The organism is Stenotrophomonas sp. YJH_SMC_79 (assembly GCF_059367995.1).
The window spans coordinates 397,907-444,502 of the sequence record NZ_JCAFRK010000005.1; the positions used below are offsets into that span (position 1 = coordinate 397,907).

A 46,596-nucleotide genomic window follows, 5' to 3' on the forward strand; every position below is an offset into this window, starting at 1 on the left:
TCGGCGGGGCCATAGCGACCGATGTCGATGCGCCCGGCGAACAGGACCGGTAGTACGTCGCGCTTGAGCTGTTCGACGCTGAGCGGCGCACCCTCAGGTGCAGGGTGAGCGGTAGGAAGGGGGGGGCGGGGCGGAATGGGACATCGGAATTCCGTTTCAGGGGCGACGCAGCCGGTGGGTTGCCGTCATCGATAGCGGCTGCCGCCGAGTGTAATGGAGTGCGCAGGGTCACCCGGCACTACCGGAGGTTGCCGACACAGCGCTATGGTCGGGTTCTTCTCCTTGCCGGTGAGCGTCCATGCCATCGCTGTGTCGCCTGTCTCTGTTGCTTACCCTGACGCTGTGCGCGCCGTTGTCTGCCCATGCCATCGAGTTCAGCGCGCAGGAACTGGCCCGCGCCAAGGCACTGCAGCAGCGCCTGGTCACCCTCGACAGCCATCTGGATACGCCGGCCAATTTCGGCCGTACCGGTTTCGACATCGAACAGCGTCATGACCGCAACGCGCTTTCGCAGGTCGATTACCCGCGCATGGTCGAAGGCGCGCTGGACGGCGGTTTCTGGGCGATCTACACCGACCAGGGCGACCGCACCGCCGCCGCCCATCTTGCCGAACGCGACCACGGCCTGCAGCGCCTGATGGAAATCCGCGAAATGCTGGCCGCCAATCCCGAGCGCTTCGCACTGGCGCTGAGCGCCGATGATGCCACGCGGATCAAGGCCGCCGGCAAGCGCGTGGTCTACATCAGCATGGAAAACGCCAGCCCGCTGGTGGACGATCCCAGCCTGCTCTCCTTCTACCACCGTGCCGGCCTGCGCCTGCTCAGCACCGTGCACTTCGCCAACAACGAGTTCGCCGATTCGGCCACCGACCCCAAGGGCGCGGAATGGAAAGGCCTGAGCCCGGCCGGCAAGGAGCTGGTGCGGCAGGCGGTGAAACTGGGCATCGTGATCGACCAGTCGCATGCATCGGACGCGGTGTTCGATGACCTGGTGGCGATGATGCCGGTGCCGTTCGTGCTCTCGCACAGCTCGGCCAAGGCCGTCTACGACCACCCGCGCAACCTGGATGATGCGCGGTTGCGCAAGCTGGCCAAGGCCGGTGGCGTGATCCAGGTGAACGCCTATGGCGGCTACCTGATCGACACTGCCAAGACGCCCGAGCGCAAGCAGGCCGAGGAAGCGCTGAGCAAGCAGCTGGGCGGCTGGGAAGGCATGGGCATCGAGCAGGGTGTTGCCCTGCTGGAAGCCGAGCAGGCGCTGGACCACGAGCACCCGGTGCGCCACGCCAGCCTGGACGACTTCTTCGCCCACTTCGAGCACATCCTCAAGGTGGTCGGCCCGGAACATGTGGGCATCGGCCTGGACTGGGATGGCGGCGGTGGCCTGAGTGACCTGCCCGATGTCAGCCAGCTGCCGAAGATCACCGCGTGGCTGCTGCGCAAGGGTTACACCGAGCAGCAGATCGCCGGCATCTGGGGCGGCAACCTGTTGCGGGTGATGCGCAAGGCGCAGGATTACGCCGCAAAGCAGGGCGGTTGACCGCCCTGCGGTCGTGCCGGCCTCTGGCCGGCATTGCCCGTATCAACAGAATGCAAGTTGCCGGCCAGCGGCCGGCACCACCGATGAACCGGTTATTTCGCGATCAACGCGTGGCGGCGGCTGTACAGGAAGTACAGCACCAGGCCGACCACGTTCCACAGCAGGAAGTACAGCTGGGTGCTGTGCGGCAGGCTGAGGAACAGGTAGATGCAGCCCAGCGCGGCCAGCGGGCCGACCACGAAGGCCAGCGGCGTGCGGAACGTGCGCTCGCGGTTCGGCTCGCGCAGGCGCAGCACCACCAGGCAGATGCCCACGGCAGTGAACGCGGCCAGGGTACCGGCATTGGCCAGCGCCGCGATCTCGTCCAGGCGCGCCACACCGGCCAGCGCCGACACCACCACCGCGGTGAACAGCGTGGTCGCCACTGGCGTGCCGGTGCGTGCGTTGACCTTGGACAGGCCACGCGGCAGCAGGCCGTCGCGGCTCATCACGAAGAAGATGCGGCTCTGCCCGTACAGGAAGGCCAGCAGCACCGTCGGCAGGGCGATGATCGCGATCACGCCGATCACCATCGCCGCGGTCGGATGGCCCAGCTGGCGCATGATCAGGGCCAGCGGCTCAGCGCTGTGGCCGAACACGGCGTAGCTCATCGCACCCACGGCGGCCAGCGCCACCAGCACGTAGACGATGGTGCAGCCGATCATCGAACCGATGATGCCGATCGACAGGTCGCGGCCCGGGTTCTTGGTTTCCTCGGCGGCGGTGGAGATCGCATCGAAGCCGTAGAAGGCGAAGAAGATGATCGCCGCTGCCGCCATCACGCCGTGCTCGACGCCGTCAGGGCCCATCGACTTGGCGAAGCCATACGGCATGAACGGCTGCAGGTTGTTGCTGTCGAAGGCGGGCAGGGCCACGGCCACGAAGATGGCCAGCGCGATCAGCTTGAACACCACCAGGATGGCGTTGAGGGTGGCGCTTTCCTTGGTGCCGGCCATCAGCATGCCTGCCACCAGCCAGGTGATGATGATCGCCGGCAGGTTGATCATGCCGCCTTCCACGTGCGGGCCGGCGGCAAGCCAGGCCGGCAGGTGCACGTTCCAGCCGAACTGGGTGTGGACCCATTCGAGGAAGCCGACGAAGTAGCCGGACCAGCCCACCGCCACCGTACTCACCACCAGCGAGTACTCCAGGATCAGGCTCCAGCCCACCACCCAGGCGAATACTTCGCCCAGCGCACTGTAGCTGTAAGTGTAGGCACTGCCGGCGGCCGGCATCATCGTCGACAGCTCGGCGTAGGACAGTGCCGCGCAGGCGCAGACCGCACCGGCAATGGCGAAGGAGATCAGTACGGCCGGGCCGGCCAGGTTGGCACCGACGCCGATCAGTGTGTAGATGCCGGTACCGACGATGGCGCCAATACCCAGCGCGATCAGGTGCGGCCAGCTGAGCGTCGGGATCAGACGCCTGCCGGCTTCGTGGACGGTGACGGAATCTAGGGACTTGCGCCGGAACAGGGACATGCAGGCCTCGGAAGGGGTGACTAAGAACGACAAGTTCCCGAGTGTGACCGAACGCAGCGCAGCATTGCCACTGACGGGGGTCATGCATGGCGGGGCGCGCGCTGCCCCCCGGCCAGGCTGCCGGAATCGGCACAAACGCTGGCAGGATTCGAAATGATTCGATCCCTCAAGGCGAGCCCGGAGGCGATTGAAGTACGAGAGCAGGGGCCAGATCGATGCTGACCCGCTGCGGATCGACCACCGGCGCCGCACCTTGGGTTCTCAACTGGGCCACCAGCACTTCGAAGCCATGCGCGCGGCCGAACGCGTGCTCGTCCAGGGTCAACGGCAGCAGCTGCAGGAAGTCGAATCGTCCCGATGGCAATTGCTGGGGTCCCGGAAAATGCAATGACGGCACGAAGACGGCCGCCTGCAGCATGCTCCCTGCGTGATCCACCGGCCCCCCCAGCTTCAGCCGGTCCCATGGCGTCAACGGATTGCCGGGCATGCGTGAGTGGCACAGCAGCAGGTGGTACGCGGTGAACCAGCGCAAGGTGGTCAGCGCCCACGTCGCTTCTTCCTGCGTCTCAAGCATCAGTTCGATGCCCCACCCCGAATCTCCATCTTCGTGCCGCCCTTCCCAGGGGTTGGACAGGCCGGTGCTGACATAGATCCAGTGCCGTCGATCACCGTGCGGAGGGCACGCATTGACGCCGACATGCAGCCAGCGCGGGTCGATCTGCTCCTGCTTGAAGACGTTGCGCAGCAGATCCATGTCGAGGGGGTAGATCCCCGGTCCGGTATCGCCGAACAACCGCCGGTACAGCGTCTCCTCCCGATACTCCCAGCTGCGCTCCAGCAGGGTGTCGTCGTCGATGGTGCTCACTCAGCCACCCTGCCGGGCCAGCGACAGCCGTCTTCCTGCCAGGCGTCGGGGTCGTCGTGGAAGGTGGTGCGACGGCCATCACGAGCGCGTTCGTAGCTCAGATCCAGCACCAGCGCGCCCTGCGTGCTCAGCAGGTAGCGGCCGTTGAGGCGCCCGTCGATGCGTTCTTCCCAGACGCTGTCGAACTGGTACGGGCGATCTTCGGCCAGCACCGTGGTCTCCATCGAGATCCGGTGCAGGGGCAGGCGCTCGCGCTGCCCGGCGTAGCGCACATCGGCCCGGCCGTCCTCCAGCCAGCGCCATTCCAGGTGGATGCTGTCATTGCGACCGCCGCTCAGGCAGCGATGGTCCTGCACGGTGGTGCCAGAGGCGGTGCCGGCGAGCAGGAGTGCGACCGCGGCTGCCAGCCAGGCCTTCATCCGTTCAACCCCAACCGGATGCCGAATCCCACCAGGAACAGGCCGGCCACCCGGCGCAGCGCATCGCTGATGCGCGGATGCTGGATCAACCGGCGGCGGGCCAGGTTGCCCACGCCGATCAGCATCGAGCAGTACGCAATGCTGACCACCAGGATGATCCCGGCCAGCGCCGCGAAGGTGGCAATGCCCTGGTGTGCCTTGGGATCGATGAACAGCGGCAGGAAGGCCATGTAGAACAGGATCGCCTTCGGATTGAGCAGGCTGACCAGGATTGCCTGCTGGAAATAGCGGCCCGGCTGCATGCGGATCGGGCCAGCATCACCGCCCTCGTGCTTCGGCGTACGCAGCAGGCTGATGCCCACCCACACCAGGTAGGCCGCACCCAGGTACTGCACGGCGTGGAACACCAGCGGGTTGGCTTTCAGCAGCGCAGCCACGCCGGCCAGCGCCAGCCACATCAGGATCTGGTCACCGACCAGCAGGCCGGCCAGTGCCGTGTAGCCACCGCGCACGCCGCCTCGGCCGGTGGCGGTCAGCAGGGTGAAGGTGCCGGGACCGGGCAGGGCGAGAAACACCAACACGGCGACCAGAAAGGTCCACAGGTCCTGGATGCCCATCCACGGCATGGCGGTGTTCTCTCTTACGGGGGGCCGCCATTGTCGGCCAGCACCGGGGCGGGCGACAGGGGGCCGGCGAGTCCATCGGGCATGCCAGACAGCAGCGGTTGCAGGTGCTGGCGCAGCTGCGCGTGCAGCTGCCGCACCGCCGGCGAGAACTGCTTGCGATGCGGGCACACCAGCTGCAGTGGAATGTGGCTGCCGACGCCGTCGAGCAGCAGCTGCAGGCGCCCGGCCAGCACGTCTTCGCGCAGGTCCAGCCAGGATTTGTAGGTGATGCCTTCGCCGGCCACGGCCCAGCGTCGCACCACGTCGGCGTCGTCGCAGACCAGCGGGCCGCGCACCGGGATCACGGTGCGGCGCCCGTCGACCTCGAATGACCAGCGATCGTAGGCGCGGCCACTGAGCTGATAGACCAGGCAATCGTGCTCGCGCAGTTCGTCCAGGCGCACCGGCGTGCCCCGTCGCCGCAGGTAATCGGGCGAGGCCGCGAGCACACGACGGTTGCCTTCGAGCAGGGGCAGGGCCACGTAGTTGGCGTCGTCGAAGTGGCCGATGCGGATCGCCACATCGACCGGATCGCGGAACACGTCGGCCACTTCGTCGGACAGCCGCAGGTGCAGGCGCAGCCGTGGATGGGCGGCTCGGAACGCAGTCAGCCACGGCAGCAGCAGGTTGCGACCGAAGTCCGACGGCGCCGACAGCTGCAGCGTGCCATGCAGTTCGGCGTCCTCGCCCTGCACGCGGGCCCGCCCTTCGCGCAGGGTAGCCAGCACCTCCTGCGCATACGGCAGGTACAGCGCGCCCTCGCCGGTCATGCGCAGGCTGCGGGTGGTACGCACGAACAGGCGCAGGTCCAGCTCGCGTTCCAGCCGCGCCACGGCAGCAGCGACCTGGCCGGGTAACAGATCGGCCTCGCGGGCCGCCTGCGAGAAGCTGCCCAGTGCGGCCGTGCGGACGAACAACTGCAGGTCATCGAAGCGGATCATCTTCATTGCCGGAGTGAAAGTGCTGCCCGATTCTGCGCCTTTCTGAGCGACCGTGCGCGGCGCAACCTGTGCACTCCTTCCCCACTGGACCGCTGCCATGCGCGCCATTGCCTACACCCACGCCGGCCTGCCGATCGACGACACCCGGGCCCTGATCGATATCGAACTGGAACTGCCGCAGCCCGGCCCACGCGACCTGCGGGTGGCGGTGCGCGCGGTGGCGGTGAACCCGGTCGACACCAAGGTCCGCCGCGGCGTGGCCACCGATGGCCCGCGCGTGCTGGGCTGGGACGCGGTCGGCATCGTCGACGCCGTGGGTAGCGAAGTGACCCTGTTCCAGCCCGGCGATGCGGTCTACTACGCCGGCGTGATCGACCGGCCGGGCAGCAATGCCGAATACCAGCTGGTGGACGAGCGCAGCGTCGGCCGCAAGCCGGCCAGCCTTGACGATGCGGCTGCCGCCGCGCTGCCGCTGACCGCGATCACCGCCTGGGAGCTGCTGTTCGACCGCCTGCGTATTCCCGAAGGCGGTGGCGAGGGCCAGACCCTGCTGGTGATCGGGGCCGCCGGTGGCGTCGGCTCGATCCTGGTGCAGCTGGCGCGGAAGCTGACGAAACTGACGGTGATCGGCACCGCATCGCGCCCGGACACCCAGGACTGGGTGTATGCGATGGGCGCGCACCACGTGATCGACCACAGCCAGCCGCTGGCCGAAGGCCTGGCACGGCTGGGCATCAGCGAGGTGCAGCATGTGGCCAGCCTGACCCATTCCGACCAGCACTACGCGCAGATCGTCGAGCTGCTGGCGCCGCAGGGCCAGTTCGGCCTGATCGACGATCCGGGCCAGGTGGATGTGATGGCGCTCAAGCGCAAGGCGCTGTCGCTGCACTGGGAATCGATGTTCACCCGCCCGCTGTACAAGACCGCGGACATGCAGCGCCAGCACGACCTGCTGGGCCGGGTGGCCGAGCTGATCGACGCCGGCGTGCTGCAGACCACCCTGGGCGAGCACTTCGGGCGCATCGACGCGGCCAACCTGCGGCGCGCGCATGCGCTGCTGGAGAGCCACCGCGCCAAGGGCAAGATCGTGCTGGAAGGCTGGTAAGGCCAGGTCGTTTCCGCGCCCTTGGGGTCAGATCCCTTTCCCAAAGGGATCTGACCCCTGCTTCAGGCCACGCCGTTGTCGACGTGGTCGGCGAAACCCGGCTGCTGGCGCAAGCGCTCGAACCAGGCCTCTACGTGTGCCAGTGCGGGCCTGCGCCCCGGTGTGCTGCGCCAGCGTTGGGTCGACAGGCCAAGCACGATGTCGGCGAGGGTGAAGGTGCTGCCCGCCGCGTAGGCATCGGTGGCGGAAAGCTGTGCATCAAGCACACCCATCAGCCGGTTCCACTGCGCCAGGCTGGCCTCGGCGCGGGCATCGTCCGGGTAGTCCGGATGCTGGCGCACGCGCGCCATGAACACGTGCCGCCAGGCGCTGTTGAGGTCGCTGGCCTGCCAGTCCATCCACTGCTCGACCCGGGCGCGGCCTTGCGCCGTACCGGGCAGCAGGTCATCACGGCCAGCGCGTACGGCCAGGTAGCGGCAGATGCTGTTGGACTCCCACAGCACGAAGTCGCCATCACGCAGCACCGGCACCTGCCGGTTGGGGTTCAGTGCGGCCAGCAGGTCCGCCGGTGGCGCAGGCTCATGGTGCAGGGGCAGATCCAGCCCTGCGCACAGCCACAGCACCTTGCGCACATTGATGGAGGTGGGCTTTCCGTAAAGAGAGAGCATGGTTCCGGCGCAGCAGCTGAGACTCTGCCAGCCTACACTTGCCCCATGCAAACCGAATATCTGCTCATTGGCGGCCTTCTATTGGCCGTGCTCATCCTGCAGCTTGTGGCCCTGCTGCGCCGCCCGCCGCACGACCGCCTGGAACAGGCGGTGCGTGAGGAGGCGCGCGCCGGGCGCAGCGAGCTGCGCGAACAGCTCGATGGCTTCGCCCGCGCGCTGACCGATCTGTCCACCCGCACCGACCAGCGCCTGGACCTGCTGCGCGAAGCACTGGGCGAAGATGCCCGCAAGGCGCGCGCCGAAGCGGCCGAGAGCCAGCAGCGGGGCGCGGCGTTGATGGGACAGCGGCTGCAGGAACTGCGCAGCCAGCTGGAGACCTTCGGCCAGCAGCAGGAAGCGCGCATCCATGCGTTTGGCCAGCAGCTGCAGGAGCTCACCGGGCGTACCGATACCCAGCTCGGCGCGCTGCGCCAGACCCTGGTGGACGATGCACGCAAGGGCCGCGAGGAGGGCGCGCAGTCGCAGCAGCGGCTGACCGAAAGCCTTGGCCTGCGCCTGCAGGAACTGACGCAGCGCAACGAGCAGCGCATCGCCGAGATGCGCACGACGCTGGAAGAACAGCTGCGCGCGCTGCAGAGCGACAATGCGCAGAAGCTGGAACAGATGCGCGTGACGGTGGATGAAAAGCTGCAGTCCACTCTGGAAACACGTCTGGGCCAGTCCTTCAAGTTGGTCTCGGAGCGTCTGGAACAGGTGCAGCGTGGCCTCGGCGAGATGCAGCAGCTGGCCACCGGCGTGGGTGACCTCAAGCGCGTGCTGACCAACGTCAAGACGCGCGGCAGCTGGGGTGAAGTACAGCTGGAGAACATCCTCGAGCAGACCCTGATCCAGGAGCAGTACGCGCGCGGGGTGAAGGTACGCCCGGATAGTGGCGAGATGGTCGATATCGCCGTGCGCCTGCCGGGCCGCAGCAGCGATGACACGCCGGTGTGGCTGCCGATCGACTCCAAGTTCCCGCGCGAAGACTACGAGCGCCTGCTGGACGCGCAGGAACAGGGCGACGCCGAACTGGTACGCGTGCAGGGTACGCAGCTGGAACGTGCGGTGAAGGTGCAGGCCAAGTCGATCTGCGAGAAGTACATCGTGCCGCCGCACACCACCGACTTCGCGGTGATGTTCCTGCCCACCGAAGGCCTGTATGCCGAGGTGATCCGGCGCCCCGGCCTGGTCGATCTGCTGCAGCGTGACCACCGCGTGGTGGTCGCTGGGCCAACCACGATCACCGCCCTGCTCAACAGCCTGCAGATGGGTTTCCGCACACTGGCCATCGAGAAGCGGTCCAGCGAGGTGTGGAGCCTGCTGGGTGCGGTGAAGACCGAGTTCGGCAAGTTTGGCGATGTGCTGGACAACGTGAAGGCCAAGCTGGACCAGGCCAGCAAGCAGATCGACCAGACCGGGGTGCGCACCCGCGCGATCGCCCGCAAGCTGAGGGATGTCGAGTCGCTGCCGGTTGAGCAGAGCCGCCAGTTGCTGCCGGACGCGCTGCCAGCAGAGGAAGGCAGTGACGGCGACGAGGCCTGAGCCACGCTGACACGCCGCCTGCATCGCCGATGCGTATGCTGGCGGCCTGTCCTCCTGGATCAGGTACCACCATGCGCCTGCGCCTCTGCACCAGTCTCATCCTGACCGTGCTGCTTGCCGCCTGCAGCAGCGCACCACCGGCTGCCGACACGGCGCCGGCCGCAGCCACCAGCCCCGAAGCGGCCGAAGCCTACCGCGAAGCACGTGACGTCGACTGCCAGGCCGCGGGCGGCACCCTGCAGCGGCTGGGCCGGCTGCAGCGCGTGCAGTGCGTGATTCCGTATGCCGACGCCGGCAAGACCTGCAGCCGCAAAAGCGACTGCACGGGCCAGTGCCTTGCCAGCGGCGAAGTGGCGGCTGGCAGTGCCGCCACCGGTACCTGCCAGCGCGACGTGCGCCAGAATTTCGGCTGCCGCCAGCGCATTGATGACGGCAAGGCACAGGGCACGATCTGCGTGGATTGATCGTCGTGCCGACATCGCGCGGCGCTATGCTGGTGGGCCATTCCCCGCCGTAGCCGGAGCCCCGCGTGAGCACCCCGATCCAGGACATTTCCCTCACCACCATCGACGGCCAGCCGTCCTCGCTTGCCGATTACCAGGGCAAAGTACTGCTGCTGGTCAACGTCGCCTCCAAGTGCGGCCTGACCCCGCAGTACGAAGGCCTGCAGGCGCTGTATGCGGAAAAGCACGCGCAAGGCCTGGAAGTGCTGGGCTTCCCCGCCAACAACTTCCTCGGCCAGGAGCCGGGCAGCGAAGCGGAGATCCAGCAGTTCTGCCAGCTCACCTACGATGTCAGCTTCCCGATGTTCTCCAAGATCAGCGTGGCCGGCGACGACACCCACCCGCTGTACCAGCAGCTGACCGCCGCGCAGCCGCAGTCGATCGGCGAAGGCCCGCTGCGCGAGCGCCTGGCCAGCAAGGACATTCCGATCCATGCCGCGCCGGCAGTGCTGTGGAACTTCGAGAAGTTCCTGGTCGGCCGCGACGGCAAGGTCATCGCCCGCTTCGCCCCGGACGTGGCGGCTGATGATGCGCGCCTGCGCGAGGCCATCGAGGCCGCACTGGCGGCCTGAGGAAAGCGTGCCAACCGAGGTTGGCACCTGCCGGAAAAGAAAAACCCCGCCGAGGCGGGGCTTTTCATGCGTCGCTGAAAGGGCTCAGTGGGTCCACTGCGGCATCGGCATCGCATCGACCGGAATCGGCGAGTTGGCATCGTCGTGGCCACGCTCGCGCTTGCTGCGCAGATCGTTCTCGATCTGGTAGTTGCGACGCTGCATCCACGCATCGCGCACCAGCGAGTACTCGTCCACCGCGGTGTCGCGCAGGTCGTCGATCGCCAGCAGCTGCGCGCGGGTATCGACCAGCTGCAGGCCCTGCAGGCCGATGCGGATCTTGTCCTCTTCGATGCGGCGGATCGGCGACAGCGGGATGTCGCCGGCCAGGCCGAACACGTCGCGTACGGTACGCGGGCCGAAGAACGGCAGTTCCACGTAGCGCGAACGACGCCAGCCCCAGGCACCCAGGGTCTGGCCGAAGTCTTCATTGCGGCGCGGCACCATCGCCTTGCTGGCCGGATCGAACAGGCCGCCGATGCCCAGCGTGCTGTTTATCAGGAAGCGGCCGAGGCTGTCCCATGCATCGGCACCGCGGCCCTGCAGCAGCTGGTTGGTGATGGTCACCGGCGCGCGCAGGTTGCTGAAGAAGTTGCTGACGCCGGTGCGGGCGAAGCGCGGCACCACGTGGGTGTAGGCGGTGGCCAGCGGACGTGCGACGCCGCGGTCGACCGCATTGTTGAACTTGTGCACCTTGCGGTTGAACGGTTCCCACGGGTCGTAGGCCGCCGCGTTGGTGGTGTTGCCGGCACCGCCATAGAGGGCATCGAAGTCGTCATCGCCACCGGGTGCGGTGGCCGCTGCGGTCTTCGCTGCACTGCTGTCGCCGCTGTCGGTCGGCGTAGCCGGCGACGATGCGGCAGCCGCCGGCGGATTGACCACGGATGCAACCGGTGCAGCGTCAGCCGTGCCGGCATCGGTGGCCGCGGCGGCGGGCGAGGTGGTGGTACTGGCCGGAACCAGGGTGCTGGCCGCGGGTGCATCGCTGCGCGCGGGCTTGCCGGCACAGGCAGTGAGGGCGGTGGCCAGGACGATCAGGGGGAGGGTGCGCACGACGTTCATGTCAGCTCGCAGCAGAAGTAGCGTTGAAATCCAGGTTGGGCGACAGCCGATAGGCCGCGCTCAGTTCGTTGTAGCCAGCCGGCGCGCCGGTGATCACCAGCGGATGGCCGGCCTTGCGGGCACGTACTGCCAGCTCGGCCAGCAGGGCCAGGCCGGCGCTGTCCACGCGCTCGACCTCACCCAGCTCCAGCCGTGCCAGCTTTGCCGGCAGGGCCTGCAGCTGCGGCCACAGCGCGATCACTGCGGCGCGGTCGAGCACCCCGCGCAGGCGCAGGGTGTCGCCTTCCAGCAGCGCCAGTGCGTTACTTGCCATTGCCCGCGGGCCCGGCCTGCATGCTGCCGCTGTGCAGTTCGCTGGCCACCTGCTTGATGCCCTTCTGGCGCAGCGGGGTATCGAACTGGTTGCGGAAGGTCTGCACGTAGGAGATGCCTTCGATGTTGACGTCGAAGATCTTCCACTGGCCGTTCACGTTGCGCATCCAGTACTCGACCGGGGTCGGCTCGCTGCCGGCACGTACCAGCTCGGTGCTCACGCGCACGCCGCGGTTGCCCGGCAGCGGGCTTTCACCCTTCAGGCGGAAGCTCGGCTTGCCCTGGATGTTGAGCAGGGTCGAACCGTAGCGCTGCATCAGGCTGTCGGCCATGGCATCGGCGAACAGCTTGATGTCGGCATCCGAGGCGCCGCGGGCATGCGGGCCCAGCACCAGGCGTGCCGCATAGTCGCGGTCGAAGGTGCGGTTCAGTTCGCTGTCGATGTAGCTGCGCAGGCTGGCCGGGTTGCTGCCGAACTCGCTCCTGCGCTGCTGCAGGGTGGTGAGGATGCGCGTGCTGGCATCGATCACCACCTTGCCGGCCTGGCCCTGCGTCGCGGCAGCGGCGGGAGCGGCGGCCTGGGCCTGGGCGAGGAACGGAGTGGCTGCCAGCAGCGCCGAGGCGAGCAGGGCCGGGATCAGTTTCATCTTCATGGTTGCGGTTCCGTTGCAGGCGCCTGCGCGCCATCGTTGGGCTTCTGAGCAGCGCCGCCACCGGCGCCGCCACTGAACATGTACTTGCCGACCAGCTGGATCAGGTCAACCGCCGGCTGGGTGAAGACAATTTCGTCGCCGGCCTTCAGCACGTCCGGATCACCGCCCGGCTGCAGTCCGATATAGCTCTCGCCGAGCAAACCACTGGTGAAGATGCCGGCCGAGGTGTCCGCCGGCAGGTCCTTGACCTTGCTGTCCATGCGCAGGGTCACGATCGATTCGAACTTCACCGGGTCCAGGTCGATGGAGGCGACCTGGCCGACGGTGACGCCGCCGATCTTCACCGGCGCCTGCTTGCGCAGCTGGCCGACCTGGGAGAAGCGCGCCTTCAGCTCGTAGCCCTGGCTGCCCCAGCTCCAGCGCTGGTTGGTCGAGGCCACGGCCAGCACCATCAGCGAGGCCAGGGCCAGCAGCAGAAAAGCGCCGACGGAGAATTCGAGTCTGGGACCGCGGATGGCCATGTGGATTACCTGATCGAGTCGTGGTGGCCGCGCGCGCCTGCGCACCGCCGGTGGAGGGGTTAGGTGAACAACATTGCCGACAGAACGAAGTTGAACATCAGCACCAGCAGCGAGGCGTTGACCACCGCACGGGTGGTCGCCACCGAGGTGCCCTCGATGGTCGGCTCGGCATGGAAGCCAACGTAGGCGGCAACCAGCGCGGCGGTGCCGCCGAAGATCGCCGACTTCAGCATCGCCACGCCGAAGTCATCCCAGAAATCGACGCTGTTGCGCAGCGCCGACCAGAACACGCCATTGTCCAGGCCCAGCACGTGCACGGCCTCGAAGTAGCTGGCACTGATCGCCAGCGAGCAGAAGATGCCGGTCAGCAGCGGCACGGTCAGCACCGCCGCCCAGAAGCGCGGTGCCACGGCTTTGGCCACCGGGTCGATGGCCATCAGCTCCAGCGCCTTGATCTGGTCGGTGGCGCGCATCAGGCCCAGCTCGGCGGCGATCGAACTGCCGGCGCGACCGATGAACAGCAGTGCGGTCAGCACCGGCGCCAGCTCGCGGTACAGCGACAGGCCGAGCAGGGTCGACAGCGCGTCGGCGGCACCGAAGGTGGTCAGCGTGCGGTAGCCCTGCAGGGTCAGCACCAGGCCGACGAAGGCGCCACCGACGGCGATGATCGGCAGCGAGCGCGCGCCGATCTTGTAGATCTCGCGGGTCAGTTCGGCCAGGAAATCACGGGTCGGCAGCGAACCGCGCAGCACGGTCAGCGAGAACAGGCCGGCGCGGCCCAGCGAGCGGGTGGCTTGGACGAACGGCATCAGGCAACCCTCGCGCGTGGCGCGGCATCGAACGGAATCGGACCATCGGGCTGGCCATGCAGGAACTGCCGCAGCAGCGGATCCTGGCTGGACTGCAGTGCCTCGGGCGTGCCCTGGAACACGATGCCACCATTGGCGATGGCGATGACCTGGTCGCAGATCGGCAGGGTCTCGTGCACGTGGTGGCTGACGATGATGCTGGTCAGGCCCAGGCTGTGGTTGAGGCGCTGGATCAGGCTCATGATCACCCCGGAGGCGATCGGGTCCAGCCCGGTCAGCGGCTCGTCGTAGATCATCAGCGGCGGATCCAGCGCCAGCGCACGGGCCAGCGCCACGCGGCGCGCCATGCCGCCGGACAGTTCGCGCGGCCAGGCATCGGCGGCGGCCAGCAGGCCCACCGCATGCAGCTTCATCTCCACCAGCCGGCGCAGCACGGCGGCCGGCAGGCGGGTATGCGTACGCAGCGGCAGTGCGACGTTTTCGGCCACGGTGAGGTCGGTCAGCAGGCCATTGCCCTGCAGCAGCACGCCCACGCTCTTGCGCATCTCCAGCAGCGCGCTGCTGTCGTGCGGGATCGGCTTGCCGAACAGGGTGACGTCGCCGGCGACCGGTCGCAGCTCGCCGGTCAGTGCCGCCAGCAGGGTCGACTTGCCGCTGCCGGACGGGCCGAGCACGGCGGTGATGCTGCCCTGCGGCACCTGCAGCGACACGTCGCGCAGGATCGTGCGTCCGCTCCGGTCGATGCGGACGTTGGACAACTGCACCAGACTGGAGGTGGAAGCCGACATGGGCACCATTAACGTTTTTTAGACATCGAAGGATCGGGCCAGCCGGCTGAACATAAGCAGACTGGACGGTCCAGTATTGTTGCACGGCAGGGCTTGGCGCAGGCCGGGACAATCGGCCGGCAGCCCGGAACAATCCGTACCGTCGATGGGCCAACCATTGAATACTGCCTGCCGTCCTGCACACTGTGCATGATGAGTGACCCAGGCAGCGATTTCCGCCTCTACCATTCCAACTCCCTGGACGTGCTGGCCGCGCTGCTGGCGCGCAACGTGCGTGCGCCGGTAACGGGCCAGCCGCTGCTGGCGCCGGAAGTGGTGCTGATCCCGCAGGTGGCGATGCGCCGCTGGCTGCAAGCGACACTGGCCGCCGAATTCGGCGTCGCTGCCAACCTCGAATTCCTCACCCCGGGCGAGTTCGTGGCGCGCGCGCTGAAGGCCAATGTCAGCGGTGAGCAGGACGATCTGGACGCGGCTGGCCTGCACTGGAAGCTGTACCAGGCACTGCGCGACCCGGCGTTGCTGGCGCAGCCACCGATGCGCGCGCTGCAGTCCTATCTTGCCGGCGGTGACGCATTGAAGCCGTGGGCGCTGGCCGGCGAGCTGGCCTCGGTATTCGAGAAGTACCAGGCATGGCGCCGTGACTGGCTGCTGCGCTGGGCAGCCGGTGCCGATCCGGCCGATCCGCAGGCGATCCTGTGGCGCACCATCACCCGCGGCCACGACTACCGCGCGCGTCGCATCCAGGAGTATCTGGACCGTTTTGAAGGCGCCGGCCAGCCGCTGCCGCGGGGGCTGCCGCCGCGCATGTCTGCGTTCGCGACGCTCAACATTTCGCCCGATGTGCTGCGGGTGATGGCCACCCAGGCGCGGGTGGGCGAACTGCACTTCTACATGCCCACCCCGGTGCAGTCGTACTGGGGCGACCTGCAGACGCTGGCCGAGCGCCTGCGCAGCGGCGCGCCCGATCCCTTCGGTGAAGCGGCCGGCGAGAACCGCCTGCTGGAAGCCTGGGGCGCGGCCGGGCGCGATTTCATGGCGGTGCTGGGCAGCTATGAGGTGGTGCACCCGGCCGGCGAGATCGCCGCCTATTCCGATCCGGAGGAGGACACCCGGCCGACCCTGGACGAAGGTGGCCTGTCCGACAGCCTGCTGCATCGCCTGCAGCGCGATCTGTTCCACCGCCGCGCGCTGCCCTCGGGCGAGCTGCGCGGGGCTCTGCGCAGCGACGATCCCAGCCTGCAGGTGCATGCCTGCCATACCCGCCTGCGCGAGCTGCAGGTGCTGCACGACCAGCTGCGCAGCCTGCTGCAGGACCCGCGCTTCGACCCGCCGTTGCAGGCGCGCGAGGTCGCGGTGCTGGCGCCGGATATCGATCCCTATGTGCCCTACCTGGAGGCGGTATTCGGTGGCCGGGGAGGCGACGAGGAGCACATTCCGTATGCGCTGGCCGACAGCAGCCCTCTGGCCGGCGAGCCGTTGGCCGATGTGTTCGTGCACCTGCTGGGCCTGCCGGTCTCGCGTTTCGGCCTGAACGAAGTGCTGGACCTGCTGGCCAGCGCGCCGCTGGCCGAAGCGGCCGGCCTGGAAGCGGTGGACTTCGACCGCCTGCACGGCTGGCTGCAACAGGCCGGCGCGCGCTGGGGGCTGGATGCGAAGCATCGCGACCAGCATCAGGCGCCAGCCGACGATGCCTATACCTGGCAGTTCGCACTGGATCGCTTGGTACTCGGCCATGCCACCGGCAGCGAGGCCGACCTGGCCGGCGTGGCGCCGTGGATCGAACTGGAAGGTGGCGCGTTGGACGCCTTGGACCGGCTGCTGCGCCTGCTGCGCGTGCTGGCGGTGTATCAGCGGCGCCTCGGCGAGCTGCTGCCCCCCGCGCAGTGGCGGCAGCGCCTGCTGTCGCTGCTGGATGCACTGCTGCCAACCGCTCCCAGCTCGCCAAACAGCCAGCGTGCCCTTGAGCGCCTGCGCAAGCTGCTCAACCAGTTCGCTGAAGACGCGGCCAAGGCCGGTTTCGTGGACGGCGTGCCCCCGGAGGTGGTGCGCGCGCACTTCGCTGGCGCGCTGGGCGAGGCCGATACGCGTGCGCCGTTGCTGACCGGTGGCATCAGCTTCGGCCGCATGGTACCGATGCGCCTGCTGCCATTCCGGGTGATCTGCGTGCTGGGCCTGAATGATGGTGACTTCCCGCGCCGTGACCCGGCCGCTGGCCTGAACCAGCTGACCGCCGAGCTGGATACGCCGCGCCGCCGCCCGGGCGACCGCTCCACCCGCGAGGACGATCGCTTCCTGTTCCTGCAGCTGTTCGCCGCCGCGCAGGAGGTGTTCTATCTCAGCTATCTCGGCGCTGATCCGCGCGATGGCAGCGTGCGTGAGCCGTCAGTGCTGGTCAGCGAACTGATCGATGCTGCTGCCGCGTATCACCTCGATCCGGCTGCGGCGGTCCGTGACTTCATCGTCCGTCATGCCTTGCAGCCGTTCTCGCCAGCCGCGTTTGGTGATGGCGACCCGCGTCGCTTCAGCTATCGCCGCCAGTGGCATCCGGCCGCCGGTCGCCTCACCGGCCGCCGCGGTGGCCTGCAGCCGTGGTTCGACGCACCGTTGCCGCCGCCGGCCGACGATGCGGTGGAAGACGAGGTCGCGCTCGATACCCTGCGCCGCTTCCTGTGCGACCCGGCCGGGCAGTTTCTCGCACAGTCGCTGGGCCTGCGCCTGGCCGACGAGGTCGAGGAGGTGGATGACCTGGAACCGCTGGTGCTGTCTTCGCGGGGGCCGGAAAAGCGCAGCGTGCAGGCCGCGGTGGTGCGCGCCACGCTCAGCGGCGATACCGAGCCGTTGTACCCGCGGCTGCGCGCGCGCGGCCTGCTGCCCTCGGGTCCATTGGGCGAGCGTCAGTTCGAGGTGGAGCAGTTGAAGACGCGTCCGTATGCCAGTGCGCTGCTGGGCTGGGTGCAGGGCGAACCGCTGGAGAGCCGTCGCTACGAAGTGGACATCGACGGTGTGCGCCTGCATGGCCGCGTGGCCGATCGGCATCCCGAAGGGCTGGTGCGCCTGCGTGCCGGCACGCTCAATGGCAATGCAGTGATCCGCCAGGGCCTGGACTGGCTGCTGGCCAACGCCGCCGGCGACGCATTGCCGCTGGTGCAGTTCCACGATGGCGGTGACGCCGGTCCCGGCCCGCATGTGCTGCCGGCGCTGAGTGTTCCCGCTGCGCGCGCGGCACTGCGTGCGCTGCTGCAGCTGCGCCAACGCGGCCTGCGCGAGCCGCTGCGCTTCGCCCCGTATACCGGTTGGGTGCTATACAACGCACCGACAGAAAAACAGCGAAGCGAAGGCTGGAAGCAGTGGCACGGCAGCGACCGCACCTGGGGTGAATCCAGCAGCGACGCCTGGCAACTGCTGCTGCGCGGTGCCGACCCGTTCGCTACCGATGCCAGCTATGCCGACCTGCTGCGCAACAGCCAGGTGGTCTTCAGTGCGGTGCGCGAAGGCCGCACTCTTGGCACCGAAGCGCGCCAGGAGGGCAACGCATGAACACCGCCATCGCCGAAGACGGCATCGAATCCCTCAGCCGCGATCCCTATCTGGCGCTGCCGCTGGAGGGCATCCGGCTGATCGAAGCCAGCGCCGGCACCGGCAAGACCTTCACCCTGGCCACGTTGTTCACCCGCCTGGTGGTGGAGCAGGGCCTGCGCATCGGCCAGATCCTGGCGGTGACCTTCACCGATGCCGCCACCCAGGAACTGCGCAAGCGCATCCGCGAGCGGCTGGCGCTGGCCGCGCGCCTGGTCGATCTGGAACCGGCCGAGGGCGAAGCACCGGACGTGCGATTGACCCGCGACGTGCTGCAGCGCCATCTGCACGGCGGCTCCGAGAACTCCACCGCACTGAAGCGCCGCCTGCAGGTGGCCGCCGACGAGATCGACCTGGCGTCCATCTTCACCATCCACGGCTTCTGCACCCGCGTGCTGCGCGAGCATGCGCTGGAAAGCGGCCACACCTTTGATCCGCCGGAACTGCTGGGTAGCGATCGTGAACTGCTGGAGGAGCTCGCGGCCGATCTGTGGCGCGTGCATGCCAACGACCCGGCCACGCTGGAGCCGCTGACCTGGCTGTGGTCCAACCCGGACGCGCTGGCCGCCGATCTGCGCGCGCTGCTGGGCACGCCGCCGCTGCACCCGTTGCCACGGCCGGTGGCGCTGGCCGATCCACACCCGGCATTGCAGAGCGCGGCGGAAGCCCTGTCCGCAAGCGTGCGCGAGCATGGCGAGCAGTTCTTCATCGACCTCTGCGATGCAGTCGACAACAAGTGGCTCAACGGCGTGTCGTACAAGCTTGGCTGGCTGCACCCACTGGGCCGGCAGCTGCTGGGTTGGGCCGGGCGCGGCGACCCGCGCGAGCTGCTGGCCAGCGATCGCCTGCCGGCACTGCTGCCGGAGGTGCTGGCCGACAAGACCAACAAGAAGTTCCCGGATCGCACGCCGTCGTCGCCGCTACAGGCGCCGTTGGCGCGCTATGTCGCGCTGCTGGCTGAACGCGATGCTTGGTTGCGTGCCACAGCGCTGAATTTCCTGCACGCGCTTCGCGCCGAAGCCGCGCAGCGCCTGCAGGCGCTGAAGCGCACGCGCCGGGTGCAGACCTACGACGATCTGATCGATGGCGTAGCGCTCGCCCTGGAAGGCCCGCAGCGGCTGACGCTGGTCAAGCAGCTGCGCGCGCAGTACCGAATCGCGCTGGTCGATGAGTTCCAGGATACCGACGACCGCCAGTGGGGCATCTTCCACACCGTGTTCGGCGATTCGCCGGAGGTGCGCGAGCTGGGCCTGGCGCCGGCGCTGTTCCTGATCGGCGACCCCAAGCAGGCGATCTACGGTTTCCGCGGCGGTGATATCCACACCTACCTGAAGGCCAAGCAGGTGGCGCAGCAGGCGCCGGTGCTGGACCAGAACTTCCGCTCGCGACCGTCTGTGCTGCGCGCGTTGCAGGCGCTGTACGACAACGGTGGCGAAGACGCCTTCCTCGAACGCGACATCCGGTTCGAGCCGGTGCGTTCCGGTGGCGTGCGTACCGACGAGGACTACCAGCGCGACGGCCATGCCGCCGCGGCGCTCACCCTGCGCGTGCTGCGCAGTGGCGGCGACAAGGCGATGAGCGCCGATGCCTCGCGTGATGCGGCGACCCAGGCCTGCGTGGCCGCGATTCACCAGATCCTGGTCGAGGCGCGTGCGGGCAATGCCATGTTGCGTGGGCGACCGGTGCAGCCCGGTGATATCGCGGTGCTGGTGCGCTCGCATCGCGAGGCCACCCTGGTACAGCGCGCGTTGGCTGCGGTCGGTATCCCGGCGGTGGCGGCCGGCAAGCAGAGCCTGTTCGCCACTGCTGAAGCGCGCGATCTTCGCGCGCTGATGCTGGCGCTGCTGCAACCGGCCGACGAAGGCCGCCTGCGTGCGGTGCTGGCCACCGTGCTGCTTGGCCAGCGCGCAAGCGCGATCGCGGCGATGGAGCGCGAGGGCGACCTGCAACGCGGGTTCCAGGCGCAGCTGCTGCACTGGCGGGAGCGCTGGCAGCGCGGCGGACCGTTCGCAGTGATTGCCGATGTCTGTGCCGCACAGGGTGAACGCTTGCTGGCGCTGATCGATGGCGAGCGCCGCCTGACCAACTACCTGCAGCTGGGCGAACTGCTGCAGGAAGCTTCGGCGCAGGCGCTGGGCATGCACGGGCTGCTGGACTGGCTGCAGGGGCAGATGGCCAGCGCCGACCAGGATGACGAGCAGCAGCTGCTGCGCCTGGAATCGGATGCGCGCCGCGTGCAGATCATCACCCTGCACAAGAGCAAGGGCCTGGAGTATCCACTGGTGTTCCTGCCGTTTGTCGGCATCGACGGCGGCGCACCGAACACCGCCTCGCACTGCATCGTGCACGTCGGCGGCCAGCGCCAGCTGCACTGGAAGCTGGACAAGGACGAGGCCTGGGAAGCGGCCAGCACGCAGCGTGAGCGCGAGCAGCGCGCCGAGGATGCTCGCCTGCTTTATGTAGGACTGACCCGTGCCGAGCATGCGCTGTGGATCGCAGTGGGTGATCTGGCCGGGCTCGGCAGGACGCGTCTGGCGCCGCTGCTGGGTGACCTGCAGGCGCTGCGCGCGCACGCCGATGTGCACATCGATGACAGTGAGGCACCAGCCGCGCTGCCGCAGCTGGCGGCTGAAGTGGAAGGTGACCTTCCGGCAGTGCGTGCTCTGACCCGGCGCGTGCCGCACGACTGGTGGGTGTACAGCTTCACCCAGTTGGCCCACGCCGATGCCGGTGCGGGCAGCGATATCGAAGCGGCGGCCACCGAGCTGCCGGCACCGGCCGCCGACGAACCGGCCGGCCCGGAGCTGCCGCTGGAACCGGCGCTGCCGGAACCCGCCGCAGCCGTCGAAGACAGCGTGCCGATCGATCCGCGTTTCATGGGCAGCCGTTTCGGCAATGTGCTGCATGAGGCGATGGAGAACGTCGACTTCGCCGCATGGGCGGATTGGCAGCCGGGCCGGGAAGCGCCCGAGGGGCAGGCCGAGGTGCTGCGCAAGGCGCTGCACGACGAAGGTTATGCCGATGTCGATCTGGACGATGGCGTGGCGGTGCTGGTGCCATTGGTTGGCCACACGCTTACCGTACCGCTGCCCGAAGGCGGCGCCCTGTACAGCCTGGCCGAAGGCGAGCGCCGCGCGGAAATCGACTTCCACTTCGCCATCGAACCGACCACGGTGCCGGCGCTGCTGCAGGTGCTGCACGCGCACGGCGTTTCCAGCGCGCGCCGGGGCTTCGGCCAGCGCCGCCGCCTGGAAGGGCTGATGACCGGCATGATCGACCTGACCTACGTGCGTGATGGCCGCTGGTACGTGCTCGACTACAAATCCAACCGCCTGCCCGGTTACAGCCCGGACCTGCTGGCCATTGCCATGCGCCATAGCGAGTACGACCTGCAGGCGCTGATCTACACCGTGGCGCTGCATCGCTGGCTGCGCTTCCGCCTGGGTGTGGCCTACGACTACGAGCGCGACATGGGTGGTATCCGCTACCTGTTCTGCCGCGGCCTGGATGCTGCCGGCAACGGCGTGCATGTGGACCGCTTCCCGCTGGCGCTGGTGGATGCACTCGATGCGCTGTTCGCTGGTGGCGAACAGGCCCAGGCCGAGCTGGCCGCACGTGCGCGTGGAGCCAGCGCATGAGCCTGCTGAAGGAACTGCACCAGAAGGGCCAGCTGCGTACCCTCGATCACGCGTTGGCGACCAGCCTGCAGCGGCTGCGCGACGACACCCCGGACAGCGTGGCGCTGGGGGCCGCGTTGGCCTCGCTGGCGGTGTCGCAGGGCCACGCCGCGTTCGATCCGGCACAACCGCAGCGGTTGCTGGAAGGCGTGCCCGAGTGGCCTGCCGCGCAGGACTGGTTGGCACAGTTGCGTGCATCACCGTGGGTGGCGACGCCGGAGCAGGCCGAAGCAATCGCCGAGGACGCGCCGCTGGTGCTGGAGAACGGCCTGCTCTACCTGCGCCGCTATCGCGAGTACGAACGGCAGTTGGCCGCCGGGCTGCAGCGCATCGGCCGGTATCCGCTGCCGGCACCGGACATGGCCGCGCTGGCACCGTTGTTCGCGCAGCTGTTCCCGCAGGCATCGGGCACTGAAGATCACCAGGCACGCGCCGCCGGCGTGACCCTGCGCCATCCGCTGGCACTGGTCACCGGCGGCCCAGGCACCGGCAAGACCACCACCATCGCGCGCCTGTTGCTGCTGCTGGCCGCACAGGCCCGGCACGCTGGCCAGCCGCTGCCCGAGGTGGCGCTGGCCGCGCCTACCGGGCGCGCCGCCGAGCGCATGGCCGAGAGCCTTCGCGTCGCCGTGCAACGCCTGCAGGAACAAGGACTGGACCCGACGCTGTGCGCGGCATTGCCCAGTACCGGCACCACCCTGCATCGCCTGCTTGGCGTGATTCCCGATTCGCCGCGCTTCCGCCACCACGCCGACAACCCGCTGCCGGTGGATGTGGTGGTGGTGGACGAAGCGTCGATGATCGATCTGCCGCTGATGGCCAAGCTGGTCGATGCGATCGCCAGCGGTACCCGGCTGATCCTGCTCGGCGATCCCGATCAGCTGCCGTCGGTCGAGGCTGGTGATGTGCTCAGCGCGATCCTGCGTGCCAGCGGCGATGGCATCGGTACCCGCGCCGACGACGCGCAGGCGCTGCATGGCCTGTTGGCACCGGCCACGCTGCAGCCACAGGCGGCACCACGCGCCTTCGCTGGCCGCCGGGTGCAGTTGCAGCGGGGTTACCGGCAGAGCGATGCGCTGGACCTGGCACCGCTGGCGCATGCCGTGCGCGAAGGCGACGGCAGTACCGCATTGCAGCTGCTGCGCGGTGGGTCGCTGGCTGGCGTGCATTTCCACGAAGGCGAAGCCGATCCACTGCGTGGCGAGCGCGAGCACCTGCTGGGCCACTGGCGCGCGCTGGCCGGCGCGGTCGATCCAGTGCTTGCCCTGCAGCAGGCTGGGCGCCTGCGCGTGCTGACCGCGTTGCGCGAAGGCCCGCAGGGTGCGCGCGGGCTCAACAGCCGCATCGAACAGCTGCTGGCCGGCAACACCCCGGGCTACTTCCAGGGCCGCCTGCTGCTGGTCACCGAGAACAGCTACCGGCACCGCCTGTTCAACGGCGATATCGGCATCTGCCTGCGCGATGGCAGCGGCGCGATGGTGGCCTGGTTCCCCGGCGACACCGTCGACCAGCCGCGCGCCTTCCACCCGGCCGCGCTACCTGCGCATGAAAGCGCCTTTGCGATGACCGTGCACAAGGCACAGGGCTCGGAGTTCGATGAAGTGTGGCTGCAGCTGCCACGCCAGGACAGCCGCGTGCTGTCGCGCGAACTGGTCTATACCGGCCTGACCCGCGCCCGCCAGGTGCTGCATGTGGCGGGCAGCGCAGAGGTGCTGCAGGCCGCGTTGAAACGCCACGCCAGCCGGTTGGGTGGCCTGGCCTGGCGGCTGGGTGCGGAAGCGGTGGCCGAACAACCAGTGCGCATCGAACAGCCCACGGTGCAGGGCCAGTTGTTCTGAATCGGGGTCGGATCCCGTTCCCATCGGGAACGGGCTCTGGCCCCTTCACCTGATCGCCAGGCAGAAGCAGTCGAGCATGGCTCGACTCTACAAAAGCGTACTTCGATCATTCCGACGTTCATCCACGCATGGCGTGGATCTACCGTGTCGACCAAGGTCGACACCTACCAGAGCAGAACGCCGTGCCGACAGATCGCAGGAAACTGTCGAAGGCGGGGTGGGTCCGGTTGCGGGGGCGTGAGCCGCATGGATGCGGCGACCGAGCTTACAGGGATGTACTTGCAGCGTCCCCCGCAACCGGACCCATCCCGCCAACCCGCGGATAGCACGCATTTGACGTTGCCGTTGTCGTTGATTCGGCAGGTGCAGGGCGCAGCCCTGCCGCCACACCTATTCCGCGATCAGTACCAGCCCATCCGGGAACACGATCGCGGCTTCATCGGCACTCACGTCAAAGAAGCCCACGCCGTGCTTCTCGGCCAGGTCCTGCACGAGGCCATGCGCACGTTCGGCTACCGAATAGGAAAACGCGCCGTAGATCACCTGCTGGCCGATGCTGTACTCGGTCACCTCGGCACGGTCGTCATCATCGTTGCTCAACGGCCCGTTCAACGGCGGGAATTCCTGCGCCATCTCCGCGAACCACGCCTGCAGCGCCGGGCTGCTGACTGCCGGGTCGTCGTACTCGTGGCGCTCGTTCCACTGCGCCTGCTTCTCGAACCAGGCGATGAAGGCCGCCGCTTCGCGTGGTGCAGCGCTGGCCTCGAACACCATCATGTCGTAACTCATTGAACCGTCCTGTGCATGGCGGGGTCTGTGGCTGCACAGGGTATCGCGCTACGGCTGTGCGGCCGCACTCATCGCCAACCCCGGCGCCAACGCCTTCGCCTCCGGGAACAACGCGAAGCGCAGGCCGATCAGGCCCATCAGCGCCTCGTCGCGGGCCTTGCAGGCGCTCACGCTGCCGACCCGGCCCAGCGAGGTATCCAGCCGCTCGCGCAGCGCCTCGGCCGCCACAATCGGCTTGCGTGCGGTGATCTGCCGGCGGTAGTGCGCCGCGATTTCCTCCAGGATGTGCTCGACCGCCTCGCGGCTGCGCTCGGGCAGTTCCAGCCTGGCGCGGCGCAGCTGCAGGATGTTCAGGCCAATGCGCGCTTCATTGAGCATGTCCACCGAAGCGATGTCGCTGCCCTCCGGCGTCGCCGCCAGGCGCGGTGCGAGCAGGCCCAGCAGGTCGAGCATGCGTGCGGCGAAGCGCTGCCGGTCCTGCTGGCCACGACCTTCGGCGGCTTCGGCCAGCGTGGTCCAGCCCTGCCGCACCAGCCGGCGCGCGGTCCACTCGGCACCCACCGAACGGAACAGGCGCGTCATCACCACCGCAAAGCCAATGCCGATGAACATCGCGATCGACGAATTGAGGAAGGTCTGGATATTGGCGCTGTAGGTGTTCTGCAGGCTCAACAGTGCGGCCAGGTTCACCGTCAGCGGCAGCGCGAACAGCGCGCTCTTGGGGTGGTGCAGCATCAGCCCCAGCGGCAGGAACGCCACCGCCAACACCAGTGCCAGCAGGCCGAAGTCGTGCACCGCCGGGAACACGCCGAACAGGTACACGCCGGCCACCACCGAGGCGACCATCGCCCACACCAGGAACGACACCATGCTCGGTGCCGGATCGTCCTGTGCGGCGAAGAACGCGGCGGTCACCGCGGCCATCATCGCGCCGTTGCCACCGCCTTCCCAACCCAGCGCGATCCACAGCACGCAGTAGCTCATCAGTGCCACGCCGGCACTGAGCGCGGAGAACAGCGCCATGCCGTAGTCGACGTGCTTGTCGGCAGCCACGCGCTCGGTGCGGATGCGGTAGTGCGCGCGGTCCAGCGGCGCGGTGCCATGGTCGATCGCGTGCTGCAGGGTGCGGCAGTCCTGCCACAGGTCGACCAGTTCCTCCAGGCGCAGCAGCAGGCTGGCCAGCTGCAGGTGCTGCAGGTCGCGATCCACCTGCGGCTTCAGTGCGCTGATGCGCGCGCGCAGGCGGGCGTACTCGCTGGCGTTGGTCGGGCCATCCAGCCAGTCATGGATATCGTCGACCAGTGCCGGCAGCCCTTCGGGCAGGGCCTGGCCGTCGCTGCGCAGCGCACTCAGGCGATCGGCAATCGAGGACAGCACCGGCAACAGCAGCAGCATGCGCTCGCGCAGGCGCTCCATCGACACCGCCGAACCGGCATGGCGCGGATCATCGCGGCGCAGGAACTCGATCAGCGCCTCGAACTGCACCAGGTCGGCGGCGAGCCGGTTGCGCGGCGCATGCGCGCGGCCACGTTCAAGGATCTGCCGGCACCACTGCGCGGCGTCCTCCATCCAGTTGCCGATGCGGGCGCGCAGCATCGGGCGTACCGAGGCCGGGAACAGCAGCGAAGCAAACAGCACGGCCACCACCGTGCCGAGGATGATCTCCTCGCTGCGTGCCACCACCGTGTCGAAGATGGTTTCCGGCGAGGTTACCGCCGGGAAGCCGATGAAGGCGGTGGTGTAGCCGGCCAGCAGGAACGCGTAGCCGCGCGGCCCGCGGTTGAGCAGGGCCATGAACAGGCAGCCGGCCAGCCAGATCGACATCGCCGCGCTCAGCACCAGCGGCGTTTCCACCAGCGCCGGCAGCACCAGCAGGGTGGCCAGGCCGGCCACCAGGGTGCCAACGATGCGGTACACGCCCTTGGCCCGGGTTGGGCCCAGCAGCGGCTGGCTGACGATGTACACCGTGCCCATCGCCCAGTACGGGCGCGACAGGTTGCCGGCCATGGCGATGTACAGCGCGGCCACCGCGGCCAGGTAGGTCTTGATCGAGAACAGCCAGGCCTGGCGGTCGGTCAGCGCGTTCATGGCTTACTTCGCTGCGGTCGGGGTGCCGGTCGCGGCGGCGCTGGTCTGCCAGCCGCCACCCAGCACCAGGAACAGGTGGATCTGGTCGCGCGAGACCTGCGCTTCGGCGGCGGCCAGGGTGGCGTCGCTGGTGGCCAGGCTGCGGTCGGCATCCAGGCTCGACAGGTACGGCGTGCGGCCGCCCTGATACAGCCGGCGGTTCTGCTCGGCGGCCAGCGCGGCCTGCTCCTGCGCGATGCGCAGCGACTGCAGCCGGCGCAGGTCCTGCGCATAGCGGTCCAGCGCGGTCTGGGTCTCACGCAGCGCCTGCAGCACGGTGTGGTCGAACTCGGCCAAGGCGGCGTCGGCACCGGCTTCGGCGGCGTGGATGCGTGCGTGCGTGCCGGACGACGGCAGCGTCCACGAGATCAGCGGACCGATCGACCACTGCTGGGTCATCGGCGTGCCGAAGTCCTCCAGCAGGCCGGCAGCACCGAGCGAGGCTCCCAGGCGGATGTCCGGGTACAGCTCAGCGGTGGCCACACCAATCCGAGCCGTGGCCGAGGCCAGCTTGCGCTCGGCCTGGCGCACGTCCGGGCGACGCTGCAGCAGCGCCCGGCCATCGCCGACCGGCAACGGCTGCGCCAGGCGGGGGGCGTGTGCACAGTCGATCACGCCGGCTGGCAACTGGCCCGGGGTCTGGCCCAGCAGCGCGGCCAGCGAATACGCTGCTGCAGAACGCTGCGCATGCAGCGGCGGCAGTGCAGCTTCCAGCAGTGCCACCTGGGCATTGGCGCGGGCCAGTTCCGGTGGCGTACCGCGACCGGCCGCAATCAGGCGCTCGGTGACCGTGCGGCTGCGCTGCTGCAGCTGCAGCGAATGCTCGGCCACGTGCAGTTCGTGGTTGGCGTGGCAGATTTCCAGGTAGCTGTCGGCCACCTGCGCGACCACGCTGACCTGGGCCAGGTCGCGCGCCGCAGCGACCGACTGCTCGTCGGCACGCGCTGCTTCGGCGCCGCGCTTGAGCTTGCCGAACAGGTCGAACTGGTAGCTGACCGCGAACTTGCCATCGGCCAGGTTGATCACCGGCAACTCGTGCTCCTGCAGGAACGATTCGGCCGACAGCTGCGCGCGGCTGACGCCGGCCTCGGCCTCGTACTCGAAGCCACCGGCGTCCAGCGCCTGTTCGTACACGGCTGCAGCGCGACGCAGGTGCGCGTCGGCGGCCTTCAGTTCCACGTTGTCGCGCAGCGCCTGGGTGATCAGGCCGTCCAGTACCGGGTCGTTGTACAGCGACCACCAGCGGTCGGGCAGCGCCTGGTTGGCGGCCACCTGCGGGTTCTGCGTATCGATGAAGGCCGCATTGGCCTCCGGGCGCTTGAACGCCGACCCTTCCGGCAGCGCGTAGTCGGGGCCGACGGTCCTGCATGCGGCCAGGCTGGCCAGCGCGACGATCAGGCCAAGACGGGGCAGGGCAGCGTTCACAGGCCCGCCTGTGTCGGCGCGGTGCCGGCCTTGTCGTTGTGCGGATGGCGGCCGGTGTCCACGGTCACCGTGGCGGTGCGACCGGCGATCAGTTCCACGCCCTTGGGCACCTCGTCGATGGCAATGCGCACCGGAATGCGCTGCGCCAGCCGCACCCAGTCAAAGGCCGGGGTCACGTTTGGCAGCAAGGTACTGCCGTTGCTGCGGTAGCGGTCCTCGATGCCGGCGGCGATGCTCTCGACATGGCCGCGCAGCGGGGCCGACTCGCCCATCAGGCGGATGTCCACGCTCTGTCCCGGGGCCACGCCGCGCAGGCGGGTTTCCTCGAAGTAGCCATCGATGCGGAACGAGCCGGTATCCAGCAGCGCCAGCACCGGCTTGCCGGCCACCACGTAGTCGCCTACGCGCATGGTGCGGTCGTTGACCCGGCCGTCGGCCGGTGCGCGCACCTCGGTGCGGCCCAGGTTGAGCTCGGCCAGGTCGACCGCCGCCTGTGCGGTGGCCAGCGCGGCCTGTGCGGCCTGCAGCTTGGCGCGGCGCACTTCGGCGTCCTCGGCGGCGACCAGGTCCTGCAGGCTGCGGTCACGGCCGATCTCGCGGCGCAGCTGTGCCACCGAGGCCTGGCGCTCGCCCAGGCTGGCGCGGGCCTGCTCCAGCGCGATGCGGTAGCGGGCGCGGTCGACCACGAACAGCAGGTCGCCCTTCTTCACCGCCTGGTTGTCGGCCACCTGCACCGTTTCCACCAGCCCGGACACGTCCGGCGCCACCTGCACCACGTCGGCGCCAACATGCGCATCGCGGGTCCACGGCTCATCCATGTAATAGACCCACAGCTGGCGCAGCACCAGCAGGGCGACGATCACCGCCGCGCTGGTCAGCAGTATGGGAAGGGTCTTCTTCACGATCTTGTTCACGATTGCATCCAACGCAGGAGGTGGAACAGCAGGCCAAGCACGATCCCGTACAGCGCCAGGTTGAACAGTGGCGGGTGCCAGATATGGCGATAGGCACCGGCACGCTGCAGCAGCGCGTGCAGGCCGCTGTTGACCAGATAGGCCAACAACATCAACCCGAGCAGGGTCGGGACAAACACTCCGTGGAGACTGAATTCACCAGGCATCGGTAGGGGCGGGGGCGAGGAGGGGGAGGGGAGGGACAACAGAACAACGGCAACGGGCAAAAGCCGCTGGCGTGTGCACGGCAGCGGCGGTGTTCGGGGGCAGCGGTCTTACGTGATGCGGTCGGCGGCCTCGGCCAGCAGGCGCCATGCCTTCAGCACGGCGTGCAGTTCATCCATGGAAAGCTCGCCGAACACGTCCTGGCGCAGGCCGATCAATTGATCTTCCAGCTCGCTGACCAGCGCATGGCCTGCGTCGGTCAGCCATAGCAGGTTGGCGCGGCGGTCGCTGGCGTCGCTCTCGCGGCGGACCAGGTCGCTGGCGCACAGCTTGTCCAGCAGGCGCACCAGGGAAGGGCCTTCCATGCCCAGCTGCTGGGCCAGCGCCACCTGGCGGATGCCACCGCCGGAGCGGCCGATCATCAGCAGGGGCATGGTGCAGGCGGTGGAGATGCCGTAGCTGCCGAGCCGGCTGTCGGCCAGGCGCTGCCACTGCCGCCCTGCGTACAGCAGGCCGGAGCTGAGCTGCATCTGCAGCACGGTGCGCTCGTCGAGGGGTCGGTCCATAAGAGATAGATAGGATACTACTAATTTCATTCCTATCAATAGGTTTTTATGAATGGGTGGGGTGTAGTGAGGAAAGCGTTGCGCCTGTTGGCTATCGGTTGGGGTGGCGGAGGGCCGGACGGGGCAGGGCACGCTGCAAGTACGTCCATGTAAGCTCGATCGGCGCATCCATGCGCCTCACGGCCCTGTCCCGCCCGGCCCTCCGCCACCCACCCCACATCCCCCGAGCGCGGTGGGTTGGCTCTTAGAAGCAAGAGCAGAAGCAGTGCGGACCAACGGTCCGCACCCACCAAGGCAGAAGAGACCACAGCAGCGGCGCGCTGCTTCCGAAGCCATGAACCCCCGCTTTTGACCCCGCTTTCGGGCGGTCCGGCCGCGCCCGCGGGAAACCGTCAGGGAGGGGGAGAGGGGGCTGCGCAGGACCGTTGGCGCCATGGACGGCGCCATCGAGCCCCCAGGGGTGAGGGCGCTTTGCTTGCGAGGCATGCCTCGCAAGCGACCGAACGCACAGCCGCCAGCGGCTGGGCCGGACCCCGGAGGGGGGTTCACGGCGTGTCCTGCGCAGCCCCCTCTCCCCCTCCAAACCGATAGCAACGAGGCGCCGCAAGAACCCCCCGATGAACCGTCCCAACAGGACGACCCACCCCCCGGTCGGGTACGATGCTCGCCCCCCGTTCGGGACGCTGTACGCAATGAGCAAGAACAACGAAAAGGCCGCCCCGCAGGGCGACGTGACCCAGGACCAGGCCGAGGATGCCGTGCGCACCCTGCTGCGCTGGGCCGGTGAGGACCCGTCCCGTGAAGGCCTGCTGGATACCCCCCGCCGTGTCGCCGAAGCCTATGGCGACTGGTTCAGCGGCTACCGCGATGACCCGCGCGCCTACATGGAGCGGACCTTCGAGGAAGTGGCCGGCTATGACGAACTGATCGTCCTGCGCGACATCGAGTACGAAAGCCACTGCGAACACCACATGGCGCCGATCATCGGCCGCGTGCACGTCGGCTACCTGCCGGCCGGCAAGGTGGTGGGCATCAGCAAGCTGGCCCGCGTCGTCGAAGCCTATGCCCGCCGTTTCCAGGTGCAGGAGAAGATGACCGCGCAGATCGCCCAGTGCATCCAGGATGTGCTGCAGCCGATCGGCGTCGGCGTGGTCGTCGAAGGCGCCCACGAATGCATGACCACCCGCGGCATCCACAAGCGCGGCGTCAGCATGGTCACCTCCAAGATGCTGGGCAGCTTCCGCGACGACGCGCGTACCCGCGCCGAGTTCCTGCGCTTCATCGAAGTGGGCGGCAAGCGCTGAGCCGCTTGCCCGCACCCCGCCGGCCCCTGGTGGCCGGCATGCCCACGGCTGCCTGCGCGGCCGCCGTGGGCGGCTGCTCGTCCCCGCCAGCCCTCATGACTCCTTTCGCTGCATGAAGCACCGCGAACGCATCTCCCGTTACCGCCATCTGCGCGAACAGCCCCAGTGGAAGCTGCTCGCCGCCGACCACGCTCCGGAAATCATCGGCCTGCTGCAGGGCCTGCTGATGGACGGCGAGCGCACGTTGCCTTCGTCGGTGCTCAACGAGCGCCTGCAGCGTGCGCTGGACCAGCTCAACGGCGACGAACTGTCGCGCGACCTGCCGCGTACCGCGCAGGCCTACATCGCGCACTGGTTGGCCCAGGGCTGGCTGGAACGCCGTCTGCCCGATGGTGCCGACCAGGAACAGTACGAGCTGTCGACCGCGGCGCTGCAGGCCATCCGCTTCGCCGACGGCCTCGAGCAGGCCCGCGTGGCGGCCACCGAAAGCCGGCTGGCACTGGTCATCGAGCAGCTCTCGCAGCTGGCCGCGCAGACCGAGTCCGATCCGGACGCACGCCTGTCGGCACTGCGCGACGAGCGTGACCGCATCGACGCCGAGATCGCCCGCGTCGGTGCCGGCCGCGTGATAGCGCTGGATGGCAAGCGCGCGCTGGAACGTGCGCGCCAGATCATCGGCCTGGCCGACGAGCTGACCGAGGACTTCCGCCGCGTGCGTGATGACTTCGAGCAGCTCAACCGCGATTTCCGCGAACGCATCATCGACGACGAGGGCGAGCGTGGCGACGTGCTGTCGCAGCTGTTCGAAGGCGTGGACGTGATCGGCGAGAGCGATGCCGGCCGCAGCTTCCAGGCCTTCTGGCGGCTGCTCAACGACGCCGAGCAGAGTGCCCAGCTCGATGCCGCGCTGGAAGCGGTGCTGGCGCGTGGCTTTGCCCGCCGCCTGGACCGCAACGAACGCAACTTCCTGCGCGGCTTCACCAGCACCATGCTCGAACGCGGTGGCCAGGTGCACGATGTGCTGCAGAACTTCGCACGCAGCCTGCGCGGCTTCGTGCAGAGCCGTGGCTATCTTGAACAGCGCCGCCTCAACCAGCTGCTGAAGCAGGCACAGTCCGAAGCGCTGGCCCTGCGCGACGAGTTCCCCGCACAGCGTGGCATCGGCCGTGACCTGCAGCTGACCACCAGCCGCCTGCGCTCGTGGTCGCAGTGGAGGCTGCACGATCCGCGCAGCGCCCAGGTCGATGGCAACGTCGAGTACAACGACGCGGCCGCGATCAGCCTGGAAAGCGTCGGCGATCTGGTCGCTTCGTCCGAAATCGACTTCCGCACCCTGCGCCGCGACCTGCACGACCTGCTTGATGCACAGCCGCGGCTCAGCATCGCCCAGGCCCTGTCGCAGCGCGAGGCGCCGCAGGGTCTTGGCAGCGTCATCGGCTACCTGTCGCTGGGCACGCGCTTCGGCAACGTGGTCGCCGGCGAGCAGGAGCTTGCGCAATGGCGTGGTGGCGACGGCCAGATCCGTCGCGCCCGCATCCCGCTGGTTTGGTTCACCCAGGAGAGACGCCATGAGCTGGCATGAAGATCCCATCGACGCACCGCAGGCCGACGTGGCGGAAGACGCCTACGAGGCCGAGCCGGTGGCGACCGTGGCGCAGCCCCGCCGTGGCAACGACGTGTACTACCTCGGCGATACCGGTCGCCTGCCGCTGGATGCGCGCCGTGCGCTGTGCCAGCTGCTGATCGGCCCCAGCATCGACCAGCTGCGCCACGCCAAGCTGTGGCCGGCGCTGATCCGCAGCGAAGCGGCCATCCGCTCGTCGCTGGCGGACCTGTTCCTGGAACTGGTGCTCGACCGTGACAGCGGCGTGGCCTTCACCCGCCAGGCCGATACCGAAGACGTCGATGCGCCGGTGCTGCTGCGCACCTCGCCGCTGACCTTCATCGATTCGGTGCTGTTGCTGTACCTGCGCCAGCAGCTGGCCGAGGCTGACGCGCGCGGCAACCGCGCGGTGGTGGCTGACGCCGAGATGGCCGAAGCGCTGGCCATCTACGAAAAGAACCTGTCCACCGACCGCGCCGGCTTCAACCGCCGTGTCGCCTCGGCGGTGCAGAAGATGAAGGACAACCACATCCTGACCCGCCTCAGCGGCCAGGAAGACCGCCACGAAGTCTCGCCGGCGCTGAAGCTGCTGTTCTCCGCCGAAGACGTGTCCCAGCTTTCGGCGGTCTACCGCCAGCTGCGCGAAACCCCGGCCGCCGAGGCCTGAGAGACCCGATCATCGCATGGCTATCTCCAAGCACACTCCCGCCCTGTTCAACGAAGGCCTGCCGGACCCGCGCCTGCAGCAGTTCCGCATGCGCCGCCTGCAGGTGCACAACTGGGGCACCTTCAACGGCCTGACCGAAGTGCCGATCGCCGAGCGCGGTTTCCTGTTCGTCGGCCGTTCCGGCTCGGGCAAGTCGACCCTGCTCGATGCCATGTCCGCGCTGCTGACGCCGCCGGCCATCGTCGACTTCAACGCCGCCGCGCGTGAAGCCGAGCGCAGTGGCCGCGACCGCAACCTGGTGTCCTATGTGCGTGGCGCCTGGGCTGACCAGCAGGACAGCGGCACTGGCGAAATCGCCACCCAGTACCTGCGCAAGGGCGCGACCTGGACCGCACTGGTGCTGGAATACCGCGCCGGCGACGGCCGCGTGGTCAGCCTGGTGCGCCTGCTGTGGATCTCCGGCAACGGCACTTCGGCCGGTGACGTGCGCAAGCACTACATGATCGCCGAGCGTCCGTTCGACATCGCCAAGGATCTCGGCGGCTTCGACCTGGACCTGCGCAAGCTCAAGCAGAAGCTGTCCGATCTGCACCACTTCGACGCTTTCTCCGGCTACGCCGAGCGCTTCCGCGACCTGCTCGGCATCGACAACGAGATGGCGCTGCGCCTGCTGCACAAGACGCAGTCGGCGAAGAACCTGGGCGACCTCAACGTCTTCCTGCGCGACTTCATGCTCGACACGCCGAAGACCTTCGACGCCGCCGAGCGCCTGGTCAGCGACTTCGCCGAGCTTGATGGCGCGCACCAGGCGGTGGTCACTGCCCGCCGCCAGGTGGAAACCCTGCTGCCGGCACGCGCCTACTACAACGACCTGAAGGAAATGCACCGCCAGCGCGGTGACGACGAAGCACTGAAGCTCGGCGTCGACAGCTTCCGCGAAAGCCGCCGCCAGGCGCTGATCGAAGCGCGCCTGCGCGAGATGGACGTGCGTGACCGTGGCCTGCTTGGCGAAGAAGCCCAGCGCCGTGCCGCACTGGACAATCACACCGAGCGCCTGGCCGAACTGGAACTGCAGCGCCGCCAGCAGGGCGGTGAGCGCATCGAGGAACTGGAACGCGAGCAGGGCCGCGCCGAAGCCGAGCGCGACCGCCGCCAGGCCAAGCGCGAGCAGGCAAGCCTGGCCGCGCAGCAGCTGGGGGCCGAACTGCCGGACGACGCACACGGCTTCGCCGAACTGGTTGAGCGCGCACAGAACGAGCTGCAGGACCGCCAGCGCGCCTCTTCGGCGCTGGACGATGCGATCAGCGATCGCCTGGGTGGCAAGCGCGATGACGAGCGCCGCTTCGGCGAAGTCCGTGCGGAACTCGAAGCGATGCAGCGCACGCCCTCCAACATCCCGGCGCCGATGCAGAAGCTGCGCGCGCGCCTGGCCGAGGAAACCGGCATCGCCGAAGCGGCGCTGCCGTTCGTCGGCGAGCTGATCCAGGTCCGCTCGGAAGAGCAGGGCTGGCAAGGCGCCATCGAGCGTGTGCTGGGTGGCTTCGCGCTGTCACTGCTGGTCGACGACAAGCATTACAACGACGTCGCCGAGTGGGTGAACCGTACCCACCTGGGCATGCGCTTCACCTACTACCGCGTGCGCCGCAACGATGATGCATTCGCCCGTGAGCCGTCGGCGAAGTCGCTGCTGCACAAGCTGGAACTGCGCGAACACGTGTTCGAAAGCTGGCTGCGCCGCGAGCTCGGCAAGCGATTCGACTACGAGTGCGTGGATGCCAAGCAGCTGCGCAACGTCGACCGCGGCATCACCCGCGAAGGCCAGGTCAAGCATCCGGGCGACCGTTTCGAGAAGGATGACCGCAGTGCGGTGGGCGACCGCCGTCGCTGGATCCTCGGTTTCAACAACCACGACAAAGTGGGCGCCTTCGAGCGTGAAGCACAGGAGCTGGCCAAGCGCATCGCCGGCTGCGAGACCGATATCGCGCGCCTGCGCGGCCAGCGTGATCGCGACAACGAACGCCGCCTGGCCTGCCATGAGCTGGTCAGCATCAGCTGGAACGAGATCGACATCGCCGCCCCGCAGCAGCGCCTGGGCGATATCGAGGCCACCCTGCGCGATCTGCGCGAAGGCAATGCCGACCTGGCCAAGCTGGCCAAGCAGATCGACGCCGTGCGCGCCGACATCGAGCAGTCGCGCCGCACCTATGAAGACGTCCGCGTCGAGCGTGGCCAGCTGGTCAAGGAACGTGATCGCCTCGACCGCGCACGCCAGCAGAGCCGTGCGCTGGTGCTGCCGAGCCTGGCCCAGGAGCAGGAAGCCGGTCTTGCCGAGCGCCTGCAGGAGCAGGGCCCGCTCAGCCTGGAAACGCTGGAAGCGCACATGCGCCAGGTCAGCAACGCGTTGAACGAGCAGCTGTCGTCCTCGCAGCAGGACCTCAACCGCATCGAAAACCAGCTGATCGGTTGCTTCCGTCGCTTCATCCAGCAGTGGCCAGAGGAATCGGGCGACTTCACCGTCTCGGTGGCCTCGGCCGAGGACTTCCTCGCTCGCCTCGAACGGCTGGAGCGCGATGGCCTGCCGCAGCACGAAGAGCGCTTCTTCGATCTGCTGCAGAACCAGAGCAAGAACAACCTGCTGGCCCTGCAGCGCCACAGCGCCGAGGCCCGCAAGTCGATCGGCCAGCGCCTGGACGAAGTGAACGCCAGCCTGGAACAGGTGCCGTTCAACCGCGGCACGTTGCTGACCATCGAACTGAACGACCGACGCCTGCCGGAAGTCGGCGAGTTCCACCTGCAGCTGCGCGAAGTGCTGTCGCAGCAGCAGACCGAGCAGCGTGAGCTGGCCGAATCGCAATTCACTGTGCTGCGGCAGCTGGTCAACCGCCTGGGCTCGCAGGAAGGCGAGGACAAGCGCTGGCGCGAGCTGGTGCTGGACGTGCGCATGCACGTGGAGTTCATCGGCGTCGAGCTGGATGCGGAAACGCGCCAGCAGGTCGAGATCTACCGCAGCGGCGCCGGCAAGTCCGGTGGCCAGCGCCAGAAGCTGGCCACCACCTGCCTGGCGGCAGCGCTGCGCTACCAGCTCGGCGGTGCCGACAGCCAGCTGCCCAGCTACGCTGCCGTCGTGCTCGACGAAGCCTTCGACAAGGCCGACAACGAGTTCACCGCACTGGCGATGAACATCTTCGACAACTTCGGCTTCCAGATGGTGGTTGCCACCCCGCTGAAGTCGGTGATGACGCTGGAACCGTTCATCGGCGGCGCCTGCTTCGTCGAAATCAGCGGCCGCCACGACTCCGGCGTGCTGCTGATCGAGTACGACGAAGAAGGCAAGCGCCTGAAGCTGCCGGAGCGCAGCCGCCAGCAGGCCAACGAACCGGAAGAAGCCGAGGCCTGAGCGCCTCGGTCCATCTACCTGTAGAGCCGAGCCATGCTCGGCTGCTCTTCGCGGCCGGACTCAGCGTGCCAACCAAGGTTGGCACCTACCTGGTCATCAAGCTCATTCACGCACCGCGGAACGTATCCCACGCCATCCGCGCGATCAGCACCACCACCAGCCCCACGAACAGCTTGCGGATGAACGGCGTACCGCCCTTCAGCGCCAACCGCGTGCCCACCACCGAGCCGATGATGTTGGCCGCCGCCATCGGCAGCGCGAACAGCCACAGGAGGTTGCCGGTCGGCACGAAGAACGAGATCGCCGCGACGTTGGTGGCCAGGTTCACCACCTTCGATGCCGCCGAGGCGCGCAGGAAATCCAGGCCGAAGAAGCGCACGAACAGGAAGATCAGGAAGCTGCCGGTGCCCGGCCCGAAGAAGCCGTCGTAGAAGCCGATCGCCGCACCGATGGCCAGCGCGATCGCCAGCTCACGACGGCCGATGTCCTGCGGCCGGTGCAGCGCGCCGAAATCCTTCTTCCACAGCGTGTAGGCCAGCATCGCGATCAGCAGCACCAGCACCAGTGGGCGTACCGCGTCCTTGGGCAGCAGGCTTACCGCGGTGGCGCCGGCGAAGGAGAAGATGAAGGCCGTGCCTGCCGCGAACAGCACCGGCTTCCACGGGAAGCGCACGTTGCGCGCATAGCGCCAGGCGGCTGCACCGGTGCCGAACATCGAGCTGAATTTGTTGGTACCGAACAGCATTGCCGGCGTCTGCTGCGGCAGCACGGTGAACAGGCCGGGTAACTGCACCAGCCCACCGCCACCGACGGCGGCATCGACCAGGCCGGCGATGAAGGCGATCACCACCAGCCACCACAACTCAGGGGGAACCAGTTCCAGCACGGCGATCAATCGATGTGGGGGCGCGACAGCATACGCCTGTCCTGCACCGGCTGACCCGTGCCCCGCGTGGATCAATCCGCACAACCCGGCGACAATGCCTGCATGAGCCGAAAATCCACCGACCCCTGCCCCTGCGGCCTTCCCGCCGATTACGCCGCCTGCTGTGGCCGTTTCCATGCCGGTGAGGCAGCACCCGATGCCGAGCGCCTGATGCGATCGCGCTACAGCGCCTATGTGCGGGGGCTGGCGGACTACCTGCGCCAGAGCTGGCACCCGGACACCCGTCCGGCCGAGCTGGCGTTGGATGATGCGCCGGGCCAGCGTACGCACTGGCTGGGCCTGACCGTGCACGAACACACGGCCACCGGTGCCGACAGCGCCGAAGTGCGCTTCACCGCCCGCTACCGCGTGGGTGGCGGCAGCGCGGTGAAGATGACAGAGCACAGCCGCTTCCTGCGTGTCGACGGCCGCTGGTACTACCTCGACGCCGTGTGAGCCTCAGCCGCCGCGCACCGCCAGCACGCGCTGGCCGGCATGCGCGCGGACCTGGTTGCGGCCGCCGTCCTTGGCTGCATACAGCGCCTGGTCGGCAGCCTTGATCACCGCTGCTGGCCGCTCATCCACGCGGCTGTCCGCCAGGCCGATGCTCACCGTCACCTGCACCGTCTGCCCGCTCCCGCCGCGTCCGCGTTGCTGGCGTCCCGTTTCATCGTCGCGGCTGCGGGTGCTGCGGTCGCGCAGCTGCATGCGGGTGTCCTCGATGGTCTGCCGCAGCGCCTCGACCGCATCCACGCAGGCCGCTGCGGGACGATCCAGGAACACCACCGCGAACTCCTCGCCGCCATAGCGGAACGCACGGCCACCGTCGCCCACCCGCCCCAGCCGCGAGGCCACCAGGCGCAGCACATCGTCGCCGGTGTCGTGGCCGTGGGTGTCGTTGAACGATTTGAAGTGGTCCACGTCCACCATCGCGATGCTGTAGGTGCCGCGCGCCCGTTGCAGGGTCTCATTGAAGGCGCGGCGCCCCGGCAGGCCGGTCAGTTCATCGCGGAAGGCCATATGGAAGGACTCCTGCAGCATCGCGCCCAGCATCAGCAGCAAGGCCGCGCTGGCCAGCGCCGGCAGCAGCACCGGCTGCAGGAACACCCGCGGCAGCATCCACCACAGGCACAGCAGGGCCAGCAGCATTGCCGTGTGCAGCGGGCGCGGATGCCGCCAGGCCTGCCAGCCCAGCGCGGCGGTTGCCAGCAGGAACAGCAGGGCTGGCAGCTGTGCCAGCGCGTTCCAGTCGGCCGGAATCCAGCTCCAGTGGCGGTTGGACAGCAGATCGTGCATGCCCCGCGGTTGCTGCGTGGCCAGCAGCAGGAAGATCATCAGCGCGGTGCCACTGGCAACACCCCGCAGCAGCAGGTCGCGGCGGCGGCGGCCGCGCTCGGGCCACAACGCCAGGCCCGCGAACAGCAAGGGCAGCCAGGCCGAAATGGCATGGAAGCGCAGCGGTGTCAGCGTCGTGACATGGCCGTTGCGCAGATAGCCACCCACGTCCAGGTGCAGCAGGGCGAACATCACGGCCACCACCAGCATCAGGCAGAGCGTACGCACCTGGTGGTAGAGCAGCGCAAGGCCGGCGCCGAGGCAGGCCAGCAGCCAGGGCAGGATGCGTTGGGCCGGATTGGCCACGTCTTCGTTGCCCAGTGCCGCCCACAGCACCACGGCAACCAGCACGGCGGGCAGCACGAACAGGTAATGCGCAGGCTGGCGGAGCGGATGCAGGGGCAAGCAGGAATTCCAGCGCGGTGACGACGCGGCCGCAGCATTGCCGTTAGCGGCCTCTGCACCGGCTTCTTGAATGCGGGATGGTCACGCATGTGAACGCGTTGACGTCGAACCATGACGTCGCACTCACCCTGCTGCGCAGATGCTCCCCGGATGGACAGCGCAGCCACCGCCGTCGCTGCCCCGCAGCGCGATCTCGCCCGCCAGTACGCACGTGTGCGGGACCGCAGCATGCAGTTGGCGGCCCCCCTCAGCGCCGAAGACGCCATGCTGCAGAGCATGGCCGATGCCAGCCCGAGCAAATGGCACCTGGCCCACACCACCTGGTTCTTCGAACGCTTCGTGCTGGCCGGCTTCCCACCTGCACCGGCGCATGACCCTGCCTGGGACTACCTGTTCAACAGCTACTACAAGAGCCTCGGCCCGGCCCATGCGCGGCCGCAGCGCGGGCTGCTGTCACGGCCCTCGCTGCAGCAGGTGCAGGACTACCGCCGCCAGATCGATGCGCAGGTACAGTCACGGCTGGACGCGGGTGATCTCGACGATCAGGCGCTGCAGCACCTGCAGCTGGGCCTGCAGCACGAACAGCAGCACCAGGAGCTGCTGCTCACCGACATCAAGCACGCGTTCTGGTGCAATCCATTGCAGCCGGCCTACCGCGACGACCTGCCAACCGTCCCCGGCACTGCCAGTGCTCAGGGCTGGATCGAATCGCCCGAACGCATCATCACCATCGGTGCCGCAGCCTGGCCACGGCATGACGCGTTCGCCTATGACAACGAATCGCCGCCGCATCGCGTGCTGCTGCCCTCCCATGCCCTGGCCGAGCGCCCGCTCAGCAACGCCGAGTACCGCGCCTTCATCGAGGCCGGAGGCTACCGCGAGCCACGCTGGTGGCTCAGCGAAGGCTGGGCACTGCGTGAAACCGAAGACTGGCGGCACCCGCTGTACTGGGACGACAGCCTGCAGCGCGAATACACCCTGGGCGGTTGGCGCGAACTGGACCCGCATGCGCCGGTCTGCCATCTCAGCTACTTCGAGGCCGACGCCTGTGCCCGCTGGGCCGGGGCGCGCCTGCCCAGCGAGTTCGAGTGGGAGGCTGCGGCCGCGTCTCAGCCGGTGCGGGGCCACTTTGCCGATGACGATCACCTGCACCCACAGGCCGGGCAGGGCGGTGGACTGCGCCAGCTGTTCGGCGATGTATGGGAATGGACCCACAGCGCCTATGGCGCCTATCCGGGCTTCCAGCCCTTTGCCGGCAACCTCGGCGAATACAACGGCAAATTCATGTGTGGCCAATGGGTGCTGCGCGGCGGTAGCTGCGCCACGCCCCGTGGCCATGTGCGCGCCAGCTACCGCAACTTCTTCATGCCACCGGCGCGTTGGCAGTTCTCCGGCCTGCGCCTGGCCAGGGACCTCGCATGAGTACGGTGCACGACGCGCTGCAGGCATTGACCGATCTCACCCCCGGCCGCCAGCAGATCCTCACCGACGTGGTGGCCGGGTTGTCGCGCACACCGCGCCAGCTGCCGTCCAAGTACTTCTACGATGCACGTGGCTCGCGCCTGTTCGAACAGATCACCCAGACCCGCGAGTACTACCCCACGCGTACCGAGCTGGCCCTGCTTTCGCGGGTACTGCCAGACATCGCCCGCAGCGTCGGCCCGCACCTGCACGTGGTGGAACTGGGGAGTGGCAGCGGCCGCAAGACCGCGCTGCTGCTGGCCGCGCTGCGTGAACCGGTGGCCTATACACCCATCGAGATCTCGCGCGCCGCGCTGCTGTCCAGCATCGACCATCTCGCCCCGGCGCTGCCGGAGGTCGAGATGCTGCCGGTCTGTGCAGACTTCACCCGTCCCGTTGCCGTGCCCATGCCCGAACGCGAACCCGCGCGGCGGTTGCTGTTCTTCCCCGGGTCTACGCTGGGCAACTTTGAAGGTGAGGACGCGGTCGCCCTGCTGCGCGCGATGCGCCAGACCATGGGCCGTGATGGCCTGGCCCTGGTCGGCATCGACCTGCACAAGGAGCCAGCGTTGATCGAGGCGGCCTACAACGATGCACAGGGTGTCACCGCCGCCTTTACCCTCAATCTGCTGGCCCGCCTCAACCGCGAGATCGGCAGCGATTTCGATCTGGATGGCTTCCGCCATCGTGCCCGCTACAGCGTCGCGCGGCTGCGCATCGAGACCGATCTGGTCAGCCAGCGGGCACAGGACGTCCATCTGGATGGCCGCACCTTCCATTTCGAGGCCGACGAACCGATCCGCGTCGAATACAGCCACAAGTACACCGACGACAGCTTCGAAGCACTGCTGCAGCCGGCTGGCCTGCAGGTCATGCAGCGCTGGGATGCTGAAGGCCCGGCCTATGGCCTGCGCCTGTTGCGCGGCATATAGCCGCCGGCAGCCGGCGCCGCTTCAGGTTCGACGGCGACGCTGCGCCTAAGATGACCCTGCAACGGCAACACGGAGGACGCCATGCCCATTCTGACCACGCTCGGCCTGGCGGCCGCTCTTGCCTCGGCACCGACAGCGCCTGCCGTTCCTGCCGCCGGCATCGATCCGGCCTTCAGCCGCTGCCTGTCGGGCCTGCAGGCCACCGCTGCGACACAAGGCATCAGTCCCGACCGTTTCAACGAGATCACCGCCGGCCTCACACCCGACCCCAGCGTGCTCGGCCTGCTTGATGCACAGCCCGAATTCACTACGCCGATCTGGGACTACCTCGCCGCGCTGGTCGATCGCCAGCGCGTTGACGATGGGCGCGCCCTGCTGCTGCTGCACCGCGACCTGCTCGATCGGGTGTCGGCGCAGTACGGCGTCGATCCGGCCACCATCGTCTCGGTCTGGGGCGTGGAGAGCGACTACGGCCGCGTGTTCGGCAAGCGCCCGTTGTTGCAGTCACTGGCCACGCTGTCCTGCGCCGGCCGTCGCCAACCCTTCTTCCGCGGTGAACTGCTGGCCCTGCTCAAGCTGATCGACCGCGGGGACCTGCAGGCCCAGGGGCTTACCGGCTCCTGGGCCGGTGCCTTCGGGCACACGCAGTTCATGCCCAGCACCTATGCACGCATCGCCGTGGACGGTGATGGCGATGGCCGCCGCGATCTGGTCGGCAGCATTCCCGATGCGCTGGCGTCCACTGCCAACTACCTCAAGCGCGCCGGCTGGCGCAGCGGCGAGCCGTGGGGCATGGAAGTCCGCGTTCCTGCGGGCTTCAACGCCAGCCAGGCCGGCCGCACCCAGCGTCGCTCCCTGGCCGACTGGCGTGCGCAGGGCGTGACCGCGCTGGATGGCAGCGTGTTGGCTCCGGCCAACCTGCCGGCGGATGCGCGCGCCGCCCTGCTGCTGCCGGCCGGCAACAAGGGCCCGGCATTGCTGGTGTTCCGCAACTACGACGCGATCTACAGCTACAACGCCGCCGAAAGCTATGCGCTGGCGATCGCGACGCTGGCCGACCAGCTGCGTGGCGGCAACGGGTTGGCCACCGCCTGGCCGACCGATGACCCGGGCCTGGGCCGCGATGAGCGCCGCCAGCTGCAGACCCTGCTGCTGGCCCGTGGTCACGACATCGGTGCCGCCGACGGCATGATCGGTACCGCCACGCGTCGCGCGATCCAGGCCGAGCAGCAGCGCCTGGGCTGGAGCGAGGTGGACGGCCGCGCCGGCCAGCGCATCCTGCGCACGCTGCAGGAAGAGGCAGCCGCTATCGCACCCACTGGGCAGAAGGCCTTGCCGGCGGCACGTTGACCGCGACATCATCGCCGCGGTCTTGAAGGAGCGTCATCGCATGCAGTCGAATCCGGACATCAGCACCGGCCTGTATCACGGCCTGGAGGCCTGGCAGGTGCGAACCGCCAACGCCACGGCGGTCGTCAGTGTGTTTGGTGGCCAGCTGCTGTCGTTCATTCCCGATGGGCAGCCCGATCTGCTGTGGCTTTCGCCCACGCGCGCCGAGCTGCCCACGCCGATCCGCGGTGGCGTCCCGGTGTGCTGGCCGTGGTTCGGTCGCCAGGGCCAGAGCGCCGATGTACCGGCGCATGGCCTGGTGCGTACCGCGCGCTGGGAGCTTCTGCAGGCCAGCCAGCGCGATGATGGCGAGGTCGAGCTGCAGTTGGCGCCTGCGCCCAGCGCCGATCCCGGCCTGCGCCTGCAGATGCAGCTGCGCATCGGCCGCCAGCTGCGCCAGCAGCTGGTCACCGAGAACACCGGAACCTCGCCGGTGACCTTCACCCAGGCCCTGCACAGCTATTTCCGGGTGGGCGATGCCAAGCGGGTCGAGGTCGAGGGCCTTGATGGCCTGCAGTACCTGGACAAGTACGAGGACCCTGCGCAGCTGCGCCTGCAACAGGGACCGTGGTCATTGCGCGATCCACGTGATCCCGGTCGCAGCGATCGAATCTATACCGGTGCCGGCGGCCATTACGTGCTGCGTGATCCTGTCCTGCAGCGACGCATCGAGATCCGTAGTGAAGGCAGCCAGACCCTGGTTGTCTGGAATCCGGGCGCCGACGCCGCGGCGGAAATGGCCGATGTGGGTGAAGGCTGGCGTGACTATGTGTGCCTGGAAGTGGCCAACGCCGGGCCAGAGCAGATTACCCTTGTGCCAGGCGCGCGCCATCAGCTGGTGCAGACCCTGGCCAGTTCCATGCTGTAAGCGCTGGCAGCAGTTCCAGTTTGTCGATGTGGATAGCAAGGATGGAAAACATGCAGGAAGCACAGTGGTGGTATGCCAACGGCAGGCAGAGCGAAGGACCGGTGGACCTGGCCGGTTTGCGTCGCCTGCAGCAGGACGGGACGGTGACTGCACGCACGCTGCTGTGGTGCGAAGGCATGCCCTCGTGGCGGCCGTTGGCGGAACTGGAACAGGCTTCCACCCCCATCGAGGTGGCTCCGCTCCCGGATATCGACGCGGTCCCGGCGGTTGAGAGCATCGCGCCAAGTGCCGGCGACCCGTCCGATCCGTATCGTGCGCCTGCCGCTGCACCGGAGATGGCTGCGGCTGCCGGGCTGGAGGGTGAGATGGCCTTGTACGCCAGCGTGGTCGGCGGCAACTTCCCGATCTATCGCCAGCGCTGGCGGCTGGATCAGGGCATTGCCACGGGCAGTGGCACCTGGCATTGGCCGGCATTCCTGCTCGGCCTGATCTGGATGATGTACCGCAAGATGTACCGCCTGGCGGCGATGTGGGCCGGCCTGCTGCTGCTGATCAGCGTGGTGGAGACCTTGCTGGATGTGCCGGATGGCCTGTCGCTGGTCATCACCTTCGCGCTCAGCATCACCACCGGCATCTTTGGCAACAGCTGGTACCTGGCACACTGCCAGCGCCTGATTGCCCAGGCCCGTGCCGTCACCGGCGACGATGATGCACGGCTGCGCAGCGAGCTGGCCGCGCGTGGCGGCACCAGCGTGGTTGCCACACTGATCGCCATCGTCATCGCGGTGGTGCTGAGTACCGTTGGCGCCACACTGGCGGGGTAGGGCAGGTCAGCGGCCCTGACGGGGCCGCAGCACCAGCAGGCACACCGCACCGGCCACCAGGCCCCAGAACGCCGAGCCGATGCCGGCCAGCGTGACACCGGAGGCGGTGACCAGGAAGGTGACCAGTGCCGCCTCGCGGTCCCCTTCTACTGCCAGCGCACTGGCCAGGCTGTTGGCGATGGTGCCGAACAGCGCGATACCGGCCACGCAGGCCACCAGCTCCTTCGGGAAGGCGGCGAACAGTGCGGCCACGGTGGCACCGAACAGCCCGATGACAATGTAGAAGGCCCCGGCGGCCATGGCGGCGGTATAGCGCCGTGCCGGATCTTCGTGCGCATCACGGCCCATGCAGATCGCGGCGGTGATTGCCGCCAGGTTCAGCGCGTACGCACCGAACGGCGCCAGTAGTGTATTGACCACGCCGATCCAGCCGATCAGCGGCGACACCGGGGCGTCGTAGCCGGATGCCCGCATCACCGCCACGCCCGGAATGTTCTGCGAGGCCATGGTGACCACGAACAGGGGCAGGGCGATGCCGGCCACCGCAGTCCAGGACAGGGATGGGGTCACCCATTGCGGTACCGCCAGTTGCAGCTGCACCTGCTGTGCGTGCAGCAGGCCGCGGCTGGCCGCGAACGCGATGCCGACCAGCAGGGTGGCGATGACCGCATAGCGCGGGAACAGGCGGCGTCCAGCCAGCCAGGTGGCGAACATCGCCAGCGCCAGCACCAGCTGGGTGTTCATGGCCACGAACACGTCCAGACCGAAGCGCAGCAGCACCCCGGCCAGCATGCCGGCGGCCAGTGCCATCGGCACCCGCTGCATCAACCGGGCGAAGATGCCGGAGAACCCGGCCAACATGCCCAGCACCGCAGCAAGCAGGAAGGCGCCGGTCGCTTCAGAGAGCGAGGCACCGCCGGCACCGACCACCAGCATCGCCGCGCCCGGCGTCGACCACGCAGTCACCACCGGCACGCGGTAGCGCAGCGACAACCCGATGCAGGTGACGCCCATGCCCAGTCCCAATGCCCACATCCAGGAGGCGATCTGCGCCTGGCTGGCACCGACGGCCTGCGCGGCCTGGAACACGATCACTGCGGAACTGGCGAAGCCGACCAGCACGGTAATGAAGCCGGCAACGAGGGCCGGCACCGAAAGGTCGCGCCACCATGCTTGCCGCACCTGCATGTTCATTGCCGTCTCTCCTGTGTGCATCCATGCATTGATAGCGGTTGCGGCGTTGACCGCGCAACGCGCGGGCAACGCCGCAGCGATCTTCGAGCGTACGCCATGCTTGATGTCGTGGTGCTTCTGTCATCAGCATGCAAAAAAGCGCTTGACGAAATCTGCAGGATCTCTAGAATTCGCTCCCTTGCTGCAGCGCATCGCTTCTTCGGAAACGGCACGCGAACAGCGACGCCATCACCGACGAACGAGATGATCGAACGAAGGTGTTGACGGACTCGAAAAGTCCGGCATAATAGGCGGCTCGCAACGACGAAAGACCTTCGGGTACAACGACGAAGCAGCATCGGCAACAACGTCCACCCCGGTGAGACGGCCTTGAAAAAAGGTGTTGACGAAGCGGAAAAGCCGGCTATAATGGGCGGCTCGCTACGAAGGAAACTTCGCAGCACACGGGAGCGGCGCTGAGGCCACTTCCCAAGATCTTTGAAAGTATGCGCAGGTATCTTGTGAAGGCGCCTGCAGGAAGGATGATTGTCCATCTTGCAGACGTTTGATCAAGCAACTATTAATTGTTTTAAAGCAAGCGATACGTTGCCAGCATCAATCATCTGCAGCTTTA

39 protein-coding genes are annotated in these 46,596 nt (G+C 68.1%); 18 read left to right on the forward strand and 21 right to left on the reverse strand.

The annotated features are described in order from the left end of the window. The first annotated feature begins 298 nt into the window (after positions 1–298). A complete protein-coding gene (locus AC5P57_RS19315) occupies positions 299–1,540 on the forward strand; it encodes a dipeptidase (RefSeq protein WP_262235924.1) in 1,242 nt (413 codons plus the stop codon). Between the two features lie 92 nt (positions 1,541–1,632). On the opposite strand, the gene AC5P57_RS19320 is transcribed toward AC5P57_RS19315, so the two are convergent. The 5 genes from AC5P57_RS19320 to AC5P57_RS19340 all read right to left on the reverse strand — a co-directional run bounded on the left by AC5P57_RS19320 (position 1,633) and on the right by AC5P57_RS19340 (position 5,956). Further along, positions 1,633–3,060 (reverse strand): amino acid permease, encoded by a 1,428-nt coding sequence (locus AC5P57_RS19320; protein ID WP_099554166.1) that lies wholly within the window; start codon positions 3,058–3,060, stop codon positions 1,633–1,635. Between the two features lie 166 nt (positions 3,061–3,226). Beyond that, positions 3,227–3,925 carry a suppressor of fused domain protein gene (locus AC5P57_RS19325; RefSeq protein WP_099554167.1) on the reverse strand — a complete coding sequence of 233 codons (699 nt, stop codon included), beginning with the start codon at positions 3,923–3,925 and terminating at the stop codon, positions 3,227–3,229. Continuing rightward, positions 3,922–4,344 carry a hypothetical protein gene (locus AC5P57_RS19330; RefSeq protein ID WP_262235926.1) on the reverse strand — a complete coding sequence of 141 codons (423 nt, stop codon included), beginning with the start codon at positions 4,342–4,344 and terminating at the stop codon, positions 3,922–3,924. Before AC5P57_RS19330 ends, AC5P57_RS19325 begins: the two co-directional genes overlap by 4 nt. Then, on the reverse strand, positions 4,341–4,970 hold the full coding sequence (leuE, locus tag AC5P57_RS19335; RefSeq protein WP_005411716.1) for a leucine efflux protein LeuE: 630 nt from the start codon (positions 4,968–4,970) through the stop codon (positions 4,341–4,343). The genes AC5P57_RS19330 and leuE overlap by 4 nt, the downstream gene beginning before the upstream one ends. 14 nt (positions 4,971–4,984) lie before the next feature. Further along, the gene (locus tag AC5P57_RS19340) at positions 4,985–5,956 is read right to left on the reverse strand and encodes a LysR family transcriptional regulator (protein WP_262235927.1); all 972 of its coding nucleotides are present in this window, start codon (positions 5,954–5,956) and stop codon (positions 4,985–4,987) included. A gap of 91 nt (positions 5,957–6,047) precedes the next feature. Here AC5P57_RS19340 and AC5P57_RS19345 point away from each other — a divergent pair, with 91 nt between their 5' ends. Then, positions 6,048–7,055 (forward strand): zinc-binding alcohol dehydrogenase family protein, encoded by a 1,008-nt coding sequence (locus AC5P57_RS19345; protein ID WP_099554173.1) that lies wholly within the window; start codon positions 6,048–6,050, stop codon positions 7,053–7,055. Positions 7,056–7,117: 62 nt separating this feature from the next. Here the strand turns inward: AC5P57_RS19345 and AC5P57_RS19350 are convergent, their stop codons facing one another. Further along, the gene (locus tag AC5P57_RS19350; protein ID WP_262235928.1) at positions 7,118–7,723 is read right to left on the reverse strand and encodes a glutathione S-transferase family protein; all 606 of its coding nucleotides are present in this window, start codon (positions 7,721–7,723) and stop codon (positions 7,118–7,120) included. A 45-nt stretch (positions 7,724–7,768) separates the two neighbouring features. Here AC5P57_RS19350 and AC5P57_RS19355 point away from each other — a divergent pair, with 45 nt between their 5' ends. The 3 genes from AC5P57_RS19355 to AC5P57_RS19365 all read left to right on the forward strand — a co-directional run bounded on the left by AC5P57_RS19355 (position 7,769) and on the right by AC5P57_RS19365 (position 10,379). Then, on the forward strand, positions 7,769–9,304 hold the full coding sequence (locus AC5P57_RS19355; RefSeq protein ID WP_099554177.1) for a DNA recombination protein RmuC: 1,536 nt from the start codon (positions 7,769–7,771) through the stop codon (positions 9,302–9,304). Between the two features lie 71 nt (positions 9,305–9,375). Further along, the gene (locus AC5P57_RS19360) at positions 9,376–9,768 is read left to right on the forward strand and encodes a hypothetical protein (RefSeq protein WP_099554178.1); all 393 of its coding nucleotides are present in this window, start codon (positions 9,376–9,378) and stop codon (positions 9,766–9,768) included. Between the two features lie 65 nt (positions 9,769–9,833). Beyond that, a complete protein-coding gene (locus tag AC5P57_RS19365) occupies positions 9,834–10,379 on the forward strand; it encodes a glutathione peroxidase (protein ID WP_099554181.1) in 546 nt (181 codons plus the stop codon). 84 nt (positions 10,380–10,463) lie between these two features. Here the strand turns inward: AC5P57_RS19365 and AC5P57_RS19370 are convergent, their stop codons facing one another. Genes AC5P57_RS19370 through AC5P57_RS19395 form a run of 6 tightly spaced genes read right to left on the reverse strand, consistent with a single transcriptional unit; the run spans position 10,464 to position 14,563 of the window. Beyond that, positions 10,464–11,480, reverse strand: a complete 1,017-nt coding sequence (locus tag AC5P57_RS19370; protein WP_262235930.1) for an MlaA family lipoprotein — start codon at positions 11,478–11,480, stop codon at positions 10,464–10,466. Between the two features lies 1 nt (position 11,481). After that, positions 11,482–11,793: an STAS domain-containing protein gene (locus AC5P57_RS19375; RefSeq protein WP_262235931.1), complete on the reverse strand. Its 312-nt coding sequence runs from the start codon at positions 11,791–11,793 to the stop codon at positions 11,482–11,484. Continuing rightward, on the reverse strand, positions 11,783–12,445 hold the full coding sequence (locus AC5P57_RS19380; RefSeq protein WP_099554187.1) for an MlaC/ttg2D family ABC transporter substrate-binding protein: 663 nt from the start codon (positions 12,443–12,445) through the stop codon (positions 11,783–11,785). The genes AC5P57_RS19375 and AC5P57_RS19380 overlap by 11 nt, the downstream gene beginning before the upstream one ends. Continuing rightward, positions 12,442–12,966: an outer membrane lipid asymmetry maintenance protein MlaD gene (gene mlaD, locus AC5P57_RS19385; protein WP_005411706.1), complete on the reverse strand. Its 525-nt coding sequence runs from the start codon at positions 12,964–12,966 to the stop codon at positions 12,442–12,444. Before mlaD ends, AC5P57_RS19380 begins: the two co-directional genes overlap by 4 nt. 59 nt (positions 12,967–13,025) lie before the next feature. Next, positions 13,026–13,775: an MlaE family lipid ABC transporter permease subunit gene (locus tag AC5P57_RS19390; protein ID WP_005414955.1), complete on the reverse strand. Its 750-nt coding sequence runs from the start codon at positions 13,773–13,775 to the stop codon at positions 13,026–13,028. Beyond that, entirely contained in the window at positions 13,775–14,563 is a 789-nt protein-coding gene (locus tag AC5P57_RS19395; protein WP_099554204.1) for an ABC transporter ATP-binding protein, read from the reverse strand. Before AC5P57_RS19395 ends, AC5P57_RS19390 begins: the two co-directional genes overlap by 1 nt. 189 nt (positions 14,564–14,752) lie before the next feature. On the opposite strand from AC5P57_RS19395, the gene recC reads away from it, so the two are divergent. From recC to recD, 3 genes are read left to right on the forward strand one after another with little or no spacing between them, the layout of a single operon-like run. Beyond that, positions 14,753–18,100 (forward strand): exodeoxyribonuclease V subunit gamma, encoded by a 3,348-nt coding sequence (recC, locus tag AC5P57_RS19400; protein WP_262235932.1) that lies wholly within the window; start codon positions 14,753–14,755, stop codon positions 18,098–18,100. Beyond that, positions 18,097–21,777 (forward strand): exodeoxyribonuclease V subunit beta, encoded by a 3,681-nt coding sequence (recB, locus tag AC5P57_RS19405; protein ID WP_099554191.1) that lies wholly within the window; start codon positions 18,097–18,099, stop codon positions 21,775–21,777. The genes recC and recB overlap by 4 nt, the downstream gene beginning before the upstream one ends. Next, the gene (recD, locus tag AC5P57_RS19410) at positions 21,774–23,654 is read left to right on the forward strand and encodes an exodeoxyribonuclease V subunit alpha (RefSeq protein WP_099554193.1); all 1,881 of its coding nucleotides are present in this window, start codon (positions 21,774–21,776) and stop codon (positions 23,652–23,654) included. The genes recB and recD overlap by 4 nt, the downstream gene beginning before the upstream one ends. A gap of 390 nt (positions 23,655–24,044) precedes the next feature. On the opposite strand, the gene AC5P57_RS19415 is transcribed toward recD, so the two are convergent. The 6 genes from AC5P57_RS19415 to AC5P57_RS19440 all read right to left on the reverse strand — a co-directional run bounded on the left by AC5P57_RS19415 (position 24,045) and on the right by AC5P57_RS19440 (position 29,679). Then, the gene (locus tag AC5P57_RS19415; RefSeq protein WP_262235934.1) at positions 24,045–24,443 is read right to left on the reverse strand and encodes a hypothetical protein; all 399 of its coding nucleotides are present in this window, start codon (positions 24,441–24,443) and stop codon (positions 24,045–24,047) included. 48 nt (positions 24,444–24,491) lie between these two features. After that, the gene (locus AC5P57_RS19420) at positions 24,492–26,531 is read right to left on the reverse strand and encodes an FUSC family protein (RefSeq protein WP_262235936.1); all 2,040 of its coding nucleotides are present in this window, start codon (positions 26,529–26,531) and stop codon (positions 24,492–24,494) included. Between the two features lie 3 nt (positions 26,532–26,534). Continuing rightward, positions 26,535–27,995: an efflux transporter outer membrane subunit gene (locus AC5P57_RS19425; RefSeq protein ID WP_262235937.1), complete on the reverse strand. Its 1,461-nt coding sequence runs from the start codon at positions 27,993–27,995 to the stop codon at positions 26,535–26,537. Next, positions 27,992–28,909, reverse strand: coding sequence for an efflux RND transporter periplasmic adaptor subunit (locus AC5P57_RS19430; RefSeq protein WP_164145954.1), 918 nt, complete (start codon positions 28,907–28,909; stop codon positions 27,992–27,994). Before AC5P57_RS19430 ends, AC5P57_RS19425 begins: the two co-directional genes overlap by 4 nt. After that, positions 28,906–29,115 (reverse strand): DUF1656 domain-containing protein, encoded by a 210-nt coding sequence (locus AC5P57_RS19435; RefSeq protein WP_005411696.1) that lies wholly within the window; start codon positions 29,113–29,115, stop codon positions 28,906–28,908. Before AC5P57_RS19435 ends, AC5P57_RS19430 begins: the two co-directional genes overlap by 4 nt. Positions 29,116–29,223: 108 nt before the next feature. Further along, positions 29,224–29,679: a MarR family winged helix-turn-helix transcriptional regulator gene (locus tag AC5P57_RS19440; RefSeq protein WP_012481667.1), complete on the reverse strand. Its 456-nt coding sequence runs from the start codon at positions 29,677–29,679 to the stop codon at positions 29,224–29,226. A gap of 692 nt (positions 29,680–30,371) precedes the next feature. On the opposite strand from AC5P57_RS19440, the gene folE reads away from it, so the two are divergent. From folE to AC5P57_RS19460, 4 genes are all read left to right on the forward strand, one after another. Continuing rightward, positions 30,372–30,983, forward strand: a complete 612-nt coding sequence (gene folE, locus AC5P57_RS19445) for a GTP cyclohydrolase I FolE (RefSeq protein WP_004141296.1) — start codon at positions 30,372–30,374, stop codon at positions 30,981–30,983. A 112-nt stretch (positions 30,984–31,095) separates the two neighbouring features. Next, entirely contained in the window at positions 31,096–32,565 is a 1,470-nt protein-coding gene (locus tag AC5P57_RS19450) for a DUF3375 domain-containing protein (RefSeq protein WP_099552818.1), read from the forward strand. Beyond that, positions 32,552–33,253 (forward strand): DUF4194 domain-containing protein, encoded by a 702-nt coding sequence (locus AC5P57_RS19455; RefSeq protein ID WP_099552819.1) that lies wholly within the window; start codon positions 32,552–32,554, stop codon positions 33,251–33,253. The genes AC5P57_RS19450 and AC5P57_RS19455 overlap by 14 nt, the downstream gene beginning before the upstream one ends. Positions 33,254–33,269: 16 nt before the next feature. Next, the gene (locus AC5P57_RS19460) at positions 33,270–36,650 is read left to right on the forward strand and encodes an ATP-binding protein (RefSeq protein ID WP_099552820.1); all 3,381 of its coding nucleotides are present in this window, start codon (positions 33,270–33,272) and stop codon (positions 36,648–36,650) included. Positions 36,651–36,756: 106 nt separating this feature from the next. On the opposite strand, the gene AC5P57_RS19465 is transcribed toward AC5P57_RS19460, so the two are convergent. Then, a complete protein-coding gene (locus AC5P57_RS19465; RefSeq protein ID WP_099552828.1) occupies positions 36,757–37,536 on the reverse strand; it encodes a sulfite exporter TauE/SafE family protein in 780 nt (259 codons plus the stop codon). A gap of 102 nt (positions 37,537–37,638) precedes the next feature. Between AC5P57_RS19465 and AC5P57_RS19470 the strand changes: the two genes are divergently transcribed. Further along, positions 37,639–38,031 carry a YchJ family protein gene (locus tag AC5P57_RS19470; RefSeq protein ID WP_099552821.1) on the forward strand — a complete coding sequence of 131 codons (393 nt, stop codon included), beginning with the start codon at positions 37,639–37,641 and terminating at the stop codon, positions 38,029–38,031. 3 nt (positions 38,032–38,034) lie between these two features. Here the strand turns inward: AC5P57_RS19470 and AC5P57_RS19475 are convergent, their stop codons facing one another. Next, complete coding sequence (locus AC5P57_RS19475; protein ID WP_142808036.1) at positions 38,035–39,315, reverse strand: GGDEF domain-containing protein; 1,281 nt, start codon at positions 39,313–39,315, stop codon at positions 38,035–38,037. A gap of 150 nt (positions 39,316–39,465) precedes the next feature. On the opposite strand from AC5P57_RS19475, the gene egtB reads away from it, so the two are divergent. The 5 genes from egtB to AC5P57_RS19500 all read left to right on the forward strand — a co-directional run bounded on the left by egtB (position 39,466) and on the right by AC5P57_RS19500 (position 44,789). Beyond that, complete coding sequence (egtB, locus tag AC5P57_RS19480) at positions 39,466–40,737, forward strand: ergothioneine biosynthesis protein EgtB (RefSeq protein WP_262235939.1); 1,272 nt, start codon at positions 39,466–39,468, stop codon at positions 40,735–40,737. Then, positions 40,734–41,708: an L-histidine N(alpha)-methyltransferase gene (egtD, locus tag AC5P57_RS19485; protein ID WP_099552824.1), complete on the forward strand. Its 975-nt coding sequence runs from the start codon at positions 40,734–40,736 to the stop codon at positions 41,706–41,708. Before egtB ends, egtD begins: the two co-directional genes overlap by 4 nt. An 81-nt stretch (positions 41,709–41,789) precedes the next feature. Beyond that, positions 41,790–43,058: a lytic murein transglycosylase gene (locus AC5P57_RS19490; protein ID WP_262235940.1), complete on the forward strand. Its 1,269-nt coding sequence runs from the start codon at positions 41,790–41,792 to the stop codon at positions 43,056–43,058. Between the two features lie 40 nt (positions 43,059–43,098). Continuing rightward, positions 43,099–43,965: a D-hexose-6-phosphate mutarotase gene (locus AC5P57_RS19495; protein ID WP_262235941.1), complete on the forward strand. Its 867-nt coding sequence runs from the start codon at positions 43,099–43,101 to the stop codon at positions 43,963–43,965. Between the two features lie 50 nt (positions 43,966–44,015). Then, positions 44,016–44,789 carry a DUF2628 domain-containing protein gene (locus AC5P57_RS19500; RefSeq protein ID WP_262235942.1) on the forward strand — a complete coding sequence of 258 codons (774 nt, stop codon included), beginning with the start codon at positions 44,016–44,018 and terminating at the stop codon, positions 44,787–44,789. 6 nt (positions 44,790–44,795) lie between these two features. Here the strand turns inward: AC5P57_RS19500 and AC5P57_RS19505 are convergent, their stop codons facing one another. Beyond that, positions 44,796–45,983 (reverse strand): benzoate/H(+) symporter BenE family transporter, encoded by a 1,188-nt coding sequence (locus AC5P57_RS19505; protein ID WP_495219758.1) that lies wholly within the window; start codon positions 45,981–45,983, stop codon positions 44,796–44,798. Between the last annotated feature and the right edge of the window lie 613 nt (positions 45,984–46,596).

Bases quoted from the DNA above. Each gene is read 5' to 3' on its own strand.
- AC5P57_RS19315 (WP_262235924.1), top strand. From the start codon at position 299: ATGCCATCGCTGTGTCGCCTGTCTCTGTTGCTTACCCTGACGCTGTGC.
- AC5P57_RS19320 (WP_099554166.1), bottom strand. From the start codon at position 3,060: ATGTCCCTGTTCCGGCGCAAGTCCCTAGATTCCGTCACCGTCCACGAA.
- AC5P57_RS19330 (WP_262235926.1), bottom strand. From the start codon at position 4,344: ATGAAGGCCTGGCTGGCAGCCGCGGTCGCACTCCTGCTCGCCGGCACC.
- leuE (WP_005411716.1), bottom strand. From the start codon at position 4,970: ATGCCGTGGATGGGCATCCAGGACCTGTGGACCTTTCTGGTCGCCGTG.
- AC5P57_RS19340 (WP_262235927.1), bottom strand. From the start codon at position 5,956: ATGAAGATGATCCGCTTCGATGACCTGCAGTTGTTCGTCCGCACGGCC.
- AC5P57_RS19345 (WP_099554173.1), top strand. From the start codon at position 6,048: ATGCGCGCCATTGCCTACACCCACGCCGGCCTGCCGATCGACGACACC.
- AC5P57_RS19350 (WP_262235928.1), bottom strand. From the start codon at position 7,723: ATGCTCTCTCTTTACGGAAAGCCCACCTCCATCAATGTGCGCAAGGTG.
- AC5P57_RS19355 (WP_099554177.1), top strand. From the start codon at position 7,769: ATGCAAACCGAATATCTGCTCATTGGCGGCCTTCTATTGGCCGTGCTC.
- AC5P57_RS19360 (WP_099554178.1), top strand. From the start codon at position 9,376: ATGCGCCTGCGCCTCTGCACCAGTCTCATCCTGACCGTGCTGCTTGCC.
- AC5P57_RS19370 (WP_262235930.1), bottom strand. From the start codon at position 11,480: ATGAACGTCGTGCGCACCCTCCCCCTGATCGTCCTGGCCACCGCCCTC.
- AC5P57_RS19375 (WP_262235931.1), bottom strand. From the start codon at position 11,793: ATGGCAAGTAACGCACTGGCGCTGCTGGAAGGCGACACCCTGCGCCTG.
- AC5P57_RS19380 (WP_099554187.1), bottom strand. From the start codon at position 12,445: ATGAAGATGAAACTGATCCCGGCCCTGCTCGCCTCGGCGCTGCTGGCA.
- mlaD (WP_005411706.1), bottom strand. From the start codon at position 12,966: ATGGCCATCCGCGGTCCCAGACTCGAATTCTCCGTCGGCGCTTTTCTG.
- AC5P57_RS19390 (WP_005414955.1), bottom strand. From the start codon at position 13,775: ATGCCGTTCGTCCAAGCCACCCGCTCGCTGGGCCGCGCCGGCCTGTTC.
- AC5P57_RS19395 (WP_099554204.1), bottom strand. From the start codon at position 14,563: ATGTCGGCTTCCACCTCCAGTCTGGTGCAGTTGTCCAACGTCCGCATC.
- recC (WP_262235932.1), top strand. From the start codon at position 14,753: ATGATGAGTGACCCAGGCAGCGATTTCCGCCTCTACCATTCCAACTCC.
- recB (WP_099554191.1), top strand. From the start codon at position 18,097: ATGAACACCGCCATCGCCGAAGACGGCATCGAATCCCTCAGCCGCGAT.
- recD (WP_099554193.1), top strand. From the start codon at position 21,774: ATGAGCCTGCTGAAGGAACTGCACCAGAAGGGCCAGCTGCGTACCCTC.
- AC5P57_RS19415 (WP_262235934.1), bottom strand. From the start codon at position 24,443: ATGAGTTACGACATGATGGTGTTCGAGGCCAGCGCTGCACCACGCGAA.
- AC5P57_RS19420 (WP_262235936.1), bottom strand. From the start codon at position 26,531: ATGAACGCGCTGACCGACCGCCAGGCCTGGCTGTTCTCGATCAAGACC.
- AC5P57_RS19435 (WP_005411696.1), bottom strand. From the start codon at position 29,115: ATGCCTGGTGAATTCAGTCTCCACGGAGTGTTTGTCCCGACCCTGCTC.
- AC5P57_RS19440 (WP_012481667.1), bottom strand. From the start codon at position 29,679: ATGGACCGACCCCTCGACGAGCGCACCGTGCTGCAGATGCAGCTCAGC.
- folE (WP_004141296.1), top strand. From the start codon at position 30,372: ATGAGCAAGAACAACGAAAAGGCCGCCCCGCAGGGCGACGTGACCCAG.
- AC5P57_RS19450 (WP_099552818.1), top strand. From the start codon at position 31,096: ATGAAGCACCGCGAACGCATCTCCCGTTACCGCCATCTGCGCGAACAG.
- AC5P57_RS19455 (WP_099552819.1), top strand. From the start codon at position 32,552: ATGAGCTGGCATGAAGATCCCATCGACGCACCGCAGGCCGACGTGGCG.
- AC5P57_RS19460 (WP_099552820.1), top strand. From the start codon at position 33,270: ATGGCTATCTCCAAGCACACTCCCGCCCTGTTCAACGAAGGCCTGCCG.
- AC5P57_RS19470 (WP_099552821.1), top strand. From the start codon at position 37,639: ATGAGCCGAAAATCCACCGACCCCTGCCCCTGCGGCCTTCCCGCCGAT.
- egtB (WP_262235939.1), top strand. From the start codon at position 39,466: ATGGACAGCGCAGCCACCGCCGTCGCTGCCCCGCAGCGCGATCTCGCC.
- egtD (WP_099552824.1), top strand. From the start codon at position 40,734: ATGAGTACGGTGCACGACGCGCTGCAGGCATTGACCGATCTCACCCCC.
- AC5P57_RS19490 (WP_262235940.1), top strand. From the start codon at position 41,790: ATGCCCATTCTGACCACGCTCGGCCTGGCGGCCGCTCTTGCCTCGGCA.
- AC5P57_RS19495 (WP_262235941.1), top strand. From the start codon at position 43,099: ATGCAGTCGAATCCGGACATCAGCACCGGCCTGTATCACGGCCTGGAG.
- AC5P57_RS19500 (WP_262235942.1), top strand. From the start codon at position 44,016: ATGCAGGAAGCACAGTGGTGGTATGCCAACGGCAGGCAGAGCGAAGGA.
- AC5P57_RS19505 (WP_495219758.1), bottom strand. From the start codon at position 45,983: ATGAACATGCAGGTGCGGCAAGCATGGTGGCGCGACCTTTCGGTGCCG.